The sequence below is a fragment of the Planifilum fimeticola genome, from assembly GCF_003001905.1.
Lineage (GTDB): Bacteria > Bacillota > Bacilli > Thermoactinomycetales > DSM-44946 > Planifilum > Planifilum fimeticola.
This window is the reverse complement of the sequence record NZ_PVNE01000003.1, coordinates 115344-172578: the sequence shown is the minus strand read 5'-3', so window position 1 is coordinate 172578 and position 57235 is coordinate 115344. Positions and strand designations below refer to the sequence as shown.

Annotated in this window: 56 protein-coding genes, 1 tRNA gene and 1 other annotated feature (1 of these 58 running past the window's edge); of the genes, 30 read left to right on the top strand and 27 right to left on the bottom strand. The window is 59.4% G+C overall.

Going from position 1 to position 57235, the window contains the following annotated elements; all coding sequences use genetic code 11:
• Positions 1-11: 11 nt before the first annotated feature.
• The 13 genes from CLV97_RS03390 to dnaA form a co-directional block, all read right to left on the bottom strand.
• Positions 12-101: transfer RNA gene (locus CLV97_RS03390), tRNA-Ser, on the bottom strand.
• Between the two features lie 149 nt (positions 102-250).
• Positions 251-1528 carry a serine--tRNA ligase gene (serS, locus tag CLV97_RS03385; protein ID WP_106344107.1) on the bottom strand — a complete coding sequence of 426 codons (1278 nt, stop codon included), beginning with the start codon at positions 1526-1528 and terminating at the stop codon, positions 251-253.
• Between the two features lie 37 nt (positions 1529-1565).
• Positions 1566-1796, bottom strand: a binding site (T-box leader).
• Between the two features lie 69 nt (positions 1797-1865).
• Positions 1866-2453 carry a pyridoxal 5'-phosphate synthase glutaminase subunit PdxT gene (gene pdxT, locus CLV97_RS03380; RefSeq protein ID WP_106344106.1) on the bottom strand — a complete coding sequence of 196 codons (588 nt, stop codon included), beginning with the start codon at positions 2451-2453 and terminating at the stop codon, positions 1866-1868.
• A 16-nt stretch (positions 2454-2469) separates the two neighbouring features.
• Positions 2470-3405: a pyridoxal 5'-phosphate synthase lyase subunit PdxS gene (pdxS, locus tag CLV97_RS03375; RefSeq protein WP_106344105.1), complete on the bottom strand. Its 936-nt coding sequence runs from the start codon at positions 3403-3405 to the stop codon at positions 2470-2472.
• A gap of 110 nt (positions 3406-3515) precedes the next feature.
• A complete protein-coding gene (locus CLV97_RS03370) occupies positions 3516-4706 on the bottom strand; it encodes a D-alanyl-D-alanine carboxypeptidase family protein (protein WP_146130397.1) in 1191 nt (396 codons plus the stop codon).
• A 336-nt stretch (positions 4707-5042) separates the two neighbouring features.
• Positions 5043-6500, bottom strand: a complete 1458-nt coding sequence (gene guaB / locus CLV97_RS03365; RefSeq protein ID WP_106344103.1) for an IMP dehydrogenase — start codon at positions 6498-6500, stop codon at positions 5043-5045.
• Positions 6501-6727: 227 nt separating this feature from the next.
• Complete coding sequence (gene gyrA, locus CLV97_RS03360) at positions 6728-9160, bottom strand: DNA gyrase subunit A (protein ID WP_106344102.1); 2433 nt, start codon at positions 9158-9160, stop codon at positions 6728-6730.
• Positions 9161-9214: 54 nt separating this feature from the next.
• Complete coding sequence (gene gyrB / locus CLV97_RS03355) at positions 9215-11128, bottom strand: DNA topoisomerase (ATP-hydrolyzing) subunit B (RefSeq protein WP_211295668.1); 1914 nt, start codon at positions 11126-11128, stop codon at positions 9215-9217.
• 11 nt (positions 11129-11139) lie between these two features.
• Complete coding sequence (gene remB / locus CLV97_RS03350) at positions 11140-11424, bottom strand: extracellular matrix regulator RemB (RefSeq protein ID WP_106344100.1); 285 nt, start codon at positions 11422-11424, stop codon at positions 11140-11142.
• Positions 11425-11428: 4 nt separating this feature from the next.
• Positions 11429-12547, bottom strand: a complete 1119-nt coding sequence (gene recF / locus CLV97_RS03345; RefSeq protein ID WP_106344099.1) for a DNA replication/repair protein RecF — start codon at positions 12545-12547, stop codon at positions 11429-11431.
• A 16-nt stretch (positions 12548-12563) separates the two neighbouring features.
• Positions 12564-12779: a S4 domain-containing protein YaaA gene (gene yaaA, locus CLV97_RS03340; RefSeq protein WP_106344098.1), complete on the bottom strand. Its 216-nt coding sequence runs from the start codon at positions 12777-12779 to the stop codon at positions 12564-12566.
• A gap of 18 nt (positions 12780-12797) precedes the next feature.
• Positions 12798-13934, bottom strand: coding sequence for a DNA polymerase III subunit beta (dnaN, locus tag CLV97_RS03335; RefSeq protein WP_106344097.1), 1137 nt, complete (start codon positions 13932-13934; stop codon positions 12798-12800).
• 260 nt (positions 13935-14194) lie between these two features.
• Positions 14195-15544 carry a chromosomal replication initiator protein DnaA gene (gene dnaA / locus CLV97_RS03330; RefSeq protein ID WP_106344096.1) on the bottom strand — a complete coding sequence of 450 codons (1350 nt, stop codon included), beginning with the start codon at positions 15542-15544 and terminating at the stop codon, positions 14195-14197.
• 539 nt (positions 15545-16083) lie between these two features.
• Between dnaA and rpmH the strand changes: the two genes are divergently transcribed.
• The 8 genes from rpmH to rsmG all read left to right on the top strand — a co-directional run bounded on the left by rpmH (position 16084) and on the right by rsmG (position 22694).
• On the top strand, positions 16084-16218 hold the full coding sequence (rpmH, locus tag CLV97_RS03325; RefSeq protein ID WP_092036046.1) for a 50S ribosomal protein L34: 135 nt from the start codon (positions 16084-16086) through the stop codon (positions 16216-16218).
• Between the two features lie 121 nt (positions 16219-16339).
• Entirely contained in the window at positions 16340-16711 is a 372-nt protein-coding gene (gene rnpA, locus CLV97_RS03320; protein ID WP_106344095.1) for a ribonuclease P protein component, read from the top strand.
• Positions 16708-16917 (top strand): membrane protein insertion efficiency factor YidD, encoded by a 210-nt coding sequence (yidD, locus tag CLV97_RS03315; protein ID WP_106344094.1) that lies wholly within the window; start codon positions 16708-16710, stop codon positions 16915-16917. The genes rnpA and yidD overlap by 4 nt, the downstream gene beginning before the upstream one ends.
• 88 nt (positions 16918-17005) lie before the next feature.
• Positions 17006-17755, top strand: a complete 750-nt coding sequence (locus CLV97_RS03310; RefSeq protein ID WP_245891348.1) for a YidC/Oxa1 family membrane protein insertase — start codon at positions 17006-17008, stop codon at positions 17753-17755.
• A 4-nt stretch (positions 17756-17759) separates the two neighbouring features.
• Positions 17760-18389: an RNA-binding cell elongation regulator Jag/EloR gene (jag, locus tag CLV97_RS03305; RefSeq protein ID WP_106344092.1), complete on the top strand. Its 630-nt coding sequence runs from the start codon at positions 17760-17762 to the stop codon at positions 18387-18389.
• Positions 18390-18545: 156 nt separating this feature from the next.
• On the top strand, positions 18546-19922 hold the full coding sequence (gene mnmE, locus CLV97_RS03300) for a tRNA uridine-5-carboxymethylaminomethyl(34) synthesis GTPase MnmE (protein ID WP_106344091.1): 1377 nt from the start codon (positions 18546-18548) through the stop codon (positions 19920-19922).
• Positions 19923-19995: 73 nt separating this feature from the next.
• Positions 19996-21882 (top strand): tRNA uridine-5-carboxymethylaminomethyl(34) synthesis enzyme MnmG, encoded by a 1887-nt coding sequence (gene mnmG, locus CLV97_RS03295; RefSeq protein ID WP_106344090.1) that lies wholly within the window; start codon positions 19996-19998, stop codon positions 21880-21882.
• A 92-nt stretch (positions 21883-21974) separates the two neighbouring features.
• A complete protein-coding gene (gene rsmG, locus CLV97_RS03290; RefSeq protein ID WP_425440540.1) occupies positions 21975-22694 on the top strand; it encodes a 16S rRNA (guanine(527)-N(7))-methyltransferase RsmG in 720 nt (239 codons plus the stop codon).
• A gap of 66 nt (positions 22695-22760) precedes the next feature.
• On the opposite strand, the gene CLV97_RS03285 is transcribed toward rsmG, so the two are convergent.
• The 3 genes from CLV97_RS03285 to yfkAB form a co-directional block, all read right to left on the bottom strand.
• Positions 22761-24131 carry an FAD-dependent oxidoreductase gene (locus CLV97_RS03285; RefSeq protein WP_146130396.1) on the bottom strand — a complete coding sequence of 457 codons (1371 nt, stop codon included), beginning with the start codon at positions 24129-24131 and terminating at the stop codon, positions 22761-22763.
• Between the two features lie 315 nt (positions 24132-24446).
• On the bottom strand, positions 24447-25613 hold the full coding sequence (locus CLV97_RS03280; protein ID WP_106344088.1) for a ParM/StbA family protein: 1167 nt from the start codon (positions 25611-25613) through the stop codon (positions 24447-24449).
• 229 nt (positions 25614-25842) lie between these two features.
• On the bottom strand, positions 25843-26979 hold the full coding sequence (yfkAB, locus tag CLV97_RS03275) for a radical SAM/CxCxxxxC motif protein YfkAB (protein ID WP_106344087.1): 1137 nt from the start codon (positions 26977-26979) through the stop codon (positions 25843-25845).
• Between the two features lie 377 nt (positions 26980-27356).
• Between yfkAB and noc the strand changes: the two genes are divergently transcribed.
• The 6 genes from noc to CLV97_RS03245 all read left to right on the top strand — a co-directional run bounded on the left by noc (position 27357) and on the right by CLV97_RS03245 (position 32972).
• Entirely contained in the window at positions 27357-28172 is an 816-nt protein-coding gene (gene noc, locus CLV97_RS03270) for a nucleoid occlusion protein (RefSeq protein WP_106344086.1), read from the top strand.
• 232 nt (positions 28173-28404) lie between these two features.
• Positions 28405-29166: a ParA family protein gene (locus CLV97_RS03265; protein WP_106344085.1), complete on the top strand. Its 762-nt coding sequence runs from the start codon at positions 28405-28407 to the stop codon at positions 29164-29166.
• Positions 29159-30022, top strand: coding sequence for a ParB/RepB/Spo0J family partition protein (locus CLV97_RS03260; RefSeq protein WP_106344084.1), 864 nt, complete (start codon positions 29159-29161; stop codon positions 30020-30022). The genes CLV97_RS03265 and CLV97_RS03260 overlap by 8 nt, the downstream gene beginning before the upstream one ends.
• A 72-nt stretch (positions 30023-30094) precedes the next feature.
• Positions 30095-31249, top strand: a complete 1155-nt coding sequence (locus tag CLV97_RS03255) for an aminotransferase class V-fold PLP-dependent enzyme (RefSeq protein WP_106344083.1) — start codon at positions 30095-30097, stop codon at positions 31247-31249.
• An 18-nt stretch (positions 31250-31267) separates the two neighbouring features.
• On the top strand, positions 31268-31972 hold the full coding sequence (locus CLV97_RS03250; protein WP_106344082.1) for a DUF554 domain-containing protein: 705 nt from the start codon (positions 31268-31270) through the stop codon (positions 31970-31972).
• A gap of 130 nt (positions 31973-32102) precedes the next feature.
• Positions 32103-32972, top strand: coding sequence for a diacylglycerol/lipid kinase family protein (locus tag CLV97_RS03245; RefSeq protein WP_106344081.1), 870 nt, complete (start codon positions 32103-32105; stop codon positions 32970-32972).
• Between the two features lie 67 nt (positions 32973-33039).
• Here the strand turns inward: CLV97_RS03245 and yyaC are convergent, their stop codons facing one another.
• Entirely contained in the window at positions 33040-33627 is a 588-nt protein-coding gene (gene yyaC / locus CLV97_RS03240; RefSeq protein ID WP_106344080.1) for a spore protease YyaC, read from the bottom strand.
• Between the two features lie 101 nt (positions 33628-33728).
• Here yyaC and CLV97_RS03235 point away from each other — a divergent pair, with 101 nt between their 5' ends.
• From CLV97_RS03235 to CLV97_RS03175, 13 genes are all read left to right on the top strand, one after another.
• Positions 33729-34772, top strand: a complete 1044-nt coding sequence (locus CLV97_RS03235; RefSeq protein ID WP_106344079.1) for a YkvI family membrane protein — start codon at positions 33729-33731, stop codon at positions 34770-34772.
• A gap of 93 nt (positions 34773-34865) precedes the next feature.
• Complete coding sequence (locus CLV97_RS03230; protein WP_170070340.1) at positions 34866-35495, top strand: lysophospholipid acyltransferase family protein; 630 nt, start codon at positions 34866-34868, stop codon at positions 35493-35495.
• 56 nt (positions 35496-35551) lie between these two features.
• Positions 35552-35779: a DUF951 domain-containing protein gene (locus tag CLV97_RS03225; protein ID WP_106344077.1), complete on the top strand. Its 228-nt coding sequence runs from the start codon at positions 35552-35554 to the stop codon at positions 35777-35779.
• Positions 35780-35901: 122 nt separating this feature from the next.
• On the top strand, positions 35902-37002 hold the full coding sequence (gene ychF / locus CLV97_RS03220) for a redox-regulated ATPase YchF (RefSeq protein WP_106344149.1): 1101 nt from the start codon (positions 35902-35904) through the stop codon (positions 37000-37002).
• A gap of 274 nt (positions 37003-37276) precedes the next feature.
• A complete protein-coding gene (gene rpsF / locus CLV97_RS03215) occupies positions 37277-37576 on the top strand; it encodes a 30S ribosomal protein S6 (RefSeq protein WP_425440539.1) in 300 nt (99 codons plus the stop codon).
• A gap of 44 nt (positions 37577-37620) precedes the next feature.
• Positions 37621-38061 (top strand): single-stranded DNA-binding protein, encoded by a 441-nt coding sequence (ssb, locus tag CLV97_RS03210; protein WP_106344075.1) that lies wholly within the window; start codon positions 37621-37623, stop codon positions 38059-38061.
• A gap of 37 nt (positions 38062-38098) precedes the next feature.
• Positions 38099-38326, top strand: coding sequence for a 30S ribosomal protein S18 (gene rpsR / locus CLV97_RS03205; RefSeq protein WP_106344074.1), 228 nt, complete (start codon positions 38099-38101; stop codon positions 38324-38326).
• A gap of 227 nt (positions 38327-38553) precedes the next feature.
• On the top strand, positions 38554-38865 hold the full coding sequence (locus tag CLV97_RS03200) for a MazG-like family protein (protein ID WP_106344073.1): 312 nt from the start codon (positions 38554-38556) through the stop codon (positions 38863-38865).
• 7 nt (positions 38866-38872) lie between these two features.
• Positions 38873-39778 (top strand): DUF2232 domain-containing protein, encoded by a 906-nt coding sequence (locus CLV97_RS03195; RefSeq protein WP_106344072.1) that lies wholly within the window; start codon positions 38873-38875, stop codon positions 39776-39778.
• A 116-nt stretch (positions 39779-39894) separates the two neighbouring features.
• On the top strand, positions 39895-41847 hold the full coding sequence (locus tag CLV97_RS03190) for a DHH family phosphoesterase (protein ID WP_106344071.1): 1953 nt from the start codon (positions 39895-39897) through the stop codon (positions 41845-41847).
• Positions 41844-42290: a 50S ribosomal protein L9 gene (gene rplI / locus CLV97_RS03185; protein WP_106344070.1), complete on the top strand. Its 447-nt coding sequence runs from the start codon at positions 41844-41846 to the stop codon at positions 42288-42290. The genes CLV97_RS03190 and rplI overlap by 4 nt, the downstream gene beginning before the upstream one ends.
• A 105-nt stretch (positions 42291-42395) precedes the next feature.
• The gene (gene dnaB, locus CLV97_RS03180) at positions 42396-43745 is read left to right on the top strand and encodes a replicative DNA helicase (RefSeq protein WP_106344069.1); all 1350 of its coding nucleotides are present in this window, start codon (positions 42396-42398) and stop codon (positions 43743-43745) included.
• Between the two features lie 211 nt (positions 43746-43956).
• The gene (locus CLV97_RS03175; RefSeq protein WP_106344068.1) at positions 43957-45243 is read left to right on the top strand and encodes an adenylosuccinate synthase; all 1287 of its coding nucleotides are present in this window, start codon (positions 43957-43959) and stop codon (positions 45241-45243) included.
• 66 nt (positions 45244-45309) lie between these two features.
• Here CLV97_RS03175 and rlmH read toward each other — a convergent pair whose 3' ends face one another.
• The 3 genes from rlmH to CLV97_RS03160 all read right to left on the bottom strand — a co-directional run bounded on the left by rlmH (position 45310) and on the right by CLV97_RS03160 (position 47272).
• Positions 45310-45789: a 23S rRNA (pseudouridine(1915)-N(3))-methyltransferase RlmH gene (rlmH, locus tag CLV97_RS03170; RefSeq protein WP_106344067.1), complete on the bottom strand. Its 480-nt coding sequence runs from the start codon at positions 45787-45789 to the stop codon at positions 45310-45312.
• Positions 45761-45982, bottom strand: coding sequence for a CxxH/CxxC protein (locus tag CLV97_RS18890; RefSeq protein ID WP_106344066.1), 222 nt, complete (start codon positions 45980-45982; stop codon positions 45761-45763). Before CLV97_RS18890 ends, rlmH begins: the two co-directional genes overlap by 29 nt.
• Positions 45983-46084: 102 nt before the next feature.
• Positions 46085-47272 (bottom strand): S1C family serine protease, encoded by a 1188-nt coding sequence (locus CLV97_RS03160; protein ID WP_106344065.1) that lies wholly within the window; start codon positions 47270-47272, stop codon positions 46085-46087.
• A gap of 370 nt (positions 47273-47642) precedes the next feature.
• Between CLV97_RS03160 and CLV97_RS18315 the strand changes: the two genes are divergently transcribed.
• On the top strand, positions 47643-47951 hold the full coding sequence (locus tag CLV97_RS18315) for a hypothetical protein (RefSeq protein ID WP_211295666.1): 309 nt from the start codon (positions 47643-47645) through the stop codon (positions 47949-47951).
• 92 nt (positions 47952-48043) lie between these two features.
• Here CLV97_RS18315 and CLV97_RS03150 read toward each other — a convergent pair whose 3' ends face one another.
• The 6 genes from CLV97_RS03150 to CLV97_RS03125 are packed head-to-tail and all read right to left on the bottom strand — an operon-like array spanning position 48044 to position 54407.
• Entirely contained in the window at positions 48044-48850 is an 807-nt protein-coding gene (locus CLV97_RS03150; RefSeq protein ID WP_106344064.1) for an MBL fold metallo-hydrolase, read from the bottom strand.
• 48 nt (positions 48851-48898) lie between these two features.
• Positions 48899-49621, bottom strand: coding sequence for a two-component system regulatory protein YycI (yycI, locus tag CLV97_RS03145; RefSeq protein WP_106344063.1), 723 nt, complete (start codon positions 49619-49621; stop codon positions 48899-48901).
• A 15-nt stretch (positions 49622-49636) separates the two neighbouring features.
• A complete protein-coding gene (gene yycH, locus CLV97_RS03140; RefSeq protein ID WP_106344062.1) occupies positions 49637-50974 on the bottom strand; it encodes a two-component system activity regulator YycH in 1338 nt (445 codons plus the stop codon).
• Complete coding sequence (locus CLV97_RS03135) at positions 50971-52749, bottom strand: ATP-binding protein (protein WP_245891352.1); 1779 nt, start codon at positions 52747-52749, stop codon at positions 50971-50973. Before CLV97_RS03135 ends, yycH begins: the two co-directional genes overlap by 4 nt.
• Positions 52750-52805: 56 nt before the next feature.
• Positions 52806-53507 carry a response regulator YycF gene (yycF, locus tag CLV97_RS03130; RefSeq protein WP_106344060.1) on the bottom strand — a complete coding sequence of 234 codons (702 nt, stop codon included), beginning with the start codon at positions 53505-53507 and terminating at the stop codon, positions 52806-52808.
• 12 nt (positions 53508-53519) lie between these two features.
• Entirely contained in the window at positions 53520-54407 is an 888-nt protein-coding gene (locus CLV97_RS03125; protein WP_146130395.1) for a peptidase MA family metallohydrolase, read from the bottom strand.
• Between the two features lie 176 nt (positions 54408-54583).
• On the opposite strand from CLV97_RS03125, the gene CLV97_RS03120 reads away from it, so the two are divergent.
• Positions 54584-55345: a YheC/YheD family protein gene (locus tag CLV97_RS03120; RefSeq protein WP_170070339.1), complete on the top strand. Its 762-nt coding sequence runs from the start codon at positions 54584-54586 to the stop codon at positions 55343-55345.
• A gap of 221 nt (positions 55346-55566) precedes the next feature.
• Entirely contained in the window at positions 55567-56136 is a 570-nt protein-coding gene (locus CLV97_RS03115) for a hypothetical protein (RefSeq protein ID WP_106344057.1), read from the top strand.
• 415 nt (positions 56137-56551) lie between these two features.
• On the opposite strand, the gene CLV97_RS03105 is transcribed toward CLV97_RS03115, so the two are convergent.
• Positions 56552-57235, bottom strand: partial view of a PTS transporter subunit EIIC gene (locus tag CLV97_RS03105; RefSeq protein WP_106344055.1) — the final stretch only. The gene runs 684 nt beyond the window's last position; only the last 684 of its 1368 coding nucleotides appear in the window; the start codon falls outside the window, past its right edge; its stop codon occupies positions 56552-56554.

Here is a 57235-nt window from a genome sequence, read left to right as displayed (position 1 = left end):
CTTGATATACTTGGCGGAGAGGGTGGGATTCGAACCCACGGAGGGCGTGAGCCCTCGGCGGTTTTCAAGACCGCTGCCTTAAACCACTCGACCACCTCTCCATCTTACGAATCACTGTGATATTATACCCGGTTTCCTAAAAAAGTCAAGGCCCGCCACCGCCCCCTCTCGAGGCGGCGGCGGGAGAAGACGGGAAAAACGGCATGCTACATACAGATCCCCGAAAAGCTGAAGAGTTGCCGGCCCTCCCTCAAGGGGAGATCCGCTCCATGCCGCCCATGTAGGGGCGAAGCACTTCCGGGATGAGGATGCTGCCGTCTTCCTGCTGAAAGTTTTCCAGGATGGCGGCCACGGTCCGGCCGATCGCCAGACCCGATCCGTTCAGGGTGTGGACAAACTCCGGTTTGGCCTTCGGTTCCCTGCGGAAGCGGATGTTGGCGCGACGGGCCTGGAAATCCTCGAAGTTGCTGCAGGAGGAGATTTCCCGGTAGGTTCCGTAGCTGGGCATCCAGACTTCCAGATCGTACTTCTTGCTCTGGGCAAACCCGATGTCCGCGGTGCACATCAGCACCACCCGGTAGGGAAGCTTAAGCTGCTGAAGTACCGCCTCCGCATCCTTTACGAGCGCTTCCAATTCTTCATAGGAGTCCTCGGGACGGACCAGCTTCACCAACTCCACCTTGTTAAACTGGTGAAGGCGGATCAGCCCCCGGGTGTCCCGGCCGGCGGCCCCGGCCTCGGACCGGAAACAGGCGCTGAAGGCGGCGTACTTTTTGGGCAGTTCCTCCGCCGACAGGATCTCGCCCCGGTGATAGTTGGTCACGGGAACCTCCGCGGTCGGGATCAGGTAGTAGTCGCTGTCGGCGACGGCAAAGGAATCCTCGGCAAACTTGGGAAGTTGACCGGTTCCGATCATGCTGTCGCGCCCCACCATATAGGGCGGAATCATTTCCGTGTAGCCGTGCTTCTCGATGTGCAGGTCGAGCATGAAGTTCATCAGGGCCCGCTCCAGACGGGCTCCGGCCCCCTTGTAAAAGACGAAGCGGGAACCGGTCACCCGGCCGGCCCGTTCAAAGTCCAAGAGATCCAGCTCCCGCGCCAATTCCCAGTGGGGTTTCGGCTCAAAGGCGAACTTCGGAATCTCCCCCCAATGGCGGACGGGGACGTTGTCCTCCTCGGAATCGCCGACGGGGACGCTCTCGTGGGGAATGTTGGGCAGGGTGAGGAGGACGGATTCCAACTCCTCCTCCACTTGGCGCAGCTCCTGGTCCAGTTCCTTGATCCGCTCCCCCACCTGGCGCATTTCGGCGATCTCCCGGGAGGCGTCTTCCTTCTGCTTCTTTTTTCGGGCGATCTCCTTGGACACGGTGTTGCGCTTGTTTTTCAGCTGTTCGCTCTCCTGGAGCAGCTCGCGGCGCCGCCGGTCCAGGCCGGCGAAATCATCCAAGCCGCTGATGTCTTCTCCGCGGTGCTTCAACTTTTCCCGCACTTCATCCAAGCGGTTGCGCAGCAATTTCACATCCAGCATGGCGATCCCTCCTTCAAACAATAAAGCCTTCCGCCATCAAAGGGACGGAAGGCCCGCGTTGCCACCCTTATTGACCGGGAAAAAACGCATACCCGATCCACCTCTGGACGGGATAACGGCCGTCGATCCGGTCGACGCTTCTGCGGCTTCCGCCGCTTTCGCGCACGGCTCCGAGAGGGATTCCCCGGCGGAGCGGGGCGGTTTGCACCGACCACCGCCTCTCTGCTGCCGCTCCCTTCCGGTTACTGGTTCTCATCCTCGCCTTTGAAATATGGCTCTTCTTTTCATTGTATCCCGGACAAAGCCGGAAAAACCCCGTTTCCGCCCATCCCCCGCCTCAGATTGCCCTGACGGAGGAAGCTTCCCGAACCATCTCGACGAAGAAGGCGTGCATCCGAACATCGTCGGTCAGTTCCGGATGGAAGGCGGAAGCCAGCAGGTGACCCTGCCGCACGGCGACAATCTTGTCATCGATCCGGGACAGCACATCCACTCCGGGGCCCGCTTCGGTGATGTAAGGAGCCCGGATGAAAACGGCCCGGAAATCGTCGGCCACCCCGGCCACGGGGAGATCCGCTTCGAAGCTCTCCCGCTGACGGCCGAAGGCATTGCGCCGGACGGTGATATCCATGAGCGCCAGGTGAGTCGATTCCGCCCCCTCGATCCGCTTGGCCAGCAGGATGAGGCCGGCGCAGGTTCCGAACAGGGGCTTGCCGGACGCGGCCATCTCCCGGATCGGGTCAAACAGCCCGTATTGATGCATCAGTTTGCTGATCGTCGTCGATTCACCGCCGGGAATGACCAAACCGTCCAAATCGGCCAGCTGTTCGGGCCGTTTCACCGCGGCGGCCTCCGCCCCCGCACGCTCCAGCATGCGGAGGTGTTCCCGAACGGCTCCCTGCAGCGCGAGCACGCCGATCTTCATGCTGTCATTCCTCCTATTACCAGCCCCGCTCCTGCATCCGTTCCGCTTCGGTGAGGGTGGAAATTTCGATTCCCGGCATCGCCGATCCCAACCCCTTGGACAGCTCGGCGATCAGTCCGAAATCTTCGTAGTGGGTCGTCGCTTGGACGATGGCCTTCGCGTATTTTTCCGGGTTCTCGGATTTGAAGATTCCCGAACCGACAAAGACGCCGTCGGCACCCAGGTGCATCATGAGCGCGGCATCCGCCGGAGTGGCGATTCCGCCGGCGGCAAAGTTGACCACGGGAAGTCGGCCGGTCTCATGCACCTGCAGCAGCAGATCGTAGGGCGCTCCCAGCTTTTTCGCCTCGGCCATCAGTTCGTCCCGGGACATGGACTGCACCTTGCGGATCTGGGACATCATCATGCGCATGTGGCGCACCGCCTCGACCACGTTGCCCGTTCCCGGCTCTCCCTTGGTCCGGATCATCGAAGCCCCTTCCCCGATCCGGCGCAGGGCTTCGCCCAGATCGCGGGCACCGCAGACGAAGGGGACCGTAAATTGCTTCTTGTCGATGTGGTACACTTCGTCGGCGGGAGTGAGCACTTCGCTCTCGTCGATGTAGTCCACTCCCAGGGCCTCCAGGAGACGGGCTTCGACGAAGTGGCCGATGCGCGCCTTGGCCATCACCGGAATGCTGACCGCGTTCATCACTTCCTCGATCACGCGGGGATCGGCCATCCGGGCCACGCCGCCGGCAGCGCGGATATCCGCCGGAACCCGCTCCAGGGCCATAACGGCGACCGCTCCCGCCTCTTCGGCGATTTTCGCCTGCTCCGCGTTGACGACGTCCATGATGACGCCGCCCTTCTGCATTTCCGCCATCCCCCGCTTGACCCGATCGGTTCCCGTTTCATATGCCTTTTCGACACCGGCAGCGGTGCCGTTCCTCGTTTCAACATTAGCGGACATCGCTCCATCCTCCCGTCTCTCGAGCAAATAGATTCCCCAGCTCAGGTATTTCTTCAATACAAGTATTGTAACGGAACCACCGGAAATTGACAACCAACGGGAGGGGGCTTTCAGTCGAACCAGCCGCTGATCGTATCGCCCAATTTCCGGAAAAAGAGGCGGACCCAACCGGCCTCTTCCACCGATTCCCGAACCACCAGCCGGACCGGTTCCACGCCGGGAATCTTCTTGCCATCATAGAGAACCGTCACTTCCGCCACCGGCGTCCCCGCCGTCAGCGGCGCGACCACCTTTCGGGTGTAAGTGATGCGGAAGGTGTACTTCTTCATCTGATCCTTGCGGACGGGAAGCACGAGGGTACGGTCGGCGGCGACGGCCACATCACGGGCCACCCCGTTGGGGACGGGAATCCTTTCCATGTAGCCGGGCACGGGCTTGTCCTCGAAAATCAGGGATTTCAAGGCAAAGTTTTCAAAGCCTGCGTCCAGAAGGCGGCGCGTTTCCTGAAAGCGGGCGCTCTGGGAACCCGTCCCCATCACCACGGTAACGAGTCGCATCCCGTCCCGCTCGGCGGTTCCGGCAAAGCAGTATCCCGCTTCGTTGGTAAATCCCGTCTTCACCCCGTCCAAGCCGTGATAGGCCTGGGACATCCCCGGGAGCATCCAGTTCCAGTTGGAATACTCCCTCCCCCGGAAGGTGATCCGGGGCTTGGAGATGATCTCCTTCGCCTCGGGAAAATCCAGGAGAAGCCGCCGGGCGAGATTCGCCGCATCCCGGGCGGACATCACGTGTTTTCCCTCCGCTTTCGGCGGGTCGGGATAGCTGGCCTCGTTCAATCCCGTGCTGTTCCGGAAGTGGGTGTTGGTCATTTCCAGTTCCTTCGCCTTCTCGTTCATCCATTTGACGAAGGTCTCCTCGCTGCCCGCCAGATGTTCCGCCAGGGCGACCGCGGCGTCATTGGCGGAATAGACGGCCATCGCCTCAAACAACTGGCGAATCGTCCACTCCTCGCCGGCGACCAAGTAAACCTGGGCCTCATCGATGCCGGCGGCGCGGGCGCTGATGCGCACCCGGTCCTCCCATCCGATCTCCCCCGAGCGGATCTTCTCCAACACCAGATACTCGGTCATCATCTTGGTCATGCTGGCGGGGGGAAGCGGCTCGTCCGCCCGGCGGGCGTCCAACACGAGCCCGGTTTCAAACTCCATCACCACGTGGGCCTTGGCCCTCACTTCCGGAAAAGGTTCCGCCGCCAGAGCCGGGACGGGAGCCGCCATGAACCCCAGAAAAAGAATCATCATCAAAAAACCTGCTGCTTTTTTGACCGACAGGGGGAAAAGGCGACCTCTCAAAAAAACTTCACCTCCGAAGACCGTTTCCAACCGCCAACCGGGCTTGAAAACGGCGCGGGAGGCGAGGATCTTCGACACGCCCTGCGGCGCCGATGCTATGTACGAATCCCGTTTTTCCGCCGTCTTCACCCGATCGATTTTCAGTTTACTAGATTCCGGAGAGAAAGAAAATCGGGGAACAAGAAGTTTTCGCCAGCATCGCAAAAAGCTGCAAAAAGCCGGCGAGCGGGCCGGCCTTTTCGCGCAAGAAAAAACCGCAGGAAATCCCTGCGGATGCCGTTGCCGTCAGACGTGATAGTTGGGCGCTTCCTTGGTGATCTGCACGTCATGGGGATGGCTTTCCCGAAGAGAGGCGCCGGTCACCCGGATGAACCGGGTCTTCTCCTTCAGTTCCTGCAGGTTTTTCACCCCGCAGTAACCCATGCCCGCCTTCAGGCCGCCGACCAGCTGGAAGACGGTATCGGCCAGGGGGCCCTTGTAGGGGACCCTTCCTTCAATGCCCTCGGGAACCAGCTTCTTCTCGTTCTCCTGGAAGTAACGATCCCGGCTTCCCGCCTGCATCGCCCCGAGGGAGCCCATGCCCCGGTACACCTTGAACCGCCGTCCCTGGAAGATCTCCGATTCCCCAGGCGCTTCCTCGGTTCCGGCAAAGAGGCTTCCCAGCATCACCGCGTCGGCCCCCGCCGCGATCGCCTTCACGATATCCCCCGAGTAGCGGATCCCTCCGTCGGCGATGATGGGGACGCCGTACTGGCGGGCGACGGTGGCGCAGTCGTAAATGGCGGTGACCTGCGGCACGCCGATTCCCGCCACCACCCGGGTGGTGCAGATGGAGCCGGGGCCGATTCCCACTTTGACCACGCTGGCCCCCGCTTCGATCAGATCTCGGGTTCCCTCCGCCGTGGCCACATTCCCCCCGACAATGCAGAGGTCCGGATAACGCCGCCGCAGCTCGGCCACCGTCTCCAGCACGCCTCGGGAATGGCCGTGGGCGGTGTCCACCACCAGGACATCCACCTCCGCTTCCACCAGGGCGGCCGCCCGCTTGTAGGTGTCGCTGGACACCCCTACGGCCGCTCCCGCCAGAAGCCGTCCCTGGGCGTCCTTGGCCGCATCGGGGAAGAGGGTGGCCTTTTCGATGTCCTTGATGGTGATGAGCCCCTTCAACACCCCTTGTTCATCCACCAGGGGCAGTTTCTCGATCTTGTACTTCTGGAGGATCTCCTCCGCCTCTTTGAGGGTGGTTCCCACCGGCGCCGTCACCAGGTTCTCCTTGGTCATCACCTCGGAGATGGGCGTGGAATAATCGCGGATGAACCGCATATCCCGGTTGGTCAAAATGCCGACCAGCTTCCGCTCCTTGTCCACGATCGGCACGCCGGAAATCCGGTACTTGGACATGAGCGCTTCGGCATCGTAAACCTTGTGTTCGGGGTGGAGGTAGAAAGGCTTGGTGATGACGCCGCTCTCCGAGCGCTTCACCCGATCCACTTCCTCCGCCTGCTCCTCGATCTTCATGTTTTTGTGAATGATCCCGATCCCGCCTTGGCGTGCGATGGCGATGGCCATCGGGGCTTCGGTCACCGTGTCCATCCCGGCGCTGATGAGAGGGATGTTCAGCCGGATTCCCTCCCCCAACCGGGTGGAGACCTCCACATCCTTCGGCAACACTTCGGACTTGGCCGGAATCAGCAAGACGTCGTCAAAGGTGAGTCCTTCCTTGGAGAATTTTTCCTCCCACATGTGCTTTGCGCCCTCCTGGTGTTTGTCCCGAGCAAACGTTTTTGAAAGTGTACCAAACGGCGGAATGGGCGTCAAGCGGCGAAGAATTCTCCGAAAAAGGCGAAAGGGGCGACCGGCGCCGGCGGGCATGTGTCACGGAGGGCCGGACAAGGAGGGCTGTTAAAACGGAAAAACCAAAAAGCCGGAGAGGGTGAACCTCTCCGGCCGGGGTTGCGGACGACTGCCGCTCACTCTTCTTCCTCATCGGTGTGCACGCGGGCGACGGTGGCCACCTCTTCTCCCTCCCGCAGAGTGATCAGCTTGACTCCCTGGGTGTAGCGGCCCTGCTGGGAAATATCGGAGACGTTGAGGCGGATCACCATGCCGCCGTTGGTGACCAACATCAGATCCTCCCGGGGAGTCACCATCTTCAGGCCGACGATGGGGCCGTTCTTTTCGGTGACGGTGAGGGTCTTGATCCCCTTTCCGCCCCGGGACTGCTGACGGTACTCGGAAAGGGGCGTCCGTTTCCCGTACCCCTTGGCGGTGACGATCATCACGTCGTGATCCGGATAGGCGATATCCATGTCGATCACTTCGTCCCCTTCGCTCAAGGTGATCCCCTTCACACCCGTCGCCGAACGGCCCATCTGCCGGACATCCTGTTCGGAGAAGCGAATCGACATGCCGAAGCGCGTCCCCAGGATGATCTCCTGATTTCCGTCGGTCAGGCGGACGCCGACCAGCTCGTCTTCGTCCCGGAGATTGATGGCAAAGAGACCGTTCCGCCGAATGTGCTCAAACTCCTCCAGGGCCGTTTTCTTGATCACCCCGTGCTTGGTGGCGAAGAAGAGCATCTTGTCGTGCGTAAACTCCTTCACCGGGATGACCGCGTGGATGTATTCCCCGGGCTCGATCTGGATCAGGTTGATGATCGGGGTTCCCCGGGCCGCCCTGCCGAGCTCCGGCACCTCGTAGGCCTTCAACCGATACACCTTGCCCCGGTTGGAGAAAAAGAGCAGGTAGTGGTGGGAGTTGCAGACGAACAGGTGCTGGACGAAATCGTCCTCCCGGGTGCCCATCCCGGTGATGCCCCGTCCTCCCCTCCGCTGGGCCCGGTAGGTGGACAGGGGCATCCGCTTGATGTAACCGCGGTGGGTGAGCAGGACCGCCACCTCTTCCTCGGGGATCAGATCCTCCTCGACGATCTCATCCGCGTCCGGCTTGATCCGCGTCCTCCGCTCATCGGCGAACTGCTCCTTGATCTCCAGGAGCTCGTCCCGGACGACTCCGCGGATCTTCGCTTCGTCGGCGAGGATGGCCCTGAGTTCGGCGATCGTTTTGAGCAGCTCCTCGTACTCGCTCTCGATCTTTTCCCGCTCCAGGCCGGTCAGGCGCTGCAGCCGCATGTCCAGGATGGCCTGGGCCTGCTTTTCGGTCAGGCCGAAGCGCTCCATCAGGCCGGTTCTCGCCTCGTCCGCCGTCTGGGAGGCGCGGATCAGGGCGATCACTTCGTCGATGTGATCCAGGGCGATCCGCAGTCCTTCCAGGATATGGGCCCTCTCTTCCGCCTTGCGCAGGTCGAACTGGGTTCTGCGGCGGATCACTTCGATCTGGTGTTCCAGGTAGTGGTGAAGGAGCTCCTTCAGGTTGAGCACCTGGGGCTGCCCGTTCACCAGGGCCAGCATGATCACCCCGAAGCCCGTCTGGAGTGCCGTATGCTTGTACAGGTTGTTCAACACCACCCGGGGGTTGACGTCCCGCCGGAGCTCGATGACGACGCGCATCCCGTTCCGGTCCGATTCATCCCGGAGGTCGGTGATGCCCTCCACCCGCTTTTCCCGGACCAGTTCGGCGATCTTTTCCACCAGCTTGGCTTTGTTGACCTGATAGGGAAGCTCCTCCACGACGATGCGCATCTTGCCGCCGGAGGCCTCTTCAATGCGCGTCTTGGCCCGGACCTGGAGGTTGCCCCGCCCCGTGCGATAAGCCTTCCTGATTCCGTCCGTCCCCAGGATCACCCCGCCGGTGGGGAAATCGGGGCCCTTGATCGATTTCATCAACTCCTCCACCGTCACCTCGGGGTTCTCGATCATCCGGACCAAGCCGTCGATCACTTCCCCGAGGTTGTGCGGAGGAATGTTGGTGGCCATGCCGACGGCGATCCCCGATGCCCCGTTGACGAGAATATTGGGAATGCGGGAGGGAAGCACCAGGGGCTCCTCCAGGCTGCCGTCGTAGTTGGGCCCGAAATCGATGGTTTCCTTCTTGATGTCCCGGAGCATCTCCAGGGCGATGGGCGCAAGCCGCGCTTCGGTGTAACGCATCGCCGCCGGGGAATCGCCGTCGACGGAACCGAAGTTGCCGTGGCCGTCGACCAGCATGTACCGGTAGGAAAAATCCTGGGCCATCCGGACCATCGAGTCATATACCGCCGCATCGCCGTGGGGATGGTAACGGGCCAGAACGTTCCCCACCACGTTGGCCGATTTCTTGTACGGCTTGTCCGGAGTGATCCCCAGTTCAAACATGGAATAAAGAATCCGCCGGTGAACCGGCTTCAGCCCGTCCCGCACGTCGGGGAGGGCGCGGCTGACGATCACGCTCATGGCGTAATCGAGAAAGGAATTGCGCATCTCCTGGCTGATATTTACTTCCTGGATCCGTTCGGTATCTGGCATCGGTTAGTCCCTCCGTCCGTTGATCCGGCCATCCTTCGGCCGCCCGCGGCACCGTCAGACGTCCAGATTGCGCACCTGCCGGGCGTACTCCTGGATAAACTCCCGGCGGGGCTCCACCTTGTCCCCCATCAGCGTTTCAAACACGTGATCGGCGTCGATGGCGTCCTGAAGGCTGACCTGGAGCAAGGTGCGGCTCTCCGGGTCCATCGTCGTCTCCCAGAGCTGGGTGGCGTTCATCTCACCCAACCCCTTGTACCGCTGGATTTCCACTTTTCCCTTGGCCTGCATCTCCTGGACGATCCGCTCCTTCTCCCGGTCGCTGTAAGCATAGCGGATCGTTTTTCCCTGGCTGATCTTGTACAGGGGAGGCTGGGCGATGTAGACATACCCCTCCTCGATCAGGGGACGCATGTACCGGTAAAAGAAGGTGAGGAGCAGGGTGCGGATGTGCGCCCCGTCCACATCGGCGTCGGTCATGATGATCACTTTGTGGTAACGGGCCTTGGCGATGTTGAAATCCTCGCCGATCCCCGTTCCCAGGGCGGTGATGATCGTCCGGATTTCATCGTTGGAAAGGGCCTTGTCGAGACGGGCCTTCTCCACGTTGAGGATCTTTCCCCGGAGGGGGAGGATCGCCTGAAACATCCGGTCGCGCCCCTGTTTGGCCGTCCCGCCCGCGGAATCCCCCTCCACCAGGAACAGTTCGCTGATCTCGGCGTTCCGGGAAGTGCAGTCGGCCAGCTTGCCCGGGAGGGAGCTCACCTCCAGGGCGTTTTTCCGCCGGGTCAGCTCCCGGGCTTTCCGGGCGGCCTCCCGGGCCCGCGCGGCCGTCACGGCCTTGCTGATGATCCGTTTGGCCACGGAGGGGTTTTCCTCCAGAAAGGTGTAGAAGCGGTCGGCGAAGACGGATTCCGTCACGGTCCGCGCTTCGCTGTTCCCCAGCTTGGTCTTGGTCTGTCCCTCAAACTGCGGATCGGGGATCTTGACGCTGATGATCGCCGTCAGACCTTCGCGGACGTCGTCACCGGTCAGGTTGCTGTCGTTGTCCTTCAGGAGATTGTTGCGGCGGGCATAGTCGTTGATCACCCGGGTGAGGGCCGATTTGAAGCCCGCTTCGTGGGTCCCCCCCTCGTAGGTGTGAATGTTGTTGGCGAAGGAATAGATGTTGCTGGCGTAGGAATCGTTGTACTGGAGGGCGATCTCCGCGAAGATGCCGTCCCGTTCCCCCTGGATGTAGATGGGGGGAGCGTGCAGCGTATCCCGGTTTCGGTTCAGGTGCTCCACGAAGGAGATGATCCCGCCGTCGTATTTGAATTCCTGGGATTTTCCCTCTCCCCGCTCGTCGGTCAGGGATATGTACACTCCGCGGTTGAGAAAGGCCAATTCCCGCAGGCGGTTTTGAAGCACCTCATAGTCGTATTCGGTCGTTTCCGTGAAGATTTCCGGATCGGGCTTGAAGGTGACGCGGGTCCCGGTCTCATCGGTGGTGCCCACCACCTGCAGCTCCGTCTCGGGAACCCCCCGCCGGTAACGCTGCCGGTGGATTTTCCCTTCCCGCTTCACCTCCACCTCCAGCCATTCGGAAAGGGCGTTGACGACCGACACGCCCACGCCGTGCAAACCGCCGGAAAAGGTGTACCCGTCGCCGCCGAATTTTCCTCCGGCGTGAAGCGTGGTCATCACCACTTCCACCGCCGGCTTCCCCATTTTCGGGTGGATGCCCACCGGGATGCCGGAACCGTTGTCGGTTACGGTCACGCTGTTGTCCGGATGAATGGTTACCCAGATGGCATCGCACCGACCGGCCAGGGCTTCGTCGATGCTGTTGTCCACCACTTCCCACACCAGGTGGTGAAGGCCGCGGCTGCTGGTGGAGCCGATGTACATCCCCGGCCGCCTTCGAACCGCCTCCAACCCCTCCAACACCTGAATCTGGGTTTCATCATAGTTGGTTCGCTGTACGGTCACCTGCAGTTCACCTACTCTCTGGATTCCTGGTCGCTCCCCGGAAGGCCTTCGGACCGCAATAAGCGGCTTGGCCCTTCATTCGCCCGCTTCATCAGGGTGTGGGACGAAATCGGGGAAGCGTAGACCAACGTATCGGTCACGATGATCGATTTGACATCCCGGGGGGCGATGACCACGTATCGCCCTTCCCGACGTGCCCTGTCCACAAAGGGAAAAATGTGCGGGGATGACGCGTCCAGGATGGCGATCACGTCCCGGGTGCGTATCATCTTGTTCCCGCCTAGGTGAACAAACACCCTCTCACCTCAGTTCCGTAAAGGTTCCCCCTTCCACCCGCCAGATCCGGGCCCGCTCCAGGGTCTCTTTCCCGATGCCCTCCAGGCTGGTCGCGGTGACGAAGGTTTGCACCTTGTCCCGGATCGTTTCCAACAGGTGTGTCTTTCGGTGATCGTCCAACTCGGAAAGAACATCATCCAACAAAAGGATGGGATAATGGCCGATTTCCTGATAAATCAACTCGATTTCCGCCAGCTTGAGCGCCAGCGCCGCTGTCCGCTGCTGCCCCTGGGACCCGTAGGCGAACAGATCGAAACCGTTGACGATGAGCCGCAGGTCGTCCCGATGGGGGCCGAGCAGGGTGTTTCCCCGACGGATTTCCTGTTCCCGGATCCGGGGCAGTTCCCGGCGAAGCTGCTGTTTCCACATCTCCGGGGAGCTCTCTTCGTCGAGGTCGACGGAAGGGGCGTAAAGGACCTTCAGCTCCTCCACCCCCCGGCTGATCGCGGAGTGAATCCGTCCGGCCCGCTCCGAAAGGGAGCGCACGAATTCAAAGCGCTTCCTCCATACCGGAACCGCCGATTCAATCCACTGTTCGTCCAACACCTCGAGCAGCGTCATCTCCGCCTGACCGCGTCCCGACAGCTCTTTCAACAGGCTGTTTCGCTGGGAGACCAGCTGTTTGTAGCGGCTCAGATGATACACGTAAGCGGGGCTGATCTGCCCGATCTCCGTATCGATGAACCGGCGTCGGACCTGCGGGCTTCCCTTGACGATGTCCAGATCCTCCGGTGCGAACAGGACGACGGCCAGGGTTCCGATGTATTCGCTGAGGCGGCGCTGTTCCACCCCGTTGCGGACGACCTGTTTACCCCGTTCCGAAAGACGCACCTCCAGGCGGTGGGAACGCTCTCCCCTCAAGATGCGCACGGCGAGCCGGGCGGTCGGTTGATTCCAGCGGATCAGTTCCCGGTGGGACCTCGCCCGGTGGGATTTGCCCAGCGCCAAAACGTACAGGGATTCCAGCAGGTTGGTTTTCCCCTGGGCGTTGGCGCCGATGAACAGGTGAAGGTCCCCCGGACAGGCGAGGTTCAGCTGCTCGATGTTGCGAAATTGACTCACTTCCAATTCTTCGACGCGCAACCGGCCACCCCTCCCGTCACGAACGAATCACCCGGATGGGCTCGTGTCCGGGAATTTCCACCGTGTCCCCCGGCATGAGCTTTCGGCCGCGGCGCGTCTCCCGCTCCCCGTTGACCTTCACCTCGACGTCGAGCAGGAAAAGTTTTGCCTGTCCCCCGGTCGTGATGATCTCCGCCTTTTTCAGCAATTGTCCCAACTGGATGGTGGGCGTGTTGATCGCAATATTCCGCACGTGGGTCACTCTCCCGCGCTACCGGGTCCGGATCGGAACGATCAGGTGGAGGGAATCGTCGCTGTCCGCCGGCCGGATCGAGAAGGGTGTCATCGGTCCGGTCAGGAGAATCCGGATCTCGTCGCTGTCCACCGCCCGAAGCGCTTCGATCATGTAACGGGCGTTGAAGGAGATGCTCATCGGCTCTCCGCTCACCCGGGCCACCACCTCTTCGGTGACACTTCCCACGTCCTGGGCGGCGGAGCTCACCTCGACGCGTCCGTCGTCGCTTACTACCCATTTTATCACATTATCCCTGCCGTCCCGACTGATTAAGGAAGCCCGATCCACGGATTCCAGCAATTCCTTGGTCGAAAGGACCAGTTCCGTCTTCCCGCCCTTGGGGATCACCCGGTCGGTGTCCGGGTAATTGCCGCTCAAGAGCCGGGTGAAAAACTTCAGGTGCGTCGTCTTGATCAAGAGCTGGTTGTCCGACACGACGATGTCGACCCAACCGGACCGGTCGGCCAGGATTTTCCCCACTTCCGACAAGCTTTTCCCGGGGACGATCACATTGGTCAGGGTCAGGTCTTCCGGGGCCTCCACCTCCGCTTCCCGGCGGGACAGGCGGTGGCTGTCGGTGGCGACGAGGCGCAGTTTGCCTCCTTCCAGCTGCCAGAGGACCCCCATCAGGACTCCCCTCGCCTCGGAGGTGGAGACGGCGAACACCGTCTGCCGAATCATCGTCTGCAGGAGATCGGCCGGAAGGCTGAATTTGCGATCCTCCACAAGCTCCGGAAGCCGGGGATATTCCTCGGGATCCATGGCATTCAGCTGAAACTGGGCCTGGCCGGAGCGGATCGTGGCCACCCGCCGCTCGTCCACTTCCCATTCCACTTCGTCCTCCGGCAACTTGCGGACCAGTTCCCCGATGATGCGTCCGGGGAGAACGGTATTACCCATTCTTTCCAATACAACAATTTCCTTATCCTCTTCGCGCAGGGGCACCTTCACCTGGATGGTCAGATCGGCATTGCTCCCGGTGAAGAGGATGCCCTCTTCGTCTGCCGTCACCTTGATCCCCGTCAAGATGGGGATGGTCGTTCTCGTGGATACCGCCTTGGATACCTGGGAGACCGCGTCCACCAAGGCGGAACGGGCGATGCGGAACTTCATGGGAAACCCTCCTCATTCCCGGATTTTTGTGAAATGTCGAAAAGATGGAATCCCCATCCGATATGAAAGGTCGTTGTCATTTTTTTCGGGGTGGATGCATAGATTATTTATTTTTGTAGCAGCAGAAGAAGTAATAGGCCCTGTGAATGGTGTGGATAACCGGCCCCAAGTCCGCCGGGATAAGGAATTCCTCTGTGGAAAGGGTTGTGCATGGGTTCGTCCGCTTTGTCCACTTTGTCCACATGTAGATTTGTCCGGGATTACCTCCTGTGACGGATCCGCTTTTTCAGCTCTTCGATCTCGTCCTTCAGCTGGGGATCCTTGGCCAGCATGCCGCTGATCTTTTCATGGGCGTGAATCACGGTGGTGTGGTCCCGTCCGCCGAATTGCTCCCCGATCTTCGGCAGGGAGTTGTCGGTCAATTCCCGGCAGAGATACATGGCGATCTGCCTCGGAAAGGCGACGTTTTTGGTCCGCTTCTTCGCTTTCAGATCCTCGATGCTCAAACGGTAAAAGGCGCAGACTTCCTGTTGAATGTCCTGGATGCTGACGGCCCGCTCCCGGTGGTTCGGAACGATGTCCTTCAGGGCCTCCGCGGCCAGTTCCGGGGAGATCGGCTGGTTCATCAGCGCGGAGTAGGCGACGACGCGGATTAGGGCCCCTTCCAGCTCCCGGATGTTGGTGTCGATCCGGTCTGCGATGTAGGCCAGCACTTCACCGGGAATGTCCAGGTTGTCGGCGATCGCTTTCTTGCGCAGAATGGCGAGGCGCGTCTCCAGGTCCGGCGGCTGGATGTCGGTGATCAGTCCCCATTCGAAGCGGGAGCGAAGGCGGTCTTCCAGCGTCGGGATCTCCTTGGGAGGCCGGTCGCTGGAGATGACGATCTGCTTGCTCTCTTCGTGAAGGGTATTAAAGGTATGGAAAAATTCCTCCTGGGTTTGTTCCTTTCCGGCCAAAAACTGAATGTCGTCGATCAACAGGATGTCCACATTCCGGTATTTGTTGCGGAAGTCGACGGTCTTGTTGTCGCGGATGGAATTGATGAATTCGTTGGTGAACTTCTCCGAGGAGATGTAGACCACCCGGCTGTCGGGGTTATGTTCCCGGACATAATGGCCGATGGCGTGCATCAGATGGGTTTTTCCCAGGCCCACCCCGCCGTAGATGAACAGGGGATTGTACGCTTTGGCCGGTGCCTCGGCCACGGCCAGGGAGGCCGCGTGGGCGAAGCGGTTGCCGGAGCCGATGACGAAGCTGTCAAAGGTGTAGCGGGGATTCAGCATCGTCTTCGGGGGTTCTTCGGTCACGGCGGGTTTTCGTTCCGGGACGGGAACCCTTTGTTCCGCACCTTTTTCCACAGGGGGAGCGTTGACGATCCGGACCTCGATGTCCTTTCCGGTGATCTCCGTCAGGGTGTCCCGGATCAGATCGACGTAATGGGAGGCCAGCCAGTCGCGGGTAAAATCGTTGGGTGCGGAGATCACCAGGGTTTCATCGTAATAATCGACGGCTTTTGTGGACATCAGCCACGTCTCAAAACTGGGCTTGCTCAGCTTCCCCCGGATCGATTCCAGGGCCTGTGACCACAGCTCCTGGATGGACGTGTCCACATGGGCAACCTCCTTTCGGGCATGTCAACAGAATTATTCACAGGATAAGGGCGGCCGAATCGAAGAGTAAAAGAAAGCGGCGGTGTTTTCCACACCGTCCACAGGGTGTCGGAGGGAATCATCCACAAGATCCTGTGGATTTCCACACGATTATCCACAAGACGTGGATAAAGGAGGAATCTCTCGAAGTTATCCACTGGGGAAAACATAAACATGATACCAAATGATTCTAGTAATGACAATGGGATTTAAGACATTTATCCACAGTCCACAGGGCCTGGGAATCCCCTCGTCCACAGGGAGGGGATGTGTGGACAAGCGGGGGATGGCTTGGGGATTCCCCGGAATCGGCCGGTCAAATTTATCCACATGTGGATTTCCCGCCATTCCTTGACAACCTTCTTTTTGGACCGATATAATTAGAAAGACTGTCATCCTGTCGCCGGATGTTCATGGCGGAAACAGACGGAGAAGGGAGGGTACCGGGTTTTTGGGAGCGACCTTCGGGGCTTGGCCCGCGGTCGCCCACCGGAAGCGATATGAAGCGAACCTATCAACCGAGCAGGCGGAAGCGGAAGAACGTGCATGGCTTCCGTAAGCGGATGAGCACGAAAAACGGACGCAAAGTGCTTCGAAACCGCCGGCGCAAGGGCAGAAAAGTGTTGTCCGCTTAAGGCCACCGCCATGCAGCGTGGCCTTTTTTCCTATTTCCGGGACGAAAAGGGTTTATTTTTGGGACAATCCGCTCCATACTGAAATTTGAGAGGCTTTCAGGTTCCGGAAGGAGGGGCGCCCTTGCAACGGGAACACCGTCTGAGGCGGAGGAACGATTTCCGACGGGTGTTCCGCGCCGGTTCCTCGACGGCCAACCGTCAATTTGTCGTGTACAAATTGAAGCGGTTTGACGATGGACCGGTCCGGATCGGCATATCCGTCAGCCGCAAGGTGGGAAAGGCGGTCACGCGAAACCGGGTGAAGCGGTTGGTGAAGGAGGTCCTTCGCCAGAGGATCGAATCGCTGCCCGAGGGAACGGACCTGGTCATCATCGCCCGCGCTCCTGCCGCAACCATGGATTACCATCAGGTGGAATCCAGTTTGCGCCACGTGATGTCCAAAGGAAAATTGCTCAGGCAGAACGAAGAGAAGAAGAGGGGAAGGTCGCGATGAAGGCCATCGCTTTGGGGGCCATCCGTTTCTACCGCCGATTCATCTCCCCCCTGAAACCGCCGTCTTGTCGGTTCTACCCCACCTGTTCCGAGTACGGTTTGACGGCGATTTCCCGTTACGGCGTGCTGCGCGGCGGGTGGCTCACGGTGAAGCGGATAGCCAAGTGCCATCCCTTTCATCCGGGAGGCTATGATCCGGTTCCCTGAGGCCGGCTGTCGGCCGTCATACATATTCACCGGCTTTCGCAGAAGCAGCCGAACCTTTCCAGTCGGAACCGTTAAGGAGGCGTTTTTATTGCAGAAACGTCGCAGCAGAAAATGGATCGGGCTCTTGCTTCTGGTCGCGGCGCTCGGCGCCCTGGCCGGTTGCGCGCCGGATCCTTCGCAGTTCAAACCGGTTGATCCGAACGGCGGCATCTGGGACAGATTTTTTGTCTATCCCTTGACCGTCGCGTTGGATGCTTTCAATGAACTGATCGGCAGTTACGGTCTTTCCATTCTGGTGGTTACGGTAATCATCCGTTTGCTCCTTCTCCCCTTGACCATCAAGCAGATGAAGAGCTCCAAGGCGATGCAGGCCCTGCAGCCGGAGCTGAAGAGGCTTCAGGAGAAGTACCGGAACAATCAGCAAAAGCTGCAGGAAGAGACGATGAAGCTCTTCCAGAAACACAACGTCAACCCCATGTCCGGGTGCCTTCCGCTCCTGATCCAGTTGCCCGTCCTGATCGCGTTCTACCAGTCGATCATGCGCAATCAGCACATCGCCGAATCGGACTTTCTGTGGATGCAGCTCGGCCAGCCCGATCCCTGGATTGTGCTGCCCGTCCTGGCGGCGGTGACCACCTACCTGCAGTCCATCGCCACGGGGATGGGGGACAATCCGCAGACACGGGTGATGTTGTTCGTGATGCCGATCATGATCTTCGTCCTGGCCTACCAGTTTCCGGCGGCTCTGTCTTTGTACTGGGTGTACAGCAACCTGTTCTCCATGGTTCAGTATTACTTCCTGAGCGACAAATACCGTGCGAAAAAACAGGAGGGTTGACCGGGTGAACAAGGTGATTGTTTCGGCGAAAACCGTGGAGGAGGCGGTGGAGGAAGCCCTCGGCCGCCTCAAGGCCACCCGGGACCAGGTGCGGGTTTCGGTGCTCGAGGAGCCCCGCAGGGGATGGTTTGGTCTGTTCGGGGCCCGTCCGGCAAAGGTGGAGGTGGAGCGGATCGCTACCCCGGTGAACCCGGTGGAGCAGGGGTTGCGCTTTCTGAAGGAGGTGCTCTCCACCATGGGGCTTTCCGTGGAGGTGGAGGTGCGGGAGGAGCCCGAGGCCGTCACTTTCGACCTGCGCGGGGATCAGTTGGGACTGATCATCGGCCGGCGCGGACAAACCTTGGACGCACTGCAGTATCTGGTCAACATCGTGGCAAACCGCGGCGCCGAAACGCGGCATCGATTCATTCTGGATGCGGGGGGTTTTCGGGAACGGCGGAGGAAAACCCTCCAGGATCTGGCGGATCGGCTGGCCCGTCAGGTGCTTCGGACCGGCAAGGAAGTGAAGCTGGAGCCGATGAGTCCTGCGGACAGGAAAGTGATTCACACCCGAATTCAGACGGTGGAGGGGCTCACCACTTACAGCGAAGGGGAGGAGCCCGATCGCCGCGTCATCATTGCTCCGGAAAAATAGGGGCGCATACGGTGAGAGGCTCTCCTCGGGAGGGCGTTTTTTGTTTATGGAGGCGGTTTTCATTTCCAACGGCGGTATGCTATGATGAAAATTCAGGATATCCTATGCATGTGCAATTTCGGAGAGATGCCGGAGGGGCATCCGGGGTGATCGACAATGGAAAATGATACGATTGCGGCCATTTCCACGCCGGTCGGCGAGGGAGGAATCGCCGTCATCCGGGTGAGCGGACCGGAGGCGGTGGAGGTGGTCGATCGGGTATATAAAGGGAAACGTTCCTTGACCGAAGTGGACACCCATACGGTTCACTACGGCCATATTCTCCATCCGGAGACGAAAGAGGTCCTCGACGAGGTGCTGGTTACCGTCATGCGGGCTCCGCGCACTTTCACCCGGGAGGACGTGGTGGAGGTGAGCTGCCACGGCGGGGTGGTACCGGTGCAGAAGGTGCTGAAATCGCTCCTGACGGCGGGAGCCCGGTTGGCCGAGCCGGGGGAGTTCACCAAACGGGCCTTTCTGAACGGTCGGATCGACCTGTCCCAGGCGGAGGCGGTCATCGACCTGATCCGTTCCAAGACGGACCGGGCCGCCCGCGTGGCGATGGATCAGGCACGGGGCCGCCTTTCCCGGCTGATCCGGAGGCTCAGACAGGAGATCCTGGAAACCCTGGCCCACCTGGCGGTCAACGTGGATTATCCGGAATATGATGCGGAAGAGCTGACCGGGAAGATGCTCCTCTCCCGCTGCCGCAAGATCGAAGGGGAGATCGTCCGCCTGCTGGACACCGCGCGGCAGGGGAAAATCCTGCGTGACGGAATCGCCACCGTCATCGTCGGCCGGCCCAATGTGGGCAAGTCTTCCCTGCTGAATGCCCTGGTCCAGGAGAACAAGGCGATCGTGACCGACATTCCCGGGACCACCCGGGATGTGATCGAGGAATATGTGAACGTCCGGGGGATCCCGCTCCGTCTGGTGGACACCGCCGGCATCCGCGAAACCGAGGACGTGGTGGAGCGGATCGGCGTAGAGCGTTCCCGCCGGGCCCTCGAACAGGCGGACCTGGTGCTGCTCATGCTCAATTATGCGGAACCGCTGACGGAGGATGACCGGAAGCTGCTGGAAGCCCTGCGCTTACACACGGCGATCGTGGTGGTGAATAAGACGGACCTGGAGGGGCGGCTCGATCTGGAGGAAGTGCGCCGCCTGATCGGTGACACTCCCCTCGTCACCCTCTCCCTGAAGGAGGAGCGGGGTCTCGACCGGCTGGAGGAGGCGATCGGCGAGCTTTTCTTCGCCGGCAGGGTGGAGGGGACGGATGCCACGTACGTGAGCAACGTGCGCCACATCCACCTCCTGGAGCAGGCCCTCGGCAACGTCCGGGACGCCATCGCCGGAATCGAGGGGAACATCCCCCTCGACATGGTGGAGATCGACCTGAAAAACGCCTGGCAGCACCTGGGGGAGATCATCGGCGAGGCGGTGGCCGAGGATTTGATCGATCAGATCTTTTCCCAATTCTGTCTGGGGAAATGAGCGAAGCAATCCCGAAAGAAGGGGCGGGAAGGCTGCGACTTTACCCGATCTTTCAAAAAGGGGGGAGAAGAAGATGGGTTATCGGGCCGGAGAATACGATGTGATCGTCATCGGCGCGGGCCATGCCGGGTGTGAAGCGGCGCTGGCCGCGGCGCGGATGGGTTGCCGTACGCTGCTGCTCACCCTGAGTCTGGACACCATCGCCTACATGCCCTGCAATCCTTCGATCGGAGGTCCCGCCAAGGGGCACGTGGTCCGGGAGATCGATGCCCTGGGCGGGGAAATGGGGAGAAACATCGACAAGACCCATATCCAGATGCGGATGCTCAACACCGGCAAGGGGCCAGCCGTCTACGCCCTGCGGGCCCAGGCGGACAAGGTGAAGTATCAGCAGGAGATGAAAAGGACCCTGGAGGCGGAGCCCAATCTGGATCTCCATCAGGCGATGGTGGAGAAGTTGATCGTCGAGGACGGGGAGTGCCGAGGGGTGATCACCCGGACCGGCGCCGAATACCGTTCGCGGGCGGTGGTGCTCACGACGGGAACCTATCTGCGCGGGAAGATCTTTATCGGTGATCTTTCCTACGAGAGCGGTCCGAACAACCAGCAGCCCTCCATCAATCTGTCCTACAACCTGATGGATCTGGGCTTCGAGATGGTCCGCTTCAAGACGGGGACCCCTCCCCGGGTGAACAAGCTGACCATCGACACCGACAAGATGGAGATCCAGCCGGGGGATGAGGAGCCCCGGGCCTTCTCCTTTGAGACCACCGAGTACATCACCGATCAGCTTCCCTGCTGGTTGACCTACACGAATGAACGCACCCATGAGGCCATCCGCCGCAATCTGCACCGGGCGCCGATGTACTCCGGAATGATCGAGGGGCGGGGGCCCCGCTACTGCCCCTCCATCGAGGACAAGATCGTCCGCTTTGCCGACAAGGCCCGCCACCAGATCTTCCTGGAACCGGAGGGACGGGACACCCTGGAGATGTATGTGCAGGGGCTGTCCACCAGCTTGCCGGAGGATGTGCAGCGGGAGATCCTGCGGACGATCGAGGGCATGGAAAAGGTGGAGATGATGCGCACCGGATATGCCATAGAATATGACGCCATCGTCCCCACCCAGCTGTGGCCCAGCCTGGAGACGAAACTGGTGGCGAACCTGTTCACGGCGGGGCAGATCAACGGCACCTCCGGCTACGAGGAAGCCGCCGGCCAGGGGATCATGGCCGGGATCAACGCCGCCCGGAAGGTGCAGGGGAAGGAGCCGGTGATCCTCGACCGCTCCCAGGCCTATATCGGCGTGATGATCGACGATCTGGTGACCAAGGGGACGGAAGAGCCCTACCGTCTCCTCACCTCCCGTGCGGAATACCGCCTGCTCCTCCGCCATGACAATGCGGATCTCCGTTTGACGGAGCTGGGCTATGAAATCGGATTGATTCCCGAGGAGCGGTACCGCCGGTTTGTCGCCAAAAAAGAGGCCATCGAGCGGGAGATCGCCCGACTGAGGGAGACGAGGGTGAAGCCGACCCCCGAGATCCAGCGGATCCTGCGGGATGCCGGATCCAGCGAACTGACCAACGCCATGGATTTGGCCCAGTTGATCAAACGGCCCGAGTTGGGGTACCGGGAGATCAGCCTGATCGCTCCGCCGCCGCAGCCGCTTTCTCCGGAGGTGGCGGAACAGGTGGAGATCCAGCTGAAGTATGAGGGGTATATCCGGAAGTCGCTGCAGCAGGTGGAAAAGATGAAGAAGATGGAGGACAAGAAGATCCCCTCGTGGGTGGACTATGACAAGATCCAGGGAATCTCCTCGGAGTCCCGGGAAAAGCTGAAAAAGGTGCGCCCCTTGTCTATCGGCCAGGCGTCGCGCATCTCCGGTGTGAATCCCGCGGACATCTCGATTCTGATGGTGCACATCGAACAGGGCGGCAAGTCCTTCGCCAAGGCGTGAAGCGCGAGCACCGGGCCGCGGAGGGGTCCCTTGAACGGGACGTCCTCCCGGGTCCGGTTTTATTTCTGCCGTTCGTGAAGGAGGATCTGATGGTGGATATCCGGGAGCGGTTTTTGGATCATGTGAAAAACTTGGGATGGGAACTCTCCCCCGGGCAGTTGGAGCAGTTTGACCGCTACATGAAGCTGCTGGTATCGAGGAACCGGAGCGTGAATCTGACGGCTCTCACCGAAGAAAGGGATGTCTATATCAAGCATTTTTTCGATTCCCTCACGGTGGTGAAGCAGGTGCCGATGGACAAGGTCGAAGCGTTGATCGATGTGGGGACGGGAGCGGGTTTTCCCGGCCTTCCGCTGAAGATCCTCTTTCCCGACCTACGGGTTGTCCTGTTGGATTCCCTGCGAAAGCGGGTCGATTTTTTGAAGGATGTGATTCGGGAGCTGGAGCTGGACCGGACGGAGGCGATCCACGGCCGGGCCGAGGAGATCGCGCGGGAAAAGGAGTTCCGGGAGCGGTTCGATGTGGCCGTGGCGCGGGCGGTGGCTCGTCTCCCGGTTTTGGCCGAATTCTGCCTGCCCTTCGTGCGGGTCGGCGGTTGGTTCGTGGCGATGAAGGGCCCGGAGGCGGAAAAGGAACTGGAAGAGGCGGGGGGAGCCCTGCAAAAATTGGGGGGCGGTGAGGTGCATCAGGAGGCCCTGTCCCTTCCCGAGGGGATGGGGGAAAGAAGGTTGTTGAGCCTCAGAAAGCAATCGCCTACACCGTCCGCTTATCCGCGCCGTCCGGGGATTCCGGCGAAAAACCCACTTCGCTGATCCGGACGGCGATCCGAAAAGAGGGGGCCGATTCATTTCCCGGGAAATGAATCGGCCCCTGTTGGTTCAACCCAGGTTGTTGATCAGATTTCGCAGGCCCCGGAGGGCGATCTTCCTCTTTTCCGAGGCGTCCAGCGATGATTTGTTTTCTTTTCCTTTGGAGAAGGGCATGATGTCTTCCCATGCGTTGTAACCGTAGGGATCTTCCAGCTGGATCGCATCCTTCTTCAAGGGTGCGCTGCTGGACTGTTCCAGTATCATCCGGGCCTGTTCCCTTTCGATGAAGGAGACTTTCTTCTTCTCCCGTTCCGAATCGACATCCGCCTGTTGGTTTCCCTGCCGGCCCGCATCCATCCGTTCGGATTCCGTCCGCTGTTCCGTCCGCTGCTCGTAAGGAGCGGCCTTCGGAGACGGGGAAGGGGATGGATGACCTTCGTCTTCCGTCGATTTTTTCTTTGCCGCACCCTCGTCGGCAAGCCTCATCTTCACCGCCTTGGGTTGTCCCTTCGAACCGGTTTCCCTTCGTGCGGTCGCCGATTTGCCCCCTTTGGAATCCTCCCACACCAGGGCCTGAAACCGGCTTTTGGCCGGCTTTTTCTCTTGGACCGGGCCTTCCCTGTGGATCAGGGGATGCACTTTGGCGGCGCCGTCGCTGCGCTGTTTTTTTCGGCGCGTTCGGTCCATGGGGATGAGGGATTCCGAGAGCCCCTTCGCATCCTTGGAAGTGGGGAGAAGGATGGGAGAGGCAGGCTTGGCGGTTGTTGCGGATTCCCTTTTGGGCTCTTCCGTCCTTTCTTCTCGCTCTTCTTTCCGTCGAGGCTGCGGGGGGATTTGAACCGGTTTTTCCCGGCCGTTGGGCCGGTCCAGCAGCTTCCTTCTCAGGTAATTGTTCCTCTGTTGATAAATGGAGGATCGGGTTTTTTGAGCGGTTGGCTCGGGTTCCGTATTTAAGGCGGCGGAGGCGTCTTCCTTTTCATCCGGTTCCGGATGGTGGCCGTTTCGGCGGAGCAACTTTTCGCGGATTCGCATCTCCCGTTCCCGCAGGCTTCTGTTCTGTCCGGAAGGGGTATTGGGTTCACCGATCTGCAACACCGCGGGAGAATCGGGGGCGGAAAGACGATGGCTCCGCTGGACCTGCGCTTGGAGGACATATACGGAAGTTTCCCGGTCCGGCTGGTTGAGGGTGGTTTGGATGGTGACCGTCGACTGTCTTTTCTCTCTCCCGTTTTCGTCACCGGAGGGGATGAAGGCCTGAATCAGTTCCTGTTTTAACGGAGACTCGTCGGAGGTGCTCCACATCATTGAAGCGATGGTTCCCGGGGAGAGGGAGATCAACAGGGTGGAGCACCCTTCACGGGTGGCAGCCAATGCAGTTTCGCGTCCCGAACGGCCAGAGCCAATGACGATGACGTCAAATTCTCCACCTGTAAGCTGCACAGTCGTCCCTCCTTCGCAATGAAATTCCCCGCCGGGTCCGGGCAAGAAAAATCGGTGACGCTGCGGAAACGTTCAGGCCTGCGGGGAACGTCGTTTTTCGCGCAGGCCGAAACAAAGCCGAAGAAGGCGCGACGACGGCCTTGTTGATTTCCGCAGCCATCTCCGGGCACCGAACCATGATGGGGAACCATGTTCCCCGGGAACACGAGATGAACCGGCCAGGGATCGGATCTTACAGCTCTTGAGGCGGTTTCGGAATCCCCCGGAGGGGATCACCGGGGGATCCGCTTGCCTTTTGTCGGCGGCTGGACGGAATCACTTTTTGTCCGCTTCCTCTTTCTTTTCGGGAACGGTGAATTCCTCCTGGATGGCGGCGGCCACTTCCTGCTCGCTCTTGACCGGAACCGATTTGGACTTGGATTGGGAGAATTTGCACAGTCCGAAAGCGTTGGCAAACTGCGCTTCGATTCCGTAATCCTCCGCAAAGATCAGTTTATCTCCGAAGCGTTCGCGGTAATAGGGCTTGAAGGGGATGGAGGCGCCGCCGGTCAGGATGATGTAGGTGATGTCGTCCGCATAATCGAGGCGCTGCCACACCTCATCCACCATCGCCTGCCCCACTTCCTGGATGCAGCTCTGGACAATCTCCGACACGTTGTACACTTTTCCTTTAAAGCTGATTTCCCCCGAATGGATGACCCGGTTCAGGCTCCATACCTGATACTCCTTGCCGGTCTTGTCGGGGTCGATTTCCCGGGTGAACTCCAGCAGCCGCTTGGACAAGAGCTGATAGACGCTCAACATGGCGTGGCGAGAGGAGAAGCTCTGCCGCTTGATGATCGTCTCCCCGTGAAGGGTTTCCACATCGGAGGTTCCGAACCCGAGATCGTTGATGCTCACCTTTTGGATGAACAGATCCTCGTTGAGGAGTTGTCCGTCCCGGTCGAGGGCGATGTGGAAAAGGGTGGCCATCGGTTGGCTGATGACGTACAGGTTTTCCCGTTTGATTTCAAATTCGATCTTTCTGTAGGGAAGGTTCCCCTGCTTGACCTCAAAGCTGTGTTTGCCGATCAGGCGGCGTTTCAATTCTTCCTTGTAGTCGATGTAGCTGTCCGTGGGAAGGGCGACGGATACGATCGGCTCCTTGCTTCCCTGGAGCATCAGTCCGGTGCTGACGCGGAACATGATCAGGTATTCCTGTTCGCGGAACCAAGTGGGACTGAACAGTCGGCGTTCATGGGAATCAAACAGCTCGTCGTCTCCGGATTGCTCGATGGCCAGTTTCCCTACGAACCACTCCCGATCCCCTTCGGTCTCCCGGTACATGATGTTGTGGGGATCGTTATTGTAAGTGATCTCTCCCACCCGATTGGGAACGACCATGTTGCGAATAAAAAGCTTGTAAAATTTGTCGCCGTGCCGGCATACCACTTTGGTGCCGTAGTACCCCTGGTCGTTTCCTATGTAGACAGGTGTGATCATTTTGTCATTTCCCCCCATACCTCGCTGTTGATCAGCCATCTCTTAAAATGATTCTATCAGCCCTTGTGGATAAGGGTCAACAAAAAATGACTTGATGCGACAAAACAAAAAGGCCCTGGAAAAGGGCCCTTTTTTGCGGCTTCTTATTTTCCATATAAAAAATTTTTAAGAAAACAGGAAGTCAAGGACAAAAACAAAACACCTGTTCGGGAAACAGGTGCCCGAACGGTCACAAGGAGATCCGGGCCTTTCTCTTTTGAAAATCGGTCTTGGGGTAATAGGTGTCGGCCACGAGGACATTGGGCCCCGTGCAGCGGGCGGCGGGGCAGTAGCAATGCAGGCGTCCGGCGGCGGGATGTTGAAGCCAGCGGTCAAAGGCGTCGCTCAAGCGATCCCTCCGGATGTTTCCCAGGGGAGGAATGTCGCCGAAGTCGGTGACGATGATATCCCCGGTGAAGATGTTGACATTGAGCCGGTTTCGTCCGTCCGGGTCGTGCCGGACGGTCACGCCTTCCTCCCGGTGGAGCTCCCGCCACAATTCGAGATCTTCCTCCCGGCTGCTGCAGGGGTAGAAGGGAAGGGTCCCGAACAGGATCCAGACGCCCGGAATCCGGGCCCTCAGCAATCTGCGGACCGCTTTCCGATACTCATCCAGGGAAATCAGCTCCATATCCCGGGCGAAGTCGCTGGGATACAGGGGATGCACTTCGTGCCGAAGACATCCCATCGATGCCACGTCCCGGTGAATCGACTCAATGTGTGGGACGGTAAAGGGGCTGAGGAAGGTTTCGGCGGAGACGAACACCCCCGCTTTGGAAAGGGTTTTTGCATTCTCCACCATCTGAATAAACAACTTTTCCGCAGCGGCGGAGGAAACGTCCCGTTGGTGCTTGGCGAAGGCGATCCGGTGAAAATCCGAGGCATCCCTGTAGTTGTAGGAGATATGGAGCACGTCCACATCCTCCACCCATTCCTCGTACCGGGAGAGGGGGAGGGTCAGGTTGGAGTTGAGTTGGGTGTAGAGACCCCGTTCCCGAGCGTAGCGAAGAAGCGGCCGGATGACATCCCTGACTGTTTTCGGGCTGAAAACGGGTTCCCCGCCGGTGATGCTGAGGGTTTGCAGGGTTTCCACTTCCTCCAGGCGGCGGATCAGCTGTTCGACGGGGATCGGGTCTCCCTCCACCTCGGAGAGCATTTCCCCGACGGCGCAATGTTCACAGCGAAGATTGCAGAGATGGGTGACGGTGAATTCCACGCTGGTCAGTTCGTAACCCCCCTTGGCGCTGCGGGTGTACCAGGGATCCCAAGGGTCCCATTCGGGGGAGAGGGGGCGCTTGTTTGTCTTTTGCTCCATGATGGGGTTCATGGTTCCACCTCCTGGTTGTTGGGGGAACGGGATCTGCCGGAATCAAACCGGATTCCATCGTATCATATCCGACCTCTTCAAGACTTGCAAGAAAGGAATGGGCCGGCAAGGATGCGTTCCCCGGGGATTGCTGCGCCTCATTCTATCCTATGCGCCCTGATGAGGGTTTTCCCGAACCGGGAAATTCGGGGATTGTTCAAATTTGCAGGCTGAATCGGGTTCCGGCGGAAACACCGGCTTTTCGGCTTCCTCCCCGGATGTTCCACGTGAAACATTCCGCCTTGGATTCTATTTAAAGGGAAGGTAGCTTCCGGTACAATGATGAATATAGGACTATATGGCAGCGGATAGATTTGAATCAGGTGGTGTCCGATGCGATGAAAGAGCCGTTGGCACGTTTTTTCGGGTTGGCGGAGAAAGAGGAACAGGAGGTGGTTCGACGGATTCCGGTGGATTCCGTGGTTCCCAATCCGTATCAGCCGCGGACGGTCTTTGATGATGACCGGATCGAGGAGTTGTGTCACACGATCCGGACCCACGGGCTCATCCAGCCGATCGTCGTGAGGAAGCGGGAAGGGGGATACGAGCTGATCGCGGGTGAACGGAGGCTCCGAGCCGCCAAAAAATTGGGGATGAAGCGGATCCCGGCGGTGATCCGGCAGATGTCCGACACGGAGGCGGCATCGGCGGCGCTGATTGAAAACCTGCAGAGGGAAGGGCTGACGGCGATCGAAGAGGCGGTCGCCTATCAGAAGCTGATCAAACTCCACGGATTGACCCAGGAAAGCCTGGCCCAACGGCTGGGAAAAAGTCAATCCACCATTGCCAACAAACTTCGTTTGCTCACCTTGCCGAAAGAAATCCAGCAGGCGCTGATGGAGCGGAAGATCACGGAACGGCACGCCCGGGCCTTTCTCTCCCTGAGGAATCCGGAAGATCAAATCCGGCTGTTGGAAGAGATCCTGGAAAAGGGATTGAATGTGAAACAGACGGAGGAAAGGGTGCGCCGGCTGTTGGAGAAAAAACCCGCCCAGCAGAAGGCGCGCCGCAAATCCGTTTCCCGCGATGTTCGGATCGCCCTTAACACGATCCGTCAATCCGTGGACATGGTCCAGAAATCGGGATTGGACGTCGTCACCGATGAACGGGACAAGGGGAATTATTATGAGGTGGTCATTCGGATTCCGAAATAGAAGGGGAGTTCGAAGGACGAGGTCATAGGGATGTCAACGGGAGAGTTGCGGAGGACATGCTTTGTCTCCACCGCCCGAAGGATGCGGCGCTCGGTTCAGAAATACGGTCAAAGGGGCTTTCCCCGAGGACGGCTCGGACAGGATACGGGGAAGATACGGCGTTGCTGCGGAGGTTTTCCGGTGACGGCCGGATTCTCCGGTGATTTTATCAGAGAGAGAAGAGGTGACAAGAGTGGGAAAAGTGATCGCGATCGCCAACCAGAAGGGCGGAGTCGGAAAAACGACCACATCCATCAATCTTGCGGCTGGTCTGGCCATGGAGGGGAGAAAGGTGTTGGTGGTGGACAGCGACCCCCAGGGAAACACGACCAGCGGATTTGGAATCAACAAAGCGGACGTGAAACAGTGCATTTATGATGTGATGATCAACGAGGTGCCCATCACCGATGTCATCGTGCGGACGGGGCTTGAGAACCTGGATCTGGTCCCCGCCACCATCCAGTTGGCCGGCGCGGAGATCGAACTGGTTCAGGTGATATCCCGCGAACATCGCCTGAAGCGCTCTCTGCAGGCGATCATCGACCGTTATGATTATCTGCTGATCGATTGCCCGCCTTCTCTGGGAGTGCTGACCGTCAATTCCCTGACCGCGGCAGATTCCGTCTTGATTCCCATCCAGTGCGAATTTTACGCCCTGGAGGGGTTGGGGCAGCTGCTCAACACGATCCGCATCGTGCAGAAACATCTGAACAAGCGGCTGGAGATCGAGGGCGTTCTCTTGACGATGTTTGATGCCCGTACCAATCTGTCCGTTCAGGTGATGGAAGAGGTGAAAAAGTACTTCCAAAACAAGGTGTACAGGACGGTGATTCCCCGCAACGTCCGGTTGAGCGAGGCGCCCAGCCACGGCATGCCGATTCTCCTCTACGATCCCCGCTCCCGCGGAGCGGAGTGCTACATCGAATTGGCGAAGGAAGTGATTCGAAATGGGTAGCAAACGGTTGGGAAAAGGGCTTGGGGCACTTCTTCCCTCGGTCGATGTCACGGAAGACGACGTCGTCAATGAGGTGGACATCTCCGAACTTCGGGCGAATCCTTATCAGCCCAGGAAACAGTTTGATCCCGACTCCCTGGAGGAGCTGGCGGAGTCGATCAAGGAGCACGGAATCATTCAGCCGCTGGTCGTCCGGAAAAGCATTCACGGATACGAGATCGTGGCAGGCGAACGCCGTTTTCGCGCCGGGAAAAAGGCGGGCCTGACCAAGGTCCCGGTGGTGATCCGGGATTTTACCGACGAACAGATGATGGAGATCGCCCTGATCGAAAATCTGCAGCGGGAAGATCTCAATCCGATGGAGATCGCCAACGCCTATAAGAAGCTGATGGATCACTTCTCGATGACCCAGGAGGAACTGGCCGCCCGGGTCGGGAAAAGCCGCCCCCATGTCGCCAATTTCCTGCGCCTGCTGCAACTCCCCTCGGCGATCCAGGAGGATGTTTCACGTGGAACACTCTCGATGGGACATGCCCGGGCGCTGCTCGGGGTGAAGGAACCGGATGTTCAGATGAAGCTGGCGGAGAAGGTGAAAAGGGAAGGAGCCAGCGTTCGGCAGCTGGAGGAGTGGATTCAACAGATCAATCAAAACGGCATCAAGAAGAAGCCGAAGAAAGTGGAGAAGGTGGAGCCGCAGATCAAGCGGTACGAGGAGATGCTCCAGGAAACCTTCAACACGCCGGTTCGGATCCGCCACGGAAAGCGGAAGGGGAAGATCGAAATCGAATACTTTTCGCAAAGTGAGCTGGAGCGGCTCGTCGAATTGCTCCAGCGGGACCGGTTGATCGGCGGTTGAATTCGGGACGGATGAAATCTGGGATGTCCGTGGGCATCGTTGGAAAAATGGTTGCAAAAGTGGTGAACCGACGTGATCTACTTGGACAATGCAGCTTCGACGTGGCCGAAGCCGGAGAGCGTCATTCAGGCGGTGAAAAGATGCCTGGAGGAGGCGGGTGCCAATCCGGGACGGTCCGGCCACCGGTTGGCGGCGCAGGCGTCGCGCATCCTGGTGGACGCCCGCCGGGAATTGTCCGCCCTGTTCGGGATTCGCGATCCCGACAACGTCTTTTTTTTCGCCAATGCCACTCAGGCGATTAATCAGGCCCTCAAGGGCTTTCTGCAGCCGGGGGACCACGTGGTCACCACCGGATGGGAGCACAACGCCGTGGCCCGTCCCCTGGAGGCGCTGAAACGGGAACGGGGGATCACCGTGACGGTGGTCCCCGCTTCGCCCGACGGATCGGTGGATCCGGCGCAGGTGGAACGGGCGATTCAGCCGAACACCCGCCTCATCGCGGCGACCCACGGATCCAACGTGACCGGAGCCGTGATGCCGGTGGAGGAGATCGGCGCCATCGCCCGGAGGAGGGGTGTCCGCTTCCTGGTGGATGCCGCCCAGACCGCCGGAAACCTGCCCATCGATGTGGAGGCGATGGGGATCGACATGCTCGCATTTCCCGGGCACAAGGGGTTGTACGGACCCCAGGGAACGGGAGGGTTGTACGCGGCCCCCGACCTCCCCTTAGTCCCCCTGATTCAGGGGGGGACCGGGAGTCGTTCGGAAAAGCTGGAGCAACCCGACGATCGGCCGGAGGGGTTCGAAGGCGGGACGCCCAACACACCGGGAATCGCCGGTCTTGCGGCGGGTGTCCGATTCGTCCGGGAAACGGGAGTTGGGGAGATCCACCGGAAGGAGACGCACTTGGCCGAAACCGTCCGTTCCGCCCTGTCCGAAATGGAGGGGGTTGAGGTGTATACGCCCCGCGGTCCCCGGTTGCCGGTGGTGGCCTTCAACCTCATCGGACTGGACAGCCAGGAGGTGGCGGCCATCCTGGACTCCCATTACGGCATTGCCGTGCGCGCCGGATATCACTGCGCCGCTCTCGCCCACAAGAGCCTCGGCACGGAAGGGACGGGAGCCGTCCGGGCCAGTTTCGGATACTTCAACGAAGAAAAGGACGCGGAAGCATTGATGGCGGCAATCGGAGAGATCAGGAAATCCTTCAATTGGCAGGGGGAATAATGGGAGGTAGAACCGATCATGGCTCTGTTGGGAACCGTGGTAAACGCCTTCGCAGTGGTCCTTGGCTCCCTATTGGGGTTAATCCTGCCCCGGCTCCGGGAGGAAATGAGAACGCAGGTGATGCAGGGCGTCGGATTGGTGGTGACGGTGATGGGGCTTTCCATGGCGATGCGTTCCGAGAACATCATCGTCATCCTTGTTTCCCTGGTGCTGGGAGGAGTCGTCGGCGGCTGGCTGCACCTTGACGAACAGCTGAAACGATTCGGCCGGTGGATGGAGGAGCGATTTGGCAACAAGGAGGGGTTCGCCTCCGGATTCATCACCGCAACGCTGGTGTTCTGCGTCGGTCCGATGGCCGTTTTGGGCGCCTTGGCCGGAGGATTGAAGGGCGAACACGAGTTGCTGTTCACCAAAGCGATGTTGGACGGATTCACCGCCATCATCTTCACATCCTCCCTGGGTGTGGGCGTTCTCTTTTCCGCCGTCCCCATTTTTCTCTATCAGGGAGTGATCGCCCTGTCCGCCGAGTGGATCATCCGGTTGTTTCAGGGACCTCTTTTGGATCGGATTCTGGAGGATCTGACCGCCGTCGGCGGGATCATGATCATCGCCATCGGGCTCAACCTGCTGAACCTGACCCGCATCCGCGTGGCCGACTGGCTGCCCGCTCTGCCCGTCGCAGTGGTCGCCGCTGCCGTCTATGACGCGATACCGTTCTTGTAACAGTCAAGGAGTCGCAGAAAAACGGCTGGGAGAACATCGCGAGGATCGCGGGAAGCTCAACCGTCCACCGCATCCCGGTGGCCGTGGGGTCTTCCTCTTCCTGCGATTCGTCGAGAAAGGGGAAAATCGCGTGCGGTATTTCATCGTCAACAGGGTGTCCGGAAACGGCCGCGGCCTTGCCCGTTGGTCCCGGATCGAACCGGTATTGAGGGATAAGGGGATCCCCTACAGGGTGGCTTTTACCGAGCGCCCCGGACATGCGACGGAGCTGGCCCGGGAGGCGGTAAAGATGGGTGTTCGGGCGGTGGTGGCCGTCGGCGGAGACGGCACGGTCAACGAGGTGGGAAACGGGTTGTTGGGAACGAATGTTCCCTTCGGATACATACCGGCCGGATCGGGGAATGATTTTGCCGCGGCGCAAGGGATTCCCAAGGATCCGGTCAAAGCCCTGGAACGGGTGTTGAAGCATTCTCCCCGCTCTGTGGATACCGCCGACTTCGGCGGTAGGGTGATGGTCAGTTCCGTCGGCGTAGGTTTCGACGGGCAGGTGGCCAAGACGGTGAATGAATCGAAGTGGAAACAAAGGTGGGGAAAGGGTTCCTACGCCATCGGCGTGCTGAAGGAGCTTCGGCGCTTTCAGCCGACCGGTGTCACCCTGGAGGTGGATGGGCAGGTCATCCGGGAAGAGGGAGTCTGGCTGATTGCCATCGCCAATATCTCCTGTTACGGGGGAGGAATGAAGATCTGCCCCGAGGCGAAAAACGATGACGGGATTTTGGATATCTGCCTGGTCCGGGGGATCTCCCGGTGGAAATTGCTCCGGCTGTTTCCGCTGGTGTTCAGCGGCAGGCACGTCAACTATCCCTACGTGGTGATGCTTCGCGGGAAGGAGATCCGGGTATCCGCCGATCGGCCTCTGGTGGTCCACGCCGACGGGGAAATTGTCGGGGAGACTCCCGTGTCCGTGTCCGTTCGCCCCCAATCGCTGACCATTCTCTGAGAAAGCCATTCGGATGCGGGGGTGCGGTGAGGTTTTCCGCTTCCCATTGAAACCTGGCGAAAACCGGTCATGTCACTTCCCGTTGCAGCCGGGAAGCGACGGATTGGATGGAGCGGGAAATGATGTCCGCCATTTTCATGACGATGCTGAGCCTCGTGTTCTGCAGGACGAAATATTCCATGAAACCGGCGACGTTGACGATCCCGGTGATGTGAACCTCGCCCACTTCGGGCAACTTTTTGTTCACGCCCGCCCCCGGTTTGAGGGGGCCCATTCCCACCTGGATTGAACCGACGCTCTGCAGATGTCCCAAACAGGCATCCACCGCGATGATCCGCGGGTTTTTCAAATTTCTCCTCATCTCCTCCAATGTCGCGCGAAGATTGACGGCGTGAACGGGCTCGTCCAATGTTCCGTAAATGCGAAGGAAGGGAGTTGCCGTCTTTTCCAGCATGGTGCCGACCAGGGGGCCGAGGGAATCGCCGGTGGAACGGTCGGTGCCGATGCAGAGACAGACCAGCTCGGAGCCGGGAGAAAGCGGGCCGAGCGCTTGCGTGAGCTTTTCCGCACACATCTCCACAGCCCGGGGGTGGGTGTATTCCACCCGGTAGGGGAACGTGAAAGCCGCAGAATCAGGATGGAACAGCTCACGCATGTCCGACAACCTCCGAAATTTTTGATCCTTACCAGTATACGGGAAAAAGAGAGTAAATATACATGTAAGGACAACCCGTATACGGGTGGGGATGGTGAGGAATGCGGATCAATCTCGGACAGTCCTTCCGGATCAGCATGACGATTGTCGGCACGACCATTGGTGCGGGCTTCGCTTCCGGCAGGGAAATATGGGAGTTTTTCGGTTCCTACGGGGAGGAGGGCCGGTACGGGATCTTCCTTTCGATGGCGCTCTACTTTGCGGCGAGCGTCATCATTCTCCACATCGGTTGGAAGAAGCGGACGCACCACTACTCGGAAGTGCTCCAGGAGGTGATCGGGCCAAAGCTGGCCCGGTATTTTGACGGCTTTGTCATCCTGTCCCTGTTGACGGGCGTCCTGGTCATGGTGGCGGGGAGCGGAGCCACCCTGGAGCAGTGGAACGGTTCGTTCACGCTGGGAACGCTGTTGATGGCGGTTGCGGTGGTGCTGGTCCTCTTTTTCGATCTGAGGGGGATCATGTCCCTCAACACGCTGTTGATGCCGGTGTTGACGGCGATTTTGATCCTCGTCTGCTTTCAGGCTCTCGGGTCGGGCGGGGAGACCGCCGGCCTGGTCGAACCGGAACCGGAGAATTCCCTGTTTCCGGTGTGGCCGTCGGCCATCACCTATGCCGCCTTCAACATGATTTCACTGCTCGCCGTCCTTTCCACCATGGGTTCCCAGATCCGTCACCCGGCGGAGATATGGATTGCCAGCTTGTTGGGGGCGTCTTGCCTCGCGGTGATCGCCGGGCTCTACAACGCGTCGCTGCTCAAGGTGTCCCATCTCATATCCCAGTACAACATCCCCCTGTTCGCCCTGATCCGAGATTATTCGACAACCTGGAATCTGATCATCTCCCTGGTCCTCTGGTTCGCCATCTACACGACCGCCGTCAGCAACATGCACGGGTTGGTCTTTCGCGTCGCCCATCGCTTTCCTTATCCCCGGTGGGCGGTCGGTCTCGTCATCATGGCGGCGCTGGTTCCACTCAGCCAGTGGGGGTTTGTCCCGCTGGTGCAGTTTCTTTACCCCCTTTACGGGGTTTTGAACCTGTTTCTTTTCACCCTATTTCTACTTTATCCCTTTTCGGAGGAACGATGAGGCCCTTGTCGAATGGAGAAAAAAAGAGGAAAGTCTCGATCCGGAAGCCGAACGCGATCGCGAACGGTTGAAGCCGAAGGAGGGAACCTCGACATGTTGCTGTATCACATCCTTCAGCCCGTCGTTCGGTGTCTGATCCGAATTTACCATCGGGCCCGTGTGGAAGGCCTGGACCGGGTTCCGGCGGAGGGGCCCCTCATTTTGGTGGGCAATCATCTCAGCCTTCTCGACCCCTTTTACATCGGGGCCTTCTTTCCGCGAAAGATCCGTTTCATGGCGAAGAAGGAATCCTTTCGCCATCCGGTGGCCCGGTGGTTTTTGCACCATTTCCGCGCCTTTCCGGTGGATCGCGGCAAAGCGGACCTGACATCCTTGAAGACCGCCATCGGCGTGCTCCGGAGCGGTGAAGTGCTGGGCATGTTCCCTGAAGGAGGGCGCCGGGAAAACGCCCCGATGCGGGAGCTGAAACAGGGGACCGCCTATCTGGCGCTCAAGACCGGCACGCCGATCCTCCCCGTATATATCGAGGGGACGGATCGGTCCCTGCCCCGAAATGCGGTCTGGATCCGCCCCTGTCGGATCCGGATTGTCGTCGGGGAATGCATCATGCCCGAAGCGGGGGGAACCGGGCGCCGCAGCGAGGAGCAGATCAGCGAAGAAATCCTCCGTGCCTGGAGGCGGATGGCGGGAGAAGGGCGGGAGGACAGCCTCCGCCACGGTTGAATTGAGGCGGGACGCTTCCTATAATGGAAGGCAAGCGAGCGGGAGTGTGATCATCGGTGCAACGAAAGGTCTTCAATCTGGGTGACATCGTAGAGATGAAAAAGCCGCATCCCTGCGGAACCAATGCTTGGAAGGTGATCCGAATGGGCATGGACATCCGGATGAAGTGCACCGGATGTGGTCACAGCGTGCTCCTCCCCCGATCCCGTTTTGAAAAGCGGATGAAGCGGGTTCTGGTCTCCGCCGAATCGTCCGGGGATGAGAACCGTCCCGGATCCCTTTGATCTCTCCCGACGGAGCTTCCTCCTGTCGGGGTCTTTTTTGTTCGGGACAGGAGGATCCGGATCCGCTATAATGGATGAGGATCTATGCAATATACCGCTTGATGCACAGGGAGTGGACGGATATGCCGCTTGTGACCGGAATCGTCGGTCTGCCCAACGTCGGCAAATCGACCTTGTTCAATGCGATTACCCGTGCGGGAGCCGAGTCGGCCAACTACCCCTTCTGCACGATCGACCCCAACGTGGGAGTGGTGGATGTGCCCGACGACCGGCTGGACCGTTTGGCGAAACTTTTCAATCCCCAGCGAGTCGTCCCCACCAGCTTCCAGTTCGTCGATATCGCGGGCCTGGTGAAGGGCGCCAGCCGCGGAGAGGGTTTGGGCAACAAGTTTCTGGCCCACATCCGGGAAGTGGACGCGATCACCCACGTCGTGCGCTGTTTTGAGGATGAAAACATCACCCACGTGGACGGAAAGGTGGATCCCGAAGGGGATATCGAGACGATCAACCTGGAGCTCGTCCTGGCTGATCTGGAGTCGGTGGAGCGCCGCCTGGAGCGGACCGCCCGCCAAAAAAAGAGCGGGGACAAGGAGGTGGCGCAAGAGCACGAAGCTCTGCTCAAGCTGCGGGAGGGTCTCGCCGAAGGAATCCCCGCCCGGCGGATCGGCCTGAGTGAGGAAGAGCGGGAACGGGTTCGCCATCTCAATCTGCTGACGTTCAAAAAAGTGCTTTATGCCGCCAACGTGGGTGAAGAGGACGCGGCGGACCCCGATGCCAATCCGCACGTTCAGACCGTCCGGCGGATCGCCGCGGCGGAAGGAGCCGGCGTCATTCCGATTTGTGCCCGGTTGGAGGCGGAGATCGCCGAACTGGAGGACGAGGAACGCCGCCAGTTCCTCGAGGAACTGGGCCTCAAGGCATCGGGGCTGGACCGTTTGGTGGCGGCCGCTTACCGGCTGCTGGGGCTGATCACCTATTTCACCGCCGGCGAAAAGGAGGTCCGCGCCTGGACGATCCGGGAGGGAACCAAGGCCCCCCAGGCGGCGGGGGTGATTCACTCGGATTTTGAGAGGGGATTTATCCGGGCCGAGGTGGTCGCCTACGAGGATCTGATCGCCGCCGGTTCCATGGCCCAGGCCCGGGAACGGGGGATGGTCCGTCTGGAAGGAAAGGATTATGTGGTGCTAGACGGCGACGTGATGCATTTCCGCTTTTCCGTTTGAAGGATTTCATGACGGGTGGACAGGACATCCAAGATTCGGTAAAATCGAACATATGAGCGGTATTCTGTCCGGACGGGGATGGCAGGATGCCGGTCGAAACCGCCTGTCCGCGATGTTCTCCGCCGCGTCCGCCTATTGCGAAAAGCTTCAATCTCCAGGGGAGAAAGCGGGAACAACCCTTGCCTTCCCGTCAAGTCTCTGATACAATCTATCGTTGTCAGTCAAGAAAGCTACTCCTTGCTCCCGAAAGGGGGCCGCTTGAGTCCAGAAGGAGGTGGAACCGTTGCGGAAGTACGAGTTGATGTACATCACCCGCCCGGATCTCGATGAGGAATCCCTGAAAAACAACCGGGAAAAGGTGCAATCCGTCATCACCCAAAACGGCGGGGAAATCCTGGAGACGCAGGATATGGGAAAACGTCGTCTGGCCTATCCCATCAAAAAATTGCGGGAAGGGGTCTACACCGTCGTCCAGTTCAAGTCCGAGACCGACACCGTGAAGGAACTGGAGCGGAACCTGCGGCTCGACGACAATGTGATTCGGCATATGGTCATCAACATCGATGAGCGGTAAAGGGGATCGTCGCGGATAGAGAAACCCAAAAGGGAGAGGTTCTTATGATCAATCGGGTGATTTTGGTCGGTCGTCTCGCGCAGGATCCCGAACTCCGGTACACGCCGAACGGCGTGGCCGTCACCACCTTCACCCTGGCGGTAAATCGGCGGTTCACCAATCAGCAGGGGGAACGGGAAGCCGATTTCATCAACATCGTCACCTGGCGACAGCTGGCCGAAACCTGCGCCAACTACCTGAAAAAGGGACGCCTGGTCGGCGTGGACGGACGGCTGCAGATCCGGAGCTTCGAAAACAGCGAAGGGCGGCGGATCAAGGTGGCCGAAGTGGTGGCGGACACGGTTCAGTTCCTCGAGCCGGCCGGCGGACGTTCCGGATCGGCCGTCGAGGGAGATCCGTTCGGGAAAAGCCGGAACGAGATGGATGATCCCTTTGCGGACGACGGAAAGCCGATTGATATCTCCGACGACGATCTGCCCTTTTAATCGGTAGACGGAAATCTGACCGGAAGGGGGGATTCCGATGGCGCGCCGTCGTGGACACAAGCGTCGGAAAGTCTGCTATTTCACGGTCAACAAGATCGAGTACATCGACTATAAAGATGTGGACTTGCTGCGCAAGTTCATCAGTGAGCGGGGGAAAATCCTGCCGCGCCGGGTGACGGGCACCTCGTCCAAGTATCAGCGGCAGCTGACCCGGGCCATCAAGCGGGCCAGGCAAATGGCGCTTCTGCCCTATACCACCGACTGATCACTGCGGCCTTCGGGCCTTTTTTTCTTGCGCGAAAGGGAAAGGAGGAAAATCCCGGGGATTTGTTGAACATACCTCGTGACGGCTCTCTCCCCATCCTTTTGGAGGAGTCCTTTTACGGGGGAGTGTGAGTATCCGGACGGTGCCGGAGGCTTTTCGGAGAGGGATGGCCCCGGAACCGACGTCGCCACCTCACCCCCTTGAACGCATCGGAGGAGGACGCGCCCATGAGCCATCCGGAGCGAGGGATGCAGATAGCGAAGAACCTGAAAGTCATTGACTGGTTGAAAACCGAAGTCCTGGATCAGATCGCCAATTTGTTCAAGGGACTTCATCACGCCAACCAGCATCTGATCCTGGACAGCCTGGCCAGCCTCGTCGTGGTCACCTACGTGCTGGCCCGAAGGGTCGGGATCTCCTTCCGCGAACTGGACCAGGCGGTGGTGAGCAAACTCAGGGAGCATACCCGGGAAGGTCATCAATTGGAAAACTGGTACGGCGATCTATCCTCGCTGGAGCAACACATGAACAAGAGGTGAAGGCAACTTGACGGGACCTAACGGCAAGGTCCGCGACGGGGTGATCCTCTGTGGGGTTTTCACGGTGCTGATCGCCTCGCTCTTTACTCCCCTTTCCATCCTGACAATCTGGTTTTTGCCCTTGCCTTTTTTCCTGTATACGGCAAAACATTCCTGGCCCTCCGCCGTTCCCCCTGCCGCGGTCATCGGCGTCCTCACCCTGATCCTGCTCCATCCGTTATGGATGATCGGGGTTGTTTTTGCCGCGGCGACGGGAATGGTGATGGGGGCGTTTTATCGTTCATCCTCTTCATCGGGAACCGATGTGGTACTCGCCGGATTGGTCGCCGGCGCCGCCGTGCTGCTTTTGGGGTTGGCGGCGGCCCAGTACGGTTTTGGAGTGCTAGCGGAATTCCAGCGGCTCTGGCAGGAGCAGTGGGACCTGGCGGCGGAGATGGTCCAAAATTCCGTTCCGGATGCCTCTGTCCCCCCGCTTCCGCCGCTGGCGGCGGTGCTCCCTCTTTTTTTGGCCGTGCTGACCGTTCCGACCGTTCTTCTCAGCGTCTGGGCGGGAAGAAAGCTTCTCATCCGCTTCGGTTTCCCCGATAAGCGGCTGCCTCCGTTTCACCGGTGGCGTTTTCCCAGATCTTTTCTCTTTTATTACCTTGTGTCGTGCGTCGCCGCTCTTCTGTTTGATGCGGAAAGCTGGGCGTATTCCTTTTTCGCGGGTTCCTTCATGATCCTCGACATCCTGTTCGCGGTGCAGGGCTTGTCCTTTCTTTCCTTTCTGCTTCACCGCAAAGGAATGAGCCGGGGCTGGTTGTGGTTCGCCGTTCTCGCTTTGTTCATCCCTCCGGCAGCCTTTCTGCTGCTCGTTTTGGGAATACTGGATGTGGGAACCCGGTGGCGGGAGAGGTTGGAAAGGAAGCGGTGATTTTGGCCTCAAGGGGAATTCGATCCGTCACTGACTGCATCGAAAAACGTGATCTCCGGACAGACCGAGCATCGTATATTGAATATAAACGGTGTCAGCTTTGAGGGGATGGAATTATGCCGAATTTTATCTTGCAGCGATGGCATGGGAAACACATGGTTTGGGCCATGTGTTTCCATTTGGTTCTGATCGCCCTGCTCGCCTCCTTCGACTGGGTGCTCGGGGCTGGTGGAATGGTCGTTTTTTTCCTGCTGGCCTTCCACCTGTTCCGGGCGGAACGGGCGTTCCGCAAGGATTTCATCCAATATGTCATGACGTTGACGGACCGGATCAAAGGGGCCAACCAGCAGGCGATGGACCGGATGCCGCTGGGGATCCTTCTCTACAACAAGGACGGTCGGATCGAATGGCACAATCCCTTTGTTCGCGGAATGACCGATGAGGAGGAATTGGTGGGAAAGGCGATGAGCGAGGTCTTTCCCAGCCTCAAGGAATTGGGGGATGAAGAGGATGCGGCCCGGATGACGGTGGGGGACCGCACCTTCGAGGTGATTCACCGGGCCGAGGAGCGGCTCGTCTATTTCCGGGAAGTGACCCGGCTTGCCCGGATTGAACACCGCTATGAACAGGATCAGGTATTTTTCGGAATCATGCACATGGACAATTATGAAGAGGCCGGCCAGGGGCTGAGCGATCAGAATCTCACCCTCCTTCTGTCAAACGTGACCGGGGCCATCACCCGTTGGGCGGAGAATCACGACATCTGCCTGCGCCGCTTGGATTCCGACAAGTTTTTTCTCATTTTGAGGCGGGAAACCCTGGATGAGGTGATACGCACCCGTTTCGGCATCCTGGACGAGGTCCGGGAGATGACCCGCCACAATCCGATCCCCATCACCCTGAGCATCGGCGTATCCACCGTGGGACGGACGCTTCTGGAACGGGCGGAAAACGCCCAGGGCGCCCTGGAAATCGCGCTGGCCCGGGGCGGTGATCAGGCGGTGGTGCAGAGCGGGGAACGGATGTTGTTCTTCGGGGGAAAAATGGGTGCCGTCGAGAAGCGGACCCGGGTGCGCGCCCGGGTCATTTCCCACGCCCTCGGCAATCTGATCCGGGACAGCGAGCGGGTATTGATCATGGGTCATGCCAAACCGGACATGGATGCGATGGGGGCGGCCATCGGCGTCCTGAAGGCCGTTCGGCTGCAGCAACGGCCGGGATATATCGTGCTGGATGACCGGAATCCCTCCATTGAGCGCCTGATGGAGGCCGTGGCCAACCACGACGAGTTGAAGGACCGGATCGTCAGTCCGGAACGGGCCCTGCAATTGGCAGGTCCGGGAACCCTTTTGATCATGGTGGATACCCACAAGCCCTCCCTCACCATCGAGCCCCGGCTGTTAAGCAAGGTGAAGCGGGTGGTGGTGATCGACCACCACCGGCGCGGGGAAGAATTCGTACAGGACCCGGTGTTGGTGTATCTGGAATCCTACGCGTCCTCCACCAGCGAGCTGGTGACGGAACTGCTTCAATACCAGGGGAACCGCATCTCCCTCGACACCCTGGAGGCCACCGCCCTCTTGGCCGGGATGGTGGTCGACACGCGGAATTTCATGGTCCGGGCGGGTTCCCGCACCTTTGAGGCGGCTTCCTTCCTGAGGCGTCACGGGGCGGATTTGACCATGGTGCAGACCCTGCTCAAGGAAGATTTGCAGCAATTTGTAAAACGGGCCGAGATTGTCAAAAACACCGAAGTGGTATACGATAAAATTGCCATTGCTGTTGCCGAGGAAGATGAACGGTACGGGCAACTGCTCATCGCCCAGGCGGCGGATACCCTGCTCAACATGCAAGGGATCACCGCCTCCTTTGTCATCGGAACCCTTGAAGACGGACGGGTGGCGATCAGCGCCCGCTCCCAGGGGGATCTGAACGTCCAATTGGTGATGGAAGCCCTGGGCGGCGGGGGTCATCTGACCAATGCCGCCGTTCAGTTGAAGGGCGTGACGCTGACGGAAGCCCGGGAGCGGCTGTTGAAGACCTTGGAGGAAGGAGGCCTCGTCGAATGAAAGTCATCTTTCAACAGGACGTCAAGGGACACGGGAAAAAGGGAGAAGTGAAGGAAGTGGCGGAAGGATTCGCCCGCAATTATCTGTTCCCCCGCAAGCTGGCCGTTGAAGCCTCGTCCGCCAATCTGAACGCGCTGAAGGATCAGCAGCGCCGGGAGCGCCTTCGCAAGGAGCGGGAACGGGCCGAAGCGCAGGAGCTGGCGGAACGCCTCAAAGATCTCCGCGTCGTGATTCCCGCCAAGGCCGGTGAGGGAGGACGCCTGTTCGGAGCCGTCACCTCCAAGCAGATCAGCCGCCATCTGAAGGATGCGCACGGGATTCAGGTGGAAAAGAAGAAGATTCAACTGGAGGAACCCATCCGTTCCCTCGGAGTTACCCAGGTTCCGGTCAAACTTCATCCCGAAGTGACGGTCACGATTCCGGTGCAAGTCGTGGAAGAATGATCGATGCGCGGCTTGTGCCCCATCCATTCCTGTGGCGAGAGGTTTGCGCTCTGGTGGAGCGTTTTTTTGTTGAAAGGGTCGGAAATGCGCGGAGGCTGATGGACCATGAGTGAGCTGTTTGCGGACCGCCTGCCGCCTCACAATTTGGAGGCGGAACAGGCCGTGTTGGGAGCCATTCTCATGGATCCCCAGGCGTTGACGCTGGTGGCGGAACGGCTGAGGCCCGATGATTTTTACCGCCAGGGGCACCAGCGGCTCTTCCAGGCCATGCTCAACGTGGCGGAACGGGGAGAGCCGGTCGATCTGGTGACGGTGTCGGAAGAACTGCAAAAGACCAAACAGCTGGAGGAAGTGGGGGGCGTTTCCTACCTGACGGAATTGGCCGACTCCGTCCCCACCTCCGCCCATGCGGATCACTACGCCCGAATCGTCGAGGAGAAGGCGATTCTCCGCCGTCTGATCCGCACCGCGACCCAGATCGCCACCTCCGGTTACACCGGCGGGGATGATGTGGCGGAAATCATTGACGATGCGGAACGAAAAATTCTGGATATTTCCCAACGACGGATCCGCAAGGCCTTTCTCCCGATTCGGGATATCCTGATGGATACCTACGAGCGGATCGAGCAGATGCATGAAAACCAGGGTGAATTGACGGGGATTCCCACGGGGTTCCCCGATCTGGACCGGATGACCTCCGGACTGCAGCGCTCGGATCTGATCATCCTGGCGGCCCGCCCCAGCATGGGGAAAACGGCTTTCGCCCTCAATCTCGCTCAAAACGTGGCCCTCCACGCCGGTGAGACGGTGGCCATCTTCAACATGGAGATGCCGGCCATCCAGCTGGTGCAGCGGATGCTGTCCGCCGAGGGGAACATCGACGCCCAGGTGTTTCGCACCGGAAACCTCGGCGAAGAGGATTGGGAAAAGCTGACGATGGCCATCGGCACCCTGGCAGAAGTCCCCATCTTCATCGACGACACTCCCGGTCTCACCGTTTTCGACATCCGGGCCAAATTGCGCCGGCTGCAGGCGGAACACGGGTTGGGGCTGGTGGTGATCGACTACCTCCAGCTGATCCGGGGCCGCGGCGGGGAGAGCCGGCAACAGGAGATCTCCGAAATTTCCCGTTCCCTGAAGCTCCTCGCCCGGGAGCTGAACGTGCCGGTCATCGCCCTCTCCCAGCTTTCCCGGGCGGTGGAACAGCGCCAGGACAAGCGTCCCATGCTGTCGGACCTTCGGGAATCGGGATCGATTGAGCAGGATGCGGACATCGTCGCTTTTTTGTACCGGGATGATTACTACGACGAAGAGTCGGAAAGAAAAAATATCATGGAAGTGATCATCGGAAAGCATCGGAACGGTCCCGTGGGGAAGGTGGAGCTCCTTTTTCTCAAGAACTACAACAAATTTTTGAGCCTCGACCTGAAGCACGATGCACCGCCGCCCCAATGAGCATCCCTCCCCCGCCCCGGCGGAGGGGTTGTCGCCGATTTTCGGCCGTCACCCCTTGGCGCGGTGCTTCCGGAGCTTTCGCCGGACCTTCCGATAAAACGAATATAGAACCCCTTTTTCATAATTAATGTTCGTGTTTTTGTTGACACACCTGGAAAAGTGCAGTTAAAATGGTGATTGTGTTCGGATTTTGGTCAGAGGAGGCAGGCCCATGTCAACGGTGGTCGTCGTCGGAACCCAGTGGGGGGATGAGGGAAAAGGAAAGATCACCGATTTTCTCGCCGAAAGGGCGGAGGTGGTCGCCCGTTATCAGGGAGGAAACAACGCGGGGCACACGATCGTGTTCGGCGGAAACCGGTACAAGCTGCACCTGATCCCTTCCGGGATCTTTTACCGGGACAAGATCTGCGTCCTGGGAAACGGGATGGTGCTCAATCCGGAGGCTCTGGTGGAAGAGCTGGATTACCTGAGAAGTCACGGCGTTTCGCCGGATAACCTGCGCATTTCCGACCGGGCCCATCTCATCCTGCCTTACCACATCAAGTTGGACATGGTGGAGGAGGCACGGAAGGGAGAAGGAAAAATCGGAACGACCGGCAAGGGCATCGGCCCCGCTTACATGGATAAAGCGGCCAGAATCGGCATTCGCGTCGGCGATTTGATGGAACCGGATCTCTTCGCCGAGAAGCTGAAGAGGAACCTGGAGGAAAAGAACCGGCTTTTGGAACGGGTGTACGATACCAGCGGGTTTTTCTTCGACGAGATCTACGACAAGTATCTCCAGCTGGGAGAGAAGTTTCGCGCCTATGTGACGGATACCTCCGTGGTGCTGAACGATGCCATCGACCAGGGGCGGCGCGTTCTCTTTGAGGGAGCCCAGGGCGTCATGCTGGATATCGACCAGGGCACCTATCCCTTCGTCACCTCTTCCAACCCGGTCGCCGGAGGGGTGTGTATCGGGAGCGGCGTGGGACCGACGAAAATTCATCACGTGATCGGAGTGGCCAAAGCCTACACCACCCGCGTGGGCGACGGGCCCTTCCCCTCGGAAATGAAAGATGCCATCGGTGATCACATTCGGGAAAAGGGCCGGGAATACGGAACCACCACCGGACGCCCCCGCCGCGTCGGCTGGTTTGACAGCGTAGTGGTCCGCCACGCCCGGCGGGTCAGCGGCATCACCGGCCTCTCCCTCAACTCCCTGGACGTGCTGACGGGGTTGCCGACGGTCAAGATTTGCACGGCCTATCGCTGGCGTGGAAAGATCCTGGAGAATGTTCCCGCAAGCCTGAAGGTCCTCGCCGAGTGCGAGCCGGTCTACGAGGAATTGCCCGGCTGGACGGAGGATATCTCCGGCGTGCGCCGCTTGGACGATCTTCCCCTGGCGGCCCAGCACTATGTGGAGAGGATCACCCAGCTGACGGGGATTCCTTTGACGCTGTTCTCCGTCGGTCCGGATCGGGAACAGACCATCCAGGTTCGGCCGGCTTACGCCTGATCCCTGCGGAAATCGGTTGCGCGCCCGGATCCGGGCGCGCAACTTTTTTTGGGCGAAAACCGCCTTTCACTTATGATAGGTTTCTCCCCGGATGATCTTGAAGGAACGGTACAGCTGTTCCAGCAGGATCAGCCGCATCAGCTGGTGGGGAAAGGTCATCCGGGAAAAGGAGAGCAGGAGGTCGGAGCCCCGGAGGACGTCGGGAGAGAGGCCGACCGATCCCCCGATGACGAAGGAGATGCGGCTCCGTCCATAGGTGGCCAGGCGGTCGATGTATTCCGCCATCTCCTCCGAGGAGAGGGATTTCCCCTCGATCGCCAGAGCGATCACATGGGCCTCCGGGTGGAGGCGGCTCAGGATCCGCTCCCCTTCCCTCGTCCTGATCCGGTCTTCCTCTGCCGCGGTCAGGGAACCCGCGGGCTTCTCCTCGGGGATTTCCACCACATCCACACGGGCGTAGGGCTTCAGCCGCTTCAGGTATTCCTCCACACCCTGTTTCAGATAACGCTCCTTCAGCTTACCTACCGCCACAATCTCCAGATGCACCGGTTGAATCCTCCTCAATTTCGAAAAAGAAAACCCGATCGGCGGTGCGGCCGCACATGCGGCAGCGGGCGGACCCGGGAGGGGAAACCGTATCGATGGATGGGGCGGTCCTGAATTCCTCCACAAGATCATCCAATACCCATTCGGCATGTTCATCGCAGGCGAACCAGCGATGGCGCGCGGCTTTATCCATCCTCTTCCATTCCTCCCCTCGGCCGGACGGATTCCTGTTATCCACATTATCCACAAAGTTACACACAGGAGGAACCCGCCTATGCACAGGGCGGGTTCCCCGTCAACGGAAGATTTCCACAGGCTGTTGAGTCAACGTGGTGGTGGCGGTTTCCTTGGATCCGTTCCGGTAGAAGGTGATGCGGATCTCATCTCCGATCTTTTTCTCCTTGTACAGGTACTTGCGCAGTTCGGAACCGGAGCGGATCGGCTGATCGTCCAAAGCGACGATCACGTCCCGGGAGCGGAGGCCCGCCTTGGCGGCGGAGGTTCCGGACATCACATCCCTTACCACGACACCGGCGGTGACCGAGCTCGGGAGGTTCAGCTCCGTGGACCAGTACTCCTGGGGAATCGCCTGCAGGTCCATCAGGGTGATTCCCAGGTAGGGCCTGAGCACCCGTCCGTGCCGGATCAGGTCGTTGATGATGGGCTGGGCGTCGTTGACCGGGATGGCAAAGCCCAGTCCTTCCACCCCTTGTTCAGCGATTTTCAGGCTGTTGATTCCGATCACCTGTCCGGCGGCATTGACCAGGGCACCGCCGCTGTTGCCGGGGTTGATGGCCGCATCCGTCTGGATGACGTCCATGGACATGCTTTCCGCCACGTCGATGGATCGTTTCGGAGAGCTGATCACTCCCACCGTGACCGACTGGGAAAATTCCAATCCCAGGGGGTTGCCGATCGCGATGGCGGGTTCTCCCGCCTTAATGGCGTCGGAATTGCCGAAGTTGGCGACCGTTTTCACATGCTTGTCGGGGATTTCCAAAACGGCCAGATCCGAAATGTCATCGCTGCCCAATACCTTGGCGGTTACCTGTTTCGCATCGTCCCCGCCCGAAATGACCACCTGGACGTGATCCGCTCCGGCGATCACGTGGTGGTTGGTGACGATCCGGGCTTTTCCGTTCCCCTTGTCAAAGATGATCCCGGAGCCGGTGCCCCGCTGCAGGGCTTCCGGCTGAAAGGGATTGTCCCGCTGCAGGTTGACGACGCCGACCACCGCCGGTTGCACCCGCTCCACGGCTTTGGTGATGTCGGTCGTCACGTCGACGCTGATCGACTTCTTTTCCGTGAAGCTGTTGTCCGGGGCTTCTCCGCCGGGGGACGCCGGGGGGAAGCCGGCCCGCGACAGGACGGGAGAGAGCAGGAGGACGATCAATCCCCCGATGACGGCCGAGATCAAAGAGGTGAAAAGAAGGGAGGAACGCCCCCTTCCCCTTGTCTCCGTATGGTCGTCATAGTATCCCACCGCTTCCGCCTCCTTGATGATGAGGAGATAGACACTAATTCATTATTTGAATGGCTCAACCATATTATACTTAGTCTATTGTGTCCGGAAAATGTCGAGGGAGATTCCGGATTATAATGTTGGTCATAATTGGAAAAGAGGAATCTGGACGAGGTTAATAGAAGAAAGAGAGCAAGATAGAGGTATTTACGCGAAACCATCCACGCGTTTGCCGCCGGGTCCGCATGGGACTTTCGGCGTAGTGAGGAAAATCGGAGGGAGAAGCCTTCGTCCTGAAGATGATAGAGCGAGGATGGCCGATGGCGGGATTCCGACCGTCGGGTGTGGGGGGTTTTGGAACCATGGTCGACGGAATGAAGGGGGTAAGACGATGAGCCGCGGTGACAGGTCGCATCGCGTGAATCCCTCCAAACGTGGGCCCGACGCTTGGTCGGAAGTGAATTGGGGCGCGCAGTTGGCTGATTTTAAACAGATGCAATATCACCAATCCATCCTGTGGTTGGCGCTGGTGGAGCTGTTGGTGGAAAAGGGGATCATCACCCGGGAGGAATTGCGGGATTTTGTCCGGGAGCTGGACCGGAAGGTGGCGATCATGGCCATTCCGGGCGGAGGGGTGGAAAAAAAGAGCACCGGGGCTTCCCCGGTCCCTTCCGAAAAGCGGGGAATGAAAAAGGAATAGGAAAAAACGAGAGCGCTTTTTCGCGAGTCTGACGAAAAAGCGCTCTTTCCTGTCACTCCGCCAATGGGCCGACGGGGAAGGAGGACGGCCCTTCAGGATCGACCCCCGGCCTTGACGGAGCGCAGCGGAGTGGGGCGGTCCGGATACGTTTCCCACAGATGGACATCCCGCCCCACCTTCAGATCCGCCTCCTCCAGGAATTGGCGGACCGTCATGTGAGCCAGTTCCATCAGGTTGTTTTCCTGGCTCAGGTGGGCCAGGGAAACCTGTTCGCCGTTGCCTGCGAGGATTTCGGCAAGGGCTTCGCCGGCGTCCTCGTTGGAAAGGTGGCCGACGTCGCTCAGGATGCGCCGTTTGACGTTCCAGGGGTAGGAACCCATGCGAAGCATGTTCACGTCGTGATTGCTTTCGAAGATGAGGGCATCGACGCCGGAGACCCGGTCGACGATCCTCCGGTTGACATACCCGAGATCGGTGACCAGGGCCAAGGATTCGTTGCCGTGCTGGAAGCGGAATCCGATCGGTTCCGCCGCGTCGTGGGAAACTTCGAAGGTTTCAATTTTCAGATCCCCGATATCCAGGACGGCCCCGCTTTCCAGCACATTTCGACAGGCCTCGTTGATCGTTCCCACGGAGGAGGGGAGGGCCGCCCAGGTGGCTTCGTTCATGTAGACGGGGATATTGTACCGGCGCGCGAACACTCCCAGCCCCTTGACATGGTCGATGTGTTCATGGGAAACGAGGATGGCGTTCAGCGACTTCGGATCCACCCCGATGCTTCGCAGATGCTGTTCCAATTGCTTGCCGGACAGGCCGGCATCCACCAGAAGGCGCACCTGATCCGTTTCGATATACAGGGCGTTCCCGGTGCTTCCGCTGGCGAGGACACTGTATTTCATCGACGATCTTCCCCTTTTTTTCTTAAGACGAATGCGATGTTGAAGGTGTCAGGGCTGAAGGGCTCCCGTCAGCGCATTGACGTAATAGGTCCGGCCGTCGGCGGCCGCAAATTTCCAGACGGGAGAAAGCACGCGGGTCTTGGCGTCATAGGACTGCCCGTGATATCCCAGTTCGATATGGGTGAAAACCGTTCCCTTGGGAACCTTGCCGCTTTCCACCAGGTTGAACAGGGCGAAGGAAGCGGGAACGGGAGTTTGCGCGTCTTTTCCTTCTTTGATGGACAGGCGGACCAATTTGAGGGAATGAAGGGCCCTTCCTCCCGAAAGTTTCACTTCCAGGCGGCTTCCGTAGAGGGGCCGCTCTTTCCAGTACTGGAGGTATATGCGCTTCTGCCCCTTCCGGGAGACCAGGTGGTATTCCTTGAACGAGGGAACCTGTTTCTCGAGGAAAGAATCGAGCTGATTCGATCCGGAGAGGGCGACGGGGGGATGAAAGGTTTTCCCGTATCCGCCGTCCGGAAGCGGTTCCCATCCCTTGCCCGGAGGAGCGATCCGCGCCTCCAGAACGGAGACCGGCGGCGGGTTTTGCGGGATGTCCGGCGTTTCGATATCCTTTTCCCTGAGGATTTGGGTCAGCTCCCGTCGGATCGAATCGTTCCCGTTTTGCATTTGCGATTTTTCCACCCAGGCCTGGATCACCTGCACCGTCAAAAACAGGTTGAGTGCGACGAAGGCGATGATCAGCAGGGTTTTGGCGCGGCTCCAGTCCATGACCGACCCTCCTGGTTACGGAATGAGAAGGACGCTCTCTCCGTTTTTCTTCAGGGCGATCCACACGGGTTCCAAACGGACGTGATCCCGAAGCACCTTCAGCTGGTATCCCGGGATGAGACGGCGCAGCTGATTCAAGGAGAGGCCGCGGTCGGCTAGCTCCCGGATCACCGTGTCCAGACCGGGGAGCAGCGCGTCCTGGGAGTCGGAGGGTTCCGAAGAGAGGTAGCGGAGGGAGCGGTGATACTCCGCCACCCTGTCGGAAGAGACCTTCAACCGGATCGTGTCCGGTCCCGCCTCTCCCTTTTCTTTCTCCCCGGGCCAGTAAACCGGGAGACCGCCGACCATCAAACGGAAAATGTAGAGGTGGATGTTGTCCTCCTTGATCCGGCGGTCCAGGGAATAGGATCCCGTCCACCCGTTGTGGGTCTTCATGAACTGGTTCAGGATTTCCAGTTCGATCGCCGCCGACGAGGTCTTCGGCTCCGATCTCAAGTCCCTGTACACCATCGTTTGTTTCCGTTGATTGTGCTGCAACATCCGGTTTCCGTCGGTATAGGTGTCTCCCTCCTCAGAGGGAAGGGTCCAGATTTGGTTCGGATCGGTGAACAGCCATTTGATGTCCTCCACCTTGATCTGCTTCAGGGGATAAGTGTAGCTGCGGACGGTCAGCGGTAGGTCGGGAAGGTAGACCGCCGAGGGAAAAGCGGAATGTTTCCCGTCCTTTTCCTCATCCAGGGGGATCTTTCCGGTGACGAAGTGAGGCTTCACCGGTTGGACTTTCCGCTCCACTTCCGCAAGCCATGCGTTGAACTCCGGGAAGTCGATCTCGCTCTCCAACACCTTCCGCTCCCGGTCGGAGATCAGCCAGAGGCGGGTGTTTTCCCCCCTCGAATCTCCATGGATCCAGATCCTGCTGATCTGGTTGATGCCGGAGACGGAAATCTCCTCCCTGTTCATCACATCGATGGCGTCGGCGGGCAGATCATTGGTAAACTGCAGTTCCACCCCCACGGCCTTTTGATACAGATGGTTCCACTCCTTCGGCTGGGGAACCACCGGTTCCGGCTCGTCCCATTGGGCTTGATAGAGCCGGTTGAGAAAATCCCGGTAAGCCGGCTCATTGGGAAGGATCCAACCCGGTTTTCCGCTTCGATGCACGACGATGGGAAAGGGAGCCACCCGTTCGTGCAGCGGAATCTGGTTGTACTGCTCGTTGCCGATCAGGGGGGGTTGGATATACGACGGTTTGTTTTCCTGATAGGAAGGGGAGCTGTACCACAGCATCCCGGTTTGCAGAAAGCTGAGGACGATCAGCAAAAAGAGCGCCGCCGACTTGATCCGCTCCTTCATCGGATCACCTCCGGCTCGCAGGGGGGCAGGGTGAAGGTGACGGTCGTTCCCCGGCGATATTCGCTTTCAATCCCGATGTCTCCGCCGTGGGCCAGAACGATCTCGCGTGCGATGGACAAGCCGAGGCCGGTCCCCCCCATTTGGCGGGATCGGGCCTTATCCACCCGGTAAAACCGTTCGAAAATGCGTCCCAAATCCTTTTTGGGGATGCCGATGCCGGTGTCCGACACCGACACCTCCGCCATTCCGTCCCGTTGCCGACGGGCCCGGATCGTGATGGAGCCCCCTTCGGGAGTGAATTTGACCGCGTTGGACACCAGGTTGTCCAACACCTGGTCGATCTGATCCCGGTCCACATAGACCCGGGGGAGCGGTCCGGCCACCTGAAGCCCGATGCGGATTCCCTTCTTTTCGCAGGGGACGGAAAAGCGATCCGCCACCTCCTCCAGCATTTCCTTCAGATCGACGGCTTGTTTGTGGAAACGGGTTTCCTTGGCATCCAGCCGGGAGAGCAGGAGCAGGTCGTTGATCAGTCGGTTCATGCGCTCCGCCTCCTGCAGGGTGACCCGCAGAAAGCGGGACGCCAGTTCCGGATCGCCGATGGCACCGTCCTCCAGGGATTCCAGATAGCTTTTGATGGTGGTGAGCGGTGTGCGCAGCTCGTGGGAGACATTGGCGACGAACTCTTTCCTTTGCCGGTCCAGCTTGGCCTCTTCCGTCACATCCTTGAGGACGGCGATCAATCCGACCATTTCATGCCCGTGCCGCTTGATCGGGGTAAAGGTGATTCGGATGACGGAGTGTTCTTCCTTATTCTCCGCGTTTTGTTCCAGATGGGTTTGCGTCTCCTCCGCCAGGGGAAGCGGCAGCGGATCGGGCAGGGGCAGCACTTCCTCCAGCGGTTCGCCGAGGGAGATCTCCCGGTCCAGAATCTCCTCGGCCCGGCGGTTGCGCACGATCACCCGTCCCTTTCCGTCCGTGGCCAGCACGCCGTCGCTCATGTTGGCCAGCACGGATTCCAATTTCTCCTTTTCCTCTTCGTTCTGGGACAGGGCTTCCCTCAAGCGCTCCGCCAAATGGTTGAAGGCGGCGGCCAGCCGGCCGATTTCGTCACCGCTCTTCACATCCACCTGCCGGTCGAAATCCCCCTCCGCCATCGCCGTCGCCTGGCGGGTGATCTCCTTCACCGGGTTGGCGATGGTGCGGGCCAGGACGACGCCGAGAAGGGCGGTCAGCCCCAGGGCGAGAAGGGTGATTCGGATCAGGTTTTTGCTGATGCGGCGGATCGTCGCGTACATCTCCTCCATCGACGCTTCGATGTATACGGCGCCCACCGCCTGGCCGTCATCGTCCTTGATGGGTCGGATGAGCAGCTTCATCCGATAGCCCGTCGCCGGGTCGACGCGAAACTGTTTGTCGGTGGTGAAGGATTGCAGGGCATGCGTGACCCTGACGTTTTTTTGTCCGATGACATTGCGGTTCTTGGTGGACGAGGTGCTCAGCACGATTCCGTCGGAGTCCACCACCTGAACCGTGTCGGTTCCCTTGTCCAGGATGAACAGCTGTTGGACGAGGTTTTCAATCTCCTTGGAGCGCTCCGAACGGTCGGCGGGTTTTTGGTCGAGGATCTCCGCCAGCGAACTGCTGGCCAGAAGAGCCGCCTGCTTTTCCAGTTTTTCGTCGAAGTCCTGCTCGTAATAATTTCCGAGCCAATCGAAGAAATAGACCCCGATCAGCTGGATGGCGATCAGGATGAGGGAAAAATAGATCACCATCAGTTTCCACTGGATGCTGTTGAGCAACTCCCGAACTCGACGATTCAACATGGCGATCACCTGTCGGCGGAGGGATCGCGCATGGTGTATCCCAGCCCCCGGCGGGTGATGATGTATTCGGGATTGCTCGGATCATCCTCGATTTTTTCACGCAGCCGGCGAATGGCCACGTCCACCGTCCGCATGTCGCCGAAGTAGTCGTATCCCCACACGGATCGGAGCAGGTGTTCCCGGGTCAGCACCTGACCGACGTGTTTGGCCATGTAGGAAAGCAGCTCAAATTCCCGGTGCGACAGATCCACCGTCGCGCCGTTCTTGGTCACCAGGTAGCTGTTCCAGTCGATCACCAGATCGCCGATGCGCAGGATGTTGGCGGAGGATCCGCCCTCCGGCTGATGGCTGCGGCGGAGGTTCGCCTTGATCCGCGCCAGGAGTTCCCGGTTGCTGAAGGGTTTGGTCACATAATCGTCGGCTCCCATCTCGAGCCCCAGCACTTTGTCCACTTCCGAGTCCTTGGCCGTCACCATGATGATCGGCATCTGAAAGGACTGGCGGACCCGGCGACACACTTCGATCCCATCCATCTTGGGCAGCATCAGGTCCAGCAGGATCAGATCCGGGGGATCGGCGAAGACGCGACGGAGCGCCTCCTCTCCGTCATGGACGCATTCCACCTCGAAACCTTCCCGTTCCAGGTTGAACTGCAGGATGTCGGCAATGGGCTTTTCATCTTCCACCACCAGGATTTTTGCGGACATCATCAACCCCCCTCAGTGGAAACGGGCGGTATGAGAGGCTTGTTGCCACCTGTGAAACGATTGTTCCACGGACTCGTCAAAGGCCCGTTCCCAAGCCTTGTCAAAGGAGAATCCCTTCGCCAGATCCCGGTGAAGCCTGCGTACGGCTTCCCATCCCTTTTCATCCAGCTGATGGCTGAAAAAAAGGAAGGACTGGCGGTAGGCCATGGCCTTGTTGGACAAATGGTCAAACCGGTCGCGAAGGTCCGGGTAGCTGTAGATCGGATTTTGATCGAGTCGGTTTTCGGGAACCCGCCATTCGTATCCCACCGTCCGGTACTCCACCCACTGGGCGAAGGCCTCGTTGTACCAGCGGGGCACATTGCCCCGGGTCACCGCATCCAGGAAGAGATGGGCGAATTCATGATACAGGGGACCCTCTTCATGGAAGCGGCGTTGCCACTCTTCCCGGCGATGGTCGGTAAGGGGTTCCTCCATCCATTCTTCGGGATTGAGAAGATAGATTCCTCCGGCGTAGTAGACCCCGGTCGCGCTTTGATCCGGCGGCCAGGAAAAGCGTCGCTGCATGGTCTCACGGTCGGGAAACAGGTAGACGGGTACGGGTTTTTTCAGACGGAAATCAAACATCCGTTCGAAATCCTCGGCCACCCGCTCCGCCTCCCGAAGGATCGCTTTCGCTTCCCCTTCCATCGACGGAGGATAATGGAGGATGAACCGCTCCGTTTCAAGCTGCAGGTTGCCCCGGAACCGCCATCCTTCCAACCATTCGCTTCCTTCGTATATCACGGGGCGCGCCGCCGCCGACACATGGTGAAACCCCTTGGTCAGGGTGAGCAGGGCGAGTCCCGCCAGGAATAGGGCGAGCCAGGTCAACCTGCGAATTTGTTTCCTATTCGACATCATTGTCGCACAATCCTTCCACTGAAACAATCTGCTTGCCTTAAGTGTAACATGGGAGGAGTCCGGCGCCGTTTGGGAGATGGAGGAAAAGGGTGCCTCCTTGGGCAAACGCCTTGTTCCCGGCGGCCGGGAAAGGAATATACTGGGGAAAGCGAAGGATGCAGGGAGGGCGAAGCATGAGCAAGGTGCGGAGAATCCGCCGTTACCAGCAGATCGCCAGCAAAATGTTGAAAACCAGAGTGCTTCAGCGGGATCCGTCCCTCCGGGGAGTGATCCCCGAGACCCTGTGGTATACCCGGCAGAATCTCGAGGAGATGCTGGAGAGGCACCGGACCGTCTACGTCAAACCGGACAAGGGCGGCGGAGGCGTGGGCATCCTTCGGATCGAGAAGCGGGATGAGGGGCGCTTTCGCGTCTGTTTCCGGACGCGATGCAGGGAAGTGGACCGTCGGCGTCTTTTTGCCGCCGTTGAATCCTGTCTCTCCCCCGAAAAGCATTATCTGGTCCAGCAGGGGATTCCCCTGGCGCTTTACCGCGGGTCCCCCTTTGATCTTCGGATTCTGCTGCAGAAGCCGGGCCGCCGGTGGATCGTTTCGGGAATGGTGGCCAAAGTGGCCGCGTCCGGACGGTTCGTGACCAACTATTGCCGGGGAGGACATCCCCTGCCGGTGGAGACCGCTTTGAAGGCGGTAATCCGCGAACCTGTGGCAAGGGAGTGGATGATCCGGGAGCTCCATCGCATGGCCGAGCGGGTTGCGGAGGTGTTGAATGATCGCTTTCCGGGCCTTCGGGAGCTGGGAATCGACGTCGGACTGGACCGGAACGGGCACCCGTGGATCTTTGAGGTGAACACGAGGCCACAATTTAAAATGTTCTCTAAAATAGGCAGAAGGGATCTCTTCGCAAAAATACTGAAGTATCACCGCCTGATTGTATAATCCGCCCCGTTTCGACATAAAAATTATATTTAAATTTCTGTATCTTCGACAAAATCTCCGGTTGACGTCCCGCTGGGGTCCTGATAGTATCGGTAATAACGAAAGGTTCAGAACAATCTTGGTAAAACGTCAGAGATTCTTCGTCGGGAGCAAGGATCATCTCCGGGAGGACAAGCCGATCCCGGAATGAAAAAAATCATGTGCGGATGAGGTGAAGTCGGATGTCGATCACCGTCGGTGTGTATATCGGGAAGAAGGACCGGATCATTCGCTATTGGTACGAAACCCTGCCGCGGGGGCAATTTCCCGTATTGGTCAAGTTCTGTATCCTGTCGTATCTGAAAGGGACGGTGTTCCCCCTGGATACCGTTTGTGAAGTTTCCGCTTTCCGGGAACAATTGAACAACATGCCGACCCTTCCTCCCACTCAGCGAAATGTGACCTTCACGGAAGACGACGGTTCCGTCTACGATTGGGTCATGCGGCTGGAACCCGGTTTCCGGAGCGAAGAGATCAAAAACGTGCTGCAGCGGACCATCAACCACACCCTGATGTCTCCTCGGCGCCCTGTTTTCCATTCTTCGGAATACCCGGTACATACTTCCGCTTCCGGCGTGGAGCGGCGGGATGAATCCCGTTCCCCGGCCTGGGCGGGTGTCGGAAACATGATGTGGGAAGACGGTTCCGCGGGATCGTTCCCTTCGTCGAGAGGGGTCAAGGATTCCTACGGATGGGAGGATCTGGTCGTGACGGGACGGGGCCGTTCGCTGGAAAACGGCAAGAGAACCTGAGATGGCAGGCGGAGCGGGATCCGGCCGCCTACGGAGGAGACGGCCCTCCGCTGGGATTTGGAATTTTTAGAGAATCGCTGGGGCTTTGAATTTCATGGGAAAATGAGGAGGAGGGGGCGGCCTTCCCGGAAGGCAACACACCTCTCCTCCTCCCTTTTGTTCTAAGGTCCAACGAGTTTTGACGCCTCATCCATCCGGCCGATGGAGATCTTCCAGAGGGTCGTGGATGGTTTTTTGTTCCTGCCGGTTTGACAGTCCCGCGTTTTCCGAAGAATGCCCATCCGGCCTGTACCGGGCATCTTCGGGAAAACCTCCGGCCCACGGAACCGGGAGGACGGACCGGAACCCGGGAGGAGCCTCCGCTCCGCCGGCAGGCCCCTCCCCCATTGTCTCATTAATTTAAGGAAAGAAATCGTTACACCCCGATTCGCTGGGATTCGTAGTTTTGGTCCATTTCCCTGTGGAAACCGAACAGATAGGTGAAGGCGAACCCGGCGACGTAGGCGATCAACACTCCCAGCAAGTAGAGAAGGCTCTGCCCCGGCTGCATCAGGAGGACGGCGGGAATCCCGGATATGCCGATGGCGACGGTGGCTGTATTCAACGCCGCCTGGAAGGCTCCGCCCACCGCCGCTCCGAGGCAAGCGGTTACAAAGGGACGTCCGAGGGGCAGGGTGACGCCGAAGATGAGCGGTTCGCCGATTCCCAGCATGCCGACCGGGACGGCGCCCTTGATGACGTTTTTGAGGGTCTGGCTGCGGGTCTTTACGTAGACGGCCAGAGCCGCACCCACCTGGCCCGCTCCGGCCATGGCCAGAATCGTCCACAGCGGGTCCAGCCCCGTCTTGTTGAGGAGTTCCATGTGGATGGGGATGAGACCGTGGTGAAGGCCGGTCATGACCAAGGGCAGGAAGGTGCCGGCAAGCACCGCCCCGGCGACGATTCCCCCTTTGTCCATCAAGGCGGTCAGACCCTGGGTGATTCCGTCCGAAATCCATCCCCCGATCGGTTGCAGCACCAGATAGGTGATCACGCCTGTCACCAGCAGTGCCAGCGGCGGTGTCACCATGATATCGATCACTTTGGGGACGAAGCGGCG

What these genes read in the sequence shown, in the direction of transcription:
- serS (WP_106344107.1), bottom strand. Translation starts at nt 1,528, where the DNA reads ATGCTGGATGTGAAATTGCTGCGCAACCGCTTGGATGAAGTGCGGGAA.
- pdxT (WP_106344106.1), bottom strand. Translation starts at nt 2,453, where the DNA reads ATGAAGATCGGCGTGCTCGCGCTGCAGGGAGCCGTTCGGGAACACCTC.
- pdxS (WP_106344105.1), bottom strand. Translation starts at nt 3,405, where the DNA reads ATGTCCGCTAATGTTGAAACGAGGAACGGCACCGCTGCCGGTGTCGAA.
- CLV97_RS03370 (WP_146130397.1), bottom strand. Translation starts at nt 4,706, where the DNA reads ATGATGATTCTTTTTCTGGGGTTCATGGCGGCTCCCGTCCCGGCTCTG.
- guaB (WP_106344103.1), bottom strand. Translation starts at nt 6,500, where the DNA reads ATGTGGGAGGAAAAATTCTCCAAGGAAGGACTCACCTTTGACGACGTC.
- gyrA (WP_106344102.1), bottom strand. Translation starts at nt 9,160, where the DNA reads ATGCCAGATACCGAACGGATCCAGGAAGTAAATATCAGCCAGGAGATG.
- dnaN (WP_106344097.1), bottom strand. Translation starts at nt 13,934, where the DNA reads ATGAAGTTCCGCATCGCCCGTTCCGCCTTGGTGGACGCGGTCTCCCAG.
- rpmH (WP_092036046.1), top strand. Translation starts at nt 16,084, where the DNA reads ATGAAGCGAACCTATCAACCGAGCAGGCGGAAGCGGAAGAACGTGCAT.
- yidD (WP_106344094.1), top strand. Translation starts at nt 16,708, where the DNA reads ATGAAGGCCATCGCTTTGGGGGCCATCCGTTTCTACCGCCGATTCATC.
- mnmE (WP_106344091.1), top strand. Translation starts at nt 18,546, where the DNA reads ATGGAAAATGATACGATTGCGGCCATTTCCACGCCGGTCGGCGAGGGA.
- mnmG (WP_106344090.1), top strand. Translation starts at nt 19,996, where the DNA reads ATGGGTTATCGGGCCGGAGAATACGATGTGATCGTCATCGGCGCGGGC.
- CLV97_RS03280 (WP_106344088.1), bottom strand. Translation starts at nt 25,613, where the DNA reads ATGATCACACCTGTCTACATAGGAAACGACCAGGGGTACTACGGCACC.
- yfkAB (WP_106344087.1), bottom strand. Translation starts at nt 26,979, where the DNA reads ATGAACCCCATCATGGAGCAAAAGACAAACAAGCGCCCCCTCTCCCCC.
- noc (WP_106344086.1), top strand. Translation starts at nt 27,357, where the DNA reads ATGAAAGAGCCGTTGGCACGTTTTTTCGGGTTGGCGGAGAAAGAGGAA.
- CLV97_RS03260 (WP_106344084.1), top strand. Translation starts at nt 29,159, where the DNA reads ATGGGTAGCAAACGGTTGGGAAAAGGGCTTGGGGCACTTCTTCCCTCG.
- CLV97_RS03250 (WP_106344082.1), top strand. Translation starts at nt 31,268, where the DNA reads ATGGCTCTGTTGGGAACCGTGGTAAACGCCTTCGCAGTGGTCCTTGGC.
- yyaC (WP_106344080.1), bottom strand. Translation starts at nt 33,627, where the DNA reads ATGCGTGAGCTGTTCCATCCTGATTCTGCGGCTTTCACGTTCCCCTAC.
- CLV97_RS03235 (WP_106344079.1), top strand. Translation starts at nt 33,729, where the DNA reads ATGCGGATCAATCTCGGACAGTCCTTCCGGATCAGCATGACGATTGTC.
- CLV97_RS03230 (WP_170070340.1), top strand. Translation starts at nt 34,866, where the DNA reads ATGTTGCTGTATCACATCCTTCAGCCCGTCGTTCGGTGTCTGATCCGA.
- ychF (WP_106344149.1), top strand. Translation starts at nt 35,902, where the DNA reads ATGCCGCTTGTGACCGGAATCGTCGGTCTGCCCAACGTCGGCAAATCG.
- ssb (WP_106344075.1), top strand. Translation starts at nt 37,621, where the DNA reads ATGATCAATCGGGTGATTTTGGTCGGTCGTCTCGCGCAGGATCCCGAA.
- rpsR (WP_106344074.1), top strand. Translation starts at nt 38,099, where the DNA reads ATGGCGCGCCGTCGTGGACACAAGCGTCGGAAAGTCTGCTATTTCACG.
- CLV97_RS03200 (WP_106344073.1), top strand. Translation starts at nt 38,554, where the DNA reads ATGAGCCATCCGGAGCGAGGGATGCAGATAGCGAAGAACCTGAAAGTC.
- CLV97_RS03190 (WP_106344071.1), top strand. Translation starts at nt 39,895, where the DNA reads ATGCCGAATTTTATCTTGCAGCGATGGCATGGGAAACACATGGTTTGG.
- rplI (WP_106344070.1), top strand. Translation starts at nt 41,844, where the DNA reads ATGAAAGTCATCTTTCAACAGGACGTCAAGGGACACGGGAAAAAGGGA.
- dnaB (WP_106344069.1), top strand. Translation starts at nt 42,396, where the DNA reads ATGAGTGAGCTGTTTGCGGACCGCCTGCCGCCTCACAATTTGGAGGCG.
- CLV97_RS03175 (WP_106344068.1), top strand. Translation starts at nt 43,957, where the DNA reads ATGTCAACGGTGGTCGTCGTCGGAACCCAGTGGGGGGATGAGGGAAAA.
- CLV97_RS18890 (WP_106344066.1), bottom strand. Translation starts at nt 45,982, where the DNA reads ATGGATAAAGCCGCGCGCCATCGCTGGTTCGCCTGCGATGAACATGCC.
- CLV97_RS18315 (WP_211295666.1), top strand. Translation starts at nt 47,643, where the DNA reads ATGAGCCGCGGTGACAGGTCGCATCGCGTGAATCCCTCCAAACGTGGG.
- CLV97_RS03150 (WP_106344064.1), bottom strand. Translation starts at nt 48,850, where the DNA reads ATGAAATACAGTGTCCTCGCCAGCGGAAGCACCGGGAACGCCCTGTAT.
- yycI (WP_106344063.1), bottom strand. Translation starts at nt 49,621, where the DNA reads ATGGACTGGAGCCGCGCCAAAACCCTGCTGATCATCGCCTTCGTCGCA.
- yycH (WP_106344062.1), bottom strand. Translation starts at nt 50,974, where the DNA reads ATGAAGGAGCGGATCAAGTCGGCGGCGCTCTTTTTGCTGATCGTCCTC.
- CLV97_RS03135 (WP_245891352.1), bottom strand. Translation starts at nt 52,749, where the DNA reads ATGGTGATCTATTTTTCCCTCATCCTGATCGCCATCCAGCTGATCGGG.
- yycF (WP_106344060.1), bottom strand. Translation starts at nt 53,507, where the DNA reads ATGTCCGCAAAAATCCTGGTGGTGGAAGATGAAAAGCCCATTGCCGAC.
- CLV97_RS03125 (WP_146130395.1), bottom strand. Translation starts at nt 54,407, where the DNA reads ATGTCGAATAGGAAACAAATTCGCAGGTTGACCTGGCTCGCCCTATTC.
- CLV97_RS03120 (WP_170070339.1), top strand. Translation starts at nt 54,584, where the DNA reads ATGAGCAAGGTGCGGAGAATCCGCCGTTACCAGCAGATCGCCAGCAAA.
- CLV97_RS03115 (WP_106344057.1), top strand. Translation starts at nt 55,567, where the DNA reads ATGTCGATCACCGTCGGTGTGTATATCGGGAAGAAGGACCGGATCATT.